Source organism: Salipaludibacillus daqingensis (assembly GCF_029891575.1).
Classification (GTDB): Bacteria; Bacillota; Bacilli; order Bacillales; family Salisediminibacteriaceae; genus Salipaludibacillus; species Salipaludibacillus daqingensis.
In genome coordinates this window covers 57672-115342 of sequence record NZ_JARZHF010000005.1, presented here as the reverse complement: position 1 = coordinate 115342, position 57671 = coordinate 57672, and the positions used below count along the sequence as shown (strand labels likewise).

The window sequence follows — 57671 nt, the reverse complement described above, 5'->3', positions numbered from 1 at the left end:
GAAAGGACCAGTTAGAGATATCTTGAAAAAAGCAGGTTGGATTAAGAAATACGGAGAAGAAATGGAACAACCGACAATAGAGTCCGCTTTGCATCAAATAAAAAATGGGAGGGATCATTTTGGACATACAAAATATTGAAATATCTCACCATCAATTTATTGAAAAAATGAAACAACAGGACCCTCATTTTTTTAAGAAATTAGGAGAAGGTCAGGAACCTTCTTTCTTTGTGATTTCATGTGGAGATTCAAGAACATGTCCTTCAGTCATAACTGGAATGCCGTTAGGCGAAATGTTCAGCCACCGTAACATTGGTAATCAAGTTTCTCTAGACGATCAAAGTTTCCAAGCCAGTTTGGAGTTTTCACTTGATGTATTGAAAGTGAAATATATTATTGTTCTTGGTCATACAAAGTGTGGAGGCGTGACAGCAGCAAGAACAGGTGATTATAATGAAGGAATGAAAGGTTGGATTAAGAAGATTGAGAAAAGTATTGAAACTTACGTGTCTACACATGATCATCCTGAAGCGCGTGAGTTAGAAGAGCATAATGTTCGACAGCAAGTAATAAATCTAAAAAATCACCCCGTCTATCAACGAATAGGAGAGGGTATACCGATTATTGGATTACTATTTGATGTAGAATCGGGGGAACTAAAAAGAGTGAATGAAATTGCAGAAAAAACAACGTAAGGTAGGGGATATATATGGCAGGACACCGTTTTGATCCGGCTAAGGCTGATAAATTGTTAGATCCTAAACGTCAGGACCTTGTTGATTCCGATTTGGTCGCAATGAAACTAAATATAAGTGACGGAGCAAATGTCATGGATTTAGGTGCAGGGAATGGTTATTTTACGATGCCATTAGCTATGCGAACATCAGGGGATGTTTACGCTGTTGATGTGGAGCCTGAAATGCTGGGATTACTAGGAGTGAGGGCACAAGAAAGAGGGTTTGATCATATCGGTTTAATTGAATCGGACCTTGAAGAAATTCCATTAAGTGATAATGCAGTAGAAGCTTCTGTAGCAGCTTTCGTCGTTCATGAAGTAGCAAATCGCAAAAATGCTTTTAGAGAGATGAACAGAATTATGAAGTCGGGATCGAAAGGGGCTATTGTAGAATGGGCTCAAGTGGAAGGGGAAGTAGGTCCCCCGCTTCATGAGAGATTAGACCCTCACGTACTTATGGAAGAAATGAAAAAAACAGGGCTGATTTTAGATGAATTAGTTGAAACAAAAGACATTTACACGATATATTTTTCTACGGAAAAATAAATGGAATTGAAAAACAGACCATCGCTTATAATAAGAGATGGTCTGTTTTATTTGAATCAATAATATTAAAATCTGCCTTTAATAACATCTTCTTCACTAATGATGCCATTATCTGTAGGACAATGATTAAATATCCTCGAAATCAACACCTCATGAAAGAAACGCTAATGATATTTCCGAGGTGTGTCGGGGCAAAGCTTCACTCTCTTTTGTCAAGAAGCAGGCATTTTCATTGTAGAAGAAAAGTATTATTTTGATTTTTGTAATTTCTTCATCATGGCTAATGATCGTCCAGTTCCGATAGCAACGGATTCAAGCGGACTTGGAGCAAGATGCACTGGAACAGAAATTTCGTTAGATATCCATTCTTCTATACCATGAAGCAGTGCGCCACCACCAGTTAAAATCACACCCCGATCAACAATATCACCACTTAACTCAGGAGGACAGTCTTCAAGCGTTGCTCTAATAGCTTCAATAATTGATAAAAGAGAATCTTTAACTGCACCCTGAATCTCATACGACGATATTTCAATGGTCTTAGGTAAACCGGTAACTAAGTCTCGTCCGCGAATATCCATGAATACCTCTGGATGGTCAACTAATGCATGTCCAATTTCCATTTTAATGTTCTCTGCTGTACGATAACCGATGAGTAAATTATATTTTTTGCGAACAAATTGTGTAATATCATCGTCTAACTGATCTCCACCGACTCTAATAGAATGGCATGAAACAACTCCACCGAAGGAAATGATTGCAACTTCGGTCGTACCTCCACCAATATCCACGATAACGTTAGCAATTGGTTCTTCTACAGGCAAATCTGCACCAATAGCAGCAGCTACAGGTTCTTCAATTAATTGAACATCTTTTGCACCACATTGCTTAACTGCATCAGAAATCGCTCTTCTTTCAACAGAAGTGGAGCCGGAAGGAGTACAAACGACAACACTTGGTTTTCTTAATGGTGTGCCTAATTTTTTTGATGCTTTTTTCATAATATGTTTGAGCATGTCTGTTGTAACTTGATAATCAGCGATCACACCATCTTTTAAAGGTCGAATGGCGACGATATTTTCCGGGGTTTTTCCTACCATCAGTTTGGCTTCTTCTCCGACGGCCAAAACTTGGTTTGTATGGATATCTATAGCAACCACAGAGGGTTCATTAATAATCATACCTTTATTTTTCGTGTAAACGAGTATATTTGCTGTCCCTAAATCAATACCTATTTGGATAGATGAAAACATAAAATAATTCCTCCAGTTTTTCTAATGTTGTCTTATTATAATCATTCTACTCATTCTAATTTTTTATAGGGGTCAAAATTAAGTCGAATGATGAAAAATTATGTAATAAGAGTATTTCTTTATACGATTTAGATAGATAGTTCCCTTCGGTGAGGAATTTCTCTCGTTTCGGGCACTATACAGGTGCGATAGTGCCCTTCGATGATCCCATACTCTTTTTAAAAACGAGATAAGGTGAATCTTACATCCTTCTCTAATTATCCAAAACCCGACACCCCTTCATTTCCATGAACAACATGAGCACCCTTTTCTGTTGTAAAAGCTTTGCTTGGATGGGGAATACAGTTTTTTTGTGGATAAGGTTTCTTCCTTTCTTCTCAAATCGTTTTTGTATAAAATAAAATGTAAATGAACTATTAAAGGAGTATACTTCATGCATGGACCAATAATGACGCCATTTTTAAGAAATGAAACGGATAAAAATCTCTATCATCATGCATTCGCTCTCGTAGAAAAATTTAAGACAAGGTCAGCTAACTATGACGAAAATGCCATATTCCCTGTTGAAAACATGAATGATCTTAAACAGAGTGGATTGACGAATATCACCATTCCAACACGTTATGGTGGACAAGAAGTATCCCTTTATCAATTTCTTCTGATACAAGAAACGATTGCTCAAGGTGATGCGGCAACTGCTTTATCTGTTGGGTGGCATAATGGAACTATGATGCAGCTTCGAGATACAAAAAAATGGGAACAATCTGTTTTCGAACAAATATCACGTGAATCAGTTTCTAATCATATTTTGATTAACACGGCTGCTACAGAGCGAGCAACTGGGAGTCCTGCAAGAGGAGGAAAACCTGAAACAACAGCTACTCGAAAGGGAAATAGCTGGGTGATATCTGGTAGAAAAACATTTACTTCATTAGCACCAGTACTTGACTATATCATTATTACTGCTTCCATTGACGGGGAAGATCATCTTGGTGAATTTTTGTTACCACGATCCACGCTAGGGATTGGATTTGAACAGACTTGGAACTCTTTAGGTATGCGAGGAACGAGAAGTGATGACCTCATATTAAAAAATGTGATTGTCCCTGAAGATGCGCTTGTGGCAACGAAAGAACCAGGACATGGCACCAGTCCGCAAGGGTGGCTACTTCACATACCAGCTTGTTATTTAGGTGTTGCAATAGCAGCTAGAAATGAAGCTATTGATTTTGCCAAAAAATATAAACCTAACAGTTTAAATCATCCCATTAGTGACGTTCCTGAAGTTCGACGAAAAGTGGCAGAGTTAGATTTAGAGTTGATGAAGGCGAGACATTTCATGTATCGCATTGCTGAATTGTGGGATCAACAACCTGAGCTTCGACCTCAGCTAGGAGCTGAATTGGCTGCTGTTAAAACAATAGCAACTAATGCAGCTGTTCATGTTGTGGATATTAGTATGAGAATTGTAGGGGGACAAAGCCTTGATAAGTCACTTCCATTTGAACAGTATTATCGTGATGTGAGAGCCGGACTTCACAATCCACCATCTGATGACATTACTTTGATGATCTTGGCTAAACGTGCATTTGGAAAATAAACGTTAATTTTTACGAATGGATGATTATGATAGCGTATGACTGAAATTCAGGAGTGGAATGTGATGCTGAACCCGGAAATTATATCATTAAATATTGGTAAACCCGAACCTCTACTGAGCGAAGGGAGAGAAGTTTTATCTTCTATAAAGAAGAAAGCAACGAGTAAGCCCCTCTTTTTATCAAAGGAACAAATTGATGGAGACGATCAAGCAGATAAAGTAAACCACGGGGGCCTAGATAAAGCGATTTGCGTTTATCCTTTCGAGCATTATACCTTTTGGGAAAGGGAGTTAGGTAAGAAATTAGAGCTGGGAGCTTTCGGTGAAAATTTAACTGTAAAAGGGTTAATCGAACGAGATGTCCATGTGGGAGATTTGTTCCAATGGGGAAATGCACGAGTACAAGTTTCCCAGCCGAGAATTCCTTGCCACAAATTGGCTAGTCGATTTCAATTAGAATCCATGCCTAAGCATGTAATTAAAACAGGTTTTACTGGATTTTACTTTCGAGTATTAAATGAAGGGACAGTTTCTTCGAATATGCCTATGAAATTCATTAAAAGGTATTCCTCGGTTTCTGTTACCGATGTTAATGATGGTTTTTATAAAAAGCAAGGAGCTATTGCTAACAAAATAATAATAAATACCCCAGAATTAGCAGCTTCTTGGAAACAAATGATGAATAAAGAGTAAAGTAATATCGGCTACCATTAACTAGTTGGCAAACTGAAAAAGTTTGACTGGCTAGTTTTTTATTTTAAAAGTTGGCAGGATTTTCCCGATATCATCATGAATCTTTTAATATCTAGAAAAGTATCGATAGAAATATTCGTATAAGAGAGAAAGGAGAAATGTGATGCCGACTTATTATAAACTTGTAAGAGACAGAATTCCGGATATTATTAGAATGAATGGTCAAAAACTTGAATATCGTCGGATAAATGGGGATGAATTCATACGTGAAGCAAAGAAGAAATTAAATGAAGAAATGAAAGAATACCTTGAAGCCCAAAATTCAGAACAAGCAGTGGAAGAACTGGCAGATTTAGTTGAGTTAATCTATTGTTTAGCAGAAAAGCACGGATATTCTAAATCAGAACTAGAAGCAATTAGATTAGAAAAGTCAGAAAGGCGTGGTTCCTTTCAAGAAGGTTGGTTTTTAGAAACCGTCGGAGAAGAGTAAATAATTCTCCGACATGATTTACGGAGAAAGGATATAACAACTTAAAAAATTATTTTTCTCTAAAAAATGATGACTTTCATTATATAATAAGGGGTAAATCCATAAATGAAAAAGAAAGTCCGCTTAGTGCGGGCTTTCTTTTTCATATGCTTATGACATTCGAATGTGATTTTATATGCTTTTTATGTTTGTACATTTCTGAATCAGCTAATTTAAAAAGTTTGTCCATGTTACCTTTGGAAGAGTCTATATAGGCACATCCGCTGGATAACCAACCTTGTTTTTCTGCTGGTTGATTTAATGACTCATTGACCAGTTGATGATGGAGTGAAACAAATGTTGTACTCATCAAACCAGTTGTTATGACGGCAAATTCGTCTCCCCCTATTCGGTAAATCTCATGGCCTTCTCCATAAAAATACTTCTTTAAAAAATCAGCCGTATATTGAATTAATTGATCACCAGCAAGGTGTCCATTCGTATCATTAATAATTTTCAAGTCATTAATATCACAAATTATTAATCCGACACTTTTATCAGCAAGAATATTTAAATGATTTATTTTATCTCTAAAAGCATTTCGGTTTAATAATTGAGTTAATTCGTCGTGGGTGGATTGGTATTCTAACTTTCTTTGCATAGCAATTTTCTCTGTAATATTCCTTAAAATACCTTGAACACCAACGAATTGACCATTCTCATATACTGGTCGTGCAGATTCCTCAAACCAAATATAATCGCCTTTTGTACTTCGCCAACGTTGCAGAAGTGGTTTAGTAAAATCTGTTTTTCCATATATTTTATTTTTCAATGTTAAATAATCGTCAGGGTGAATAAGAGAATATATTTCATCTGGATTTTCATAGTGTTGATTAATATCCCACCCAAGAACTTTATTTACAGAAGGACTCATGTAAACATATTGAAACTTTGGAGTGGTTCGAAAAAAATAAATAATATCTTCTGTATGTTCAACCAAGTCTATGATCTCATGCTTTGATCGTTCTACACTCTCAATCGCATCATTCTTTCTTGTTAGCTCGCCCTTTTTATATAACGAGGTAAGGATTGTTCCTATAAGAAAACCTGATATAAGAAATAAGATATAATATAACAATATACCACTCCTAAAAGGCTAGTTTATTTTTTTGTTTTGTTAATAGTATAACAGATAATAGGTAATAAGAATCAGGATTTTTTAGCAATAGTTAGAATAATGGAAGAGGAAGTTCCGTTTATTATATTTCAAAGAAATATATGAATGTGACTTTCCATTTAACGAAAGGAGACTGTCAATGATGATCGAATCCATTTCTACACCGGCAATTGTGATTGATGAAAAGAAAATGAAAAACAACATTAAGAGAATGATTTCCGTAAAAGACAAAAATGGAGTACAGGTAAGACCTCATTTTAAGACACACAAATCATCTTATATTGCACATGCGCAGATAGATGCAGGTGCTTGTGGGCTAACGGTAGCTAAAGTATCTGAGGCAGAATTATTAATTAAAAAGGGAATCAAAGATATTTTGATTGCCAACCCATTAATTGATCAAGAGAAGGTTCAATTATTATCTCCATATAGGAGAGACGTAAGAATCATTTTTACTGTTGATAGTAAAGAACAAGCTAAACAGATGATTACTTCACTCATTGATGATGATGAATTTGAAGTGTGGATAAAAATAAACTCAGGATTAAATCGTTGTGGAGTAGAGCCAGGAGAAGAGGCACTAGAACTAGCAAAATATGTCGCAAGTCTCAAAGGTCTTAAATTAACTGGATTATTTACTCATGCTGGTCACTCCTATGCTTCAAAAACAGAAGAGCAGCTTAACCAAGTGGCCATGCAGGAAGTAACTAGTATAGTTGACACGGCAAGTCTTTGTGAAAACAATGGGATTCCGATCACTCATCGAAGTGTAGGATCAACACCAACCTTTGAAAGAGCAGCAACTTATGAAGGGGTCACAGAAGTTAGACCGGGAAATGCTGTATTTTTTGATCGAATGCAAATGAATCTTGGAATAGCGAAACGAGAAGAAGTTGTGTTAACCGTTTTAACACAACTCATATCCAAACAGAAAAACAGACTTGTTTTTGATGGAGGGAGCAAAGCTTTTACTACAGAAAAAGGGGCTCATGGAAATGAAGGGGTATCGGGTTTTGGAGAAGCACAGAAGGACAGCGCATTGATCTTATCTCGATTGTCAGAAGAGCATGGCATCATCGATCTTGTGGAAGAGAATCTTTCCTTGCTTGATAAAATTGAGTTAGGTGAAAAACGTAACTTTATTCCGAACCATGCTTGTACAGCAGTGAACTTATTCGATCAATATCACATGTTACGAACAGATGGGAAGGTTGTACAGGTATCGATTGATGGACGAGGGAAATCTCAATAATATAAAGTATTTATTTATGGACAACGAAGGGCACTATTCAATACGCATAGTGCCTTTGTGTGGTGCAAATTCTGGGTGAAATCAACTATCGCGCACGTATAGAGCCCGAAGCAAGTGAAAGTACTCGCCGAAAGGCACTATCCAACAATCTAGCTCTTAAGTTCCAAGCTTTTTAGAACAATCCAGTGACCCAATCTATACTATAATAACTTGCTATCGTCAAAAATATTGTCCAACCCAACAAGCTACCACCCATCCAACATGTTGTCTGGTGTTTATTAGCTTTTAAGGACAAGGCAATAACGGCAGCTAAATGGATACCGGTAATAGCAGGCCCTAAAAGTGCTAAACCAGGTAATCCATATTTGTTAAATATTGCAATCGCTCGTTTGTTTTTTGGTTTTTTATTCTTTTGAAGCTGTTTATCTGAATCATCGGTTTCATTGTCCATTTCTTTCAAATATTTTTTATGTGCTCTTTTCTCTTTCCATGTTTTATACCATGCAGTCTGCTGGAATTTCTTAAGGGAATATACAATCAAAATGATTGGTAAGAAATTCCCGATAAATGAAATGAAACCGACCCAAAATGGATGAAGACCCATTCCAATTCCAATGGGGATGACGACGAGAATTTCAAGCCATGGAGTGGCGGCCATTATAAAAATTAATAAGTATTGCCATAGAAGTTCAATCATGTTGGATCATGCTCCTTTTTCATAGTGCCTCTGGTATTATTCAAAGTTCATATCGAAAAATCTATGAGGCGCCTCTTGTAAATTCATCGTCTGAAGGTCTCGAATTGTGATTTTTCCTAGGAAGTTGAGGAGATGCCCACTGCAAGGAAGTGTTGGTTTGAAAAATCAACAACAGGCTTTAGCAGAGCTTTTATATTTATTGAATGAAAGTATACAGAGGTAAGGTCAGACTATTTTTTCGCGTAATTTTTAATTCCTGACCAAAATAAGTTCCAGGCTGCGAGTCTTTTTCTGTTTCTTGTTTTTTCATCATAATAAAACATTTGAGTGGTGATGCCGTCCAATAAACAATAAAAAGCGTCTAAAAGATCTCTAAGGGACATAGTATCGATGTGAAAGGTTTCTATTATATCTTCAAAAATTGGTGATAAGAGTCTATCACATTCATCTTCAAAGTTTAGAAAATGATCATACACTTTCTCTTTTAAAGGGATAGGAGGAAATAATAGAAAGTGCATATAAAACTTCCCTGCTTTTTTATCACTCAAAAAATTTGTCATTGTTTCAATTACTTCTAAAATCAACTCCTCGGCATGTCTGTTTGATCGATGAGATAATACACGTTCTATCTCAATGATATATTGGTTATAAACATATTTAGCTACAGATAAAAATAACTCCTCTTTGTGACTGAAGTGATTATAAATAGAGGCTTTTTTAATACCTACTTTCGAAGCAATCGCTGATAAACTTGCACCTTCATAGCTTTTATCTGCAAACTGCTCTAATGCAGCATTCAAAATTTGTTCAGAGCGAGTCATATTTTCGACCTCCTCGTTAATGACAGAAAAAGTTCACTAAACTAACGACCGTTAGTTCGTTTAATATTTTAGCAATTTTTTATCAAAAAAGCAAGGTTGACTTATAATTGATAAACAAGGTTTAGTTTAGGTTTAGTTTACTTATTTCCTTAAGGAAGAAATCGTATATTGACAAACGAAGGAAAGAAGCATATCTTTTTTAAGATGATGCGTTATTTAGTTAAGCCTAGCGATGTTTTTATAAAAAAATGCAAAGTTAGTTTAAATGACTGTACAAGTGGAATTTAAATAGAAGAGAGTCAAGAATTACCGGAGGATTTTTATGTTTGGGTGGTCAGGGGCAGGTATTCCAACTTCTGTTGTATCTTTATTGATAATACTACCATTTGTCTTTTCTATAAATGAGTTAAGAAGTTTTGTAACAACTTATTTATTTGTTGGAAAATGAAGTTAGTTCTCAACTGTGGAAAATTGCTGTTTAAAAATAGAGGAGAAGAAAGAATAGTGATTGCTTAATTACTGTAAAAATAGGGAAGGGTTATTCAATAGAGAACTAAAAGGGGGAAAAGGAACATGAAAGATGCGATACATTCGCTTATTCATAAGCAAAAACAATACTATTATTCCGGTGAAACGAAAGAAATTTCATTTCGAAAGGAACAATTAACAAAGTTAAAGGAAGCGATTAAGCATCGAGAAAGTGATATATTAGATGCTTTAAAGAAAGATTTAAACAAAAGTGAATATGAAGCTTATTTAACGGAAATCGGCTTTTTATTAAATGAAATTAAAGATATGTTGAAGAACATTGACTACTGGGCTACTCCTCGAAAAGAAAAGACACCTTTTACTCATTTTGGAGGAAAAAGTTATGTATACAAAGAACCTTATGGTGTAACGTTAATTGTTGCCCCATGGAACTACCCATTTCAATTAGCAATCGCTCCATTAATTGGCGCACTTGGCGCGGGAAATACGGCAATTATCAAACCATCAGAATTTACACCTAATACGAGTATGGTTATCAGAGATTTGATAGCATCCACGTTTCCAGAAAAATATGTTGCTGTCGTTGAAGGAGATGCCGAAGTATCGAAAGCATTGTTAGAGGAGAAAGTAGATTATATCTTTTTCACCGGAAGTACTCAAGTAGGACAGAAAGTCATGGAAGCAGCATCGAAACATTTAACTCCGGTAACATTGGAGTTAGGTGGGAAAAGTCCGGCCATTATTATGGAGGATGCCAACCTAAAAATCGCAGCAAAGCGAATTGTTTGGGGAAAGTTTATTAACGCGGGGCAAACATGTGTCGCTCCAGACTATATTCTTGTTCATGAAAAGAGAAGAAGAAAATTTTTGAAATTACTGTTACATTATACGAAAAAATGGTTTGGAGAAGAGGCTTTAAAGAAAAGAACATTTCCAACAATTGTTCATGAAAAGCATGTTGATCGTCTTGCATCAATGATTGATGATGAGAAGGTGTTTTACGGAGGAGGATACAATCGAGAACGCCGTTTTGTTGAACCAACGATTATGATAGATGTAAACATGGATGATGAAGTAATGGCTGAGGAAATTTTCGGACCAATTTTACCGATTTTATTTTTTAAATATGATTATGAAATCATTGATATCGTTAGACAAAGACCAAACCCGCTTGCTCTTTATTTATTTACAGAAAATAAAGAGAATGAGAAGTTGATTTTAAGTAACCTATCCTTTGGTGGCGGCTGTGTGAATGATACAATTATGCATTTAGCGACGCCATATTTACCATTCGGTGGCGTTGGTGAAAGTGGCATGGGTGCTTATCATGGGAAATTTAGTTTTGATACATTCACTCATGAAAAAAGTGTATTAAAGCAAACAACTTCTTTTGATCTACCAATCCGATATAGCCAGTCAGACACATCGTTGAAAACGTTACGAAAAATGTGGGAGTAATATAAATAAAGAAAAGGAGTCCTTATAATGGGACTCCTTTTCTTATGAGGTTTCATTTTCATAAGCCTATAAACATATAGAAAGAATAAACGTTGCATGATCCCCCCAGAAATCAGGGTTATTTACCAATACCTAAAGTTAGAAGAAGTCATATAAAAATGGTTTCAGTTTAGGTAGGCTATCATTTAGAGCAGTCATCGTATGAGCATCGCCTTTTACCCACTCTTCTTCCACTAATACATTAAGTGTCTGTGATTGGAGGAGAAGTGAAGCTAATGCTTGTACCGAAAGGCGTAATCCTTTTTTAGGTGGATGCTGGCAGTTAACTCCTATTTGATTGTCGTCCGCTTGTTGATTTGGTGGGAAAAAAGTTATATTATTTGCTCCATTTTTGTTATTAATCATATAAATCCCGTCATTCCAAGGACAGAATGCATCGTATATATGTAGAATAATCGGAGGTGAATCTTCCCTTAGGTGGAATGGATATATGTTAAGGAATCCTTCTACATCAACGATTCGAGCCATGAAATAGGAACTAACTTCTCGTTTCACTTTTGGGTCTGGTAATAAAAAAGGTAGCCGGTCATGAGCGACAGTTTTAATTGTTGCCGTTTCAATCATCGAATCGTGATTGGAAATGAAACTCCATAATCCACGCCTAGCATCGACATCTAACCAAATAAGTTCATGAACAGTCATTTTTTGATTTTTAACTTCATAAATCATATAACCAGTGACATTTTGTTCATGATTATAATAAGCAACTAACATTCCTTTTTTTCGTTTAAAAACGGATTGATTCCACCACTTTTCATTTCTAACAATAGTTCCAGTATATTTTTTTGCCCATTGATGGTAGACATCATCAATTATTGTGAAATCTTTATCGACTCGTTTCACTTTGCCTTTATGGTCTTCTCGTGGTGGTAATTGTTCCCTTGTCAAAGTGATTGTCTCTGCATCCGCAAAGAGCTCCCAACCGTATTTTCTATAAAAAGGAATCGAAAAAGGATAAAGGAAAGATATAACTTGTCCATCTTGCTTCATTTGCTTTAAAGAATGATGTAGTAACTGGGAAACAAGGCCACCCCGACGTTTTTCAGGCCATGTAACAACACCTGAAACACCACCCATGGGGATGCTTTTCCCGTCTAAGTAAACGTGAAGTGGTAATACTGTTGCTTTAGAAAGAATGTCACTATTTTCTTCAATCACCCACGTTTCATTCGGATCCATAGATTTAATTCTTTCGTTTCGCTCTTCGTCGGTCATTTCATATTGAAAAGCAAATTCTGACATACGGATACTAGATTCTATTTCTGAACGATACAATTTTCGAATCGTCATCACTCATCGTCCTCTCCTTTAAATAGTGAGATTGCTTTTTTTCGCTGAAGGGAATGGTCGACAGTTGGATGAGGGTAATCCTTGCCTAATTGACAGTTTGCTTTAACTTGCATCTCATCCGTCATTTTACTTAATTTATGAATCATTGATTCTGGAACATCAACGAGTTCAGGGACATATTTTTTTATGAATTTCCCATCTGGATCAAATCTCTCCGCTTGTCTAGTAGGATTAAAGACGCGGAAATATGGCACTGCATCTGTTCCAACTGAAGCTGCCCACTGCCAACCACCAACGTTGGATGCTTCATCATAATCGATTAGTTTCTTGGAGAAATATTCTTCTCCTAGACGCCAATCGATTAAATAATCTTTTGATAAAAAAGAAGCGGTAACCATTCGCAATCGGTTGTGCATCCATCCTATTTCATTTAATTGCCTCATTCCAGCATCAACAATAGGAAATCCCGTTTTACCAGCCTTCCATTTTTCAAGAAGTTGTTTATCAGAACTCCAACGTATGCTTCGGTATTTTTCTTGGTATTCCTGATTTTTTGTATTTGGATAGTGATAATAAATCATCGCATAAAAATCGCGCCAAGCAAGCTCTTTTAAGTAAGTATCAGCTCCTTTTCCTGATGTATCTAGCTGATCAGAAACAGCATGGAAGATCTTCTGAACCGACAGTGATCCCGTTTTTATATAAGGAGAAAGGCGACTTGTACCAGCAATGGAAGGTAGATTACGTGACTCATCGTAATGCGAGATACGTTCATCTAAAAATTGTTCTAATCTTTTTAATGCTGTATTTTCTCCAAGACCTTGCCACTCTGATCGGCACATAGCTAATATTTCCGTTTCAAAGAAATTTTCTCCTTGTAAATCGATTGAATCTCTATTCTTATATTGCGATCTCAATTCATTTATGTTCGTGTTAATTAAAGAGGGCTTTGTCTGTCTTGCCCATTGACGATAATATGGAGTAAATACTTTATAAGGAGTTCCATCCTCTTTTAGAACTTCATCTGGTTGTAAAAGATGACTACCATCTAAAGGAACAGTATCGATTCCTTTATTCGAAAGAAACGTTGACACTTCTTGATCTCTTTTTAGACCAAAAGGGGTGTAATCCTTTCCGTAAAACACTGTCTTTAACTCTGATAATTGTCTTGTTAATGTCGTAAAAGCTGTTTCATTATCACCATAAATGATATGTACATGTAAGGAAGACTTTGCACATTGATGACGGAATTGTTGAAGGGTTTGAAAAAAATAATCGTGGTGTAAGTCGATCTCTTGAATAAAGTTAGGATGTAAATGGAAAAATAGAATAACCTGTCCATCATACGCACTGGCTGCTTCAAGAGCTTTTTGAATAGACGGTTGATCATGTAATCGGAAATCATTTCGTAACCATACTGCAAATGTTGGCTTCATTGCTCTCACCTCTAGAACTATCATATCAAATTGAAGAAGATTTCACATTTTTAGATGCCTATATCTTTCTGTTTTTGCAAACGCTTTATAAACAGTCAAAATATGTTCAATGTTTCACAAACATTTGTTATTTTATGCATGGTAGAATGAAATTATCGAAAGGGGTTGTGGTATATATGAAAACTATTACAAGAAAATTATTTTGTGAATGGCGTTCTTTTTCAACGGATACAGAAACGTATACACAAGAAACATTTGAGGATCTTGTCGGTGATGAGTTTGAAGCAATGATGTTTGAGAAAGAAGATCAAGAGATTCCATCGTATATATGGACAACAAATTTTGTTTGTATTATCAAAAGAAGTACTAGAATGATTAACGATATATCTGTGACGAAAATTCCGCGTAATCCAGCTTGCGAATAATATAACAAATAAATACGAATTGTTTAAATGAAAGTTTCTATTACTAAGCAACATTTATGATCGTATCTCCTATCTTTTTATAGATGGAGGTTATTACTATGGATACCTCCCACTTATAGAAAAGGGCTCTCCCCCCTTTTCTCTTTTTTTATGACTTAGTTTAGAAGATGATCCATTTAGGGAATAAAGAGAGAATAGTTGGAATTGGGTAGAGGAGTAGATAAGATGAATAAATTGAACATACATGAAGTAATTGGTATAGGTATCGGACCATTTAATTTAGGAATGGCTGCTTTATTAGAAGAACAGAATATTGATGCGTTATTTTTTGATGAGTCTCCGTCTTTTAATTGGCATCCTGGCATGCTTATTGAGGGATCAGATTTGCAAGTTCCTTTTCTTGCAGACCTCGTTACGTTTGCTGATCCAACGAGTCGTTTTAGTTTTTTGAATTATTTACATACACAGAAACGATTATTCTCCTTTTACTTTTTTAATCGCTTTGATATTCCTCGCCGTGAATACAATAATTATGCACAATGGGTTGCCGGTCAATTATCGAACTGTCACTTTGGTAAATCAGTCATTGATATCATTGATCGACCAGATGATCGCCCCCCATGTTATGAAGTCGTGATAGAAGATCGTGAGACGAAAAAACAACAACATTTTCACACTAAAAACGTTGTTGTAGGAACAGGGACTAAACCAATGGTTCCAAAAGATCTTGAAAAACATCTAGGAGATGGTGTTTTTCATTCAAGTCAATACCAATATGTCGTTGATGAACTAGAGGAATCAGACTCCATATTAATTGCAGGCTCTGGTCAAAGTGCTGCAGAAATATTTCTTGATCAACTTCAAAACCAGCGAAGTAAACCTTTCCTTCATTGGCTAACCCGCTCTTCTGGTTTCTTTCAGCTAGAAGCAGGTAAGTTAGGGCAAGAAGTATTTTCTCCTGATTATATTGATTACTTTCACGAGTTACCTTTTGAAAAAAGAAAGAATGAGTTACCAAACCTGTCCCAGCTCCGTAATGGTGTGGAAGAATCAACACTTCATCAAATTTATGATCTGCTTTATCATCGATCTGTTCATCCGCAAGAGTTATCTGTTCATATTCAAGCGAATACAGAAGTGGTTGATATTGAAAAAATAGACAAGCAGTATAAAGTCTATTGTTTCCAACGACAGCAAGATAAGTCATTTGATCTAACTGTAGATAAGGTGGTATTAGCAACTGGATACAAACCCCACATTCCTGATTGGTTTGAGAAATTTCGAGAGCTAATCGAATGGGAAGATACCAATCGTTTTGCAGTGACACGAGATTATCAACTGGTGTTTAAAAAACACCGCTCTCATCAAATTTATACGTTGTCGAACTTAGAACATAGTCACGGACCTGGAGCAACAAATTTAGCTCTTTCAGTGCTAAGAAATATCACCATAATTAACCGAATCGTCGGACATGAACTTTACCCAGAGCAACAGGGGGGAGTTTTTCAGCAATTTGGTCTAAAGAAAGATGAAGAAGCTAAATAAGAACATGACGAACAAATTTCACCAAAAAAGCTTTGACACTGTATATGTCAAAGCTTTTAACTTTTTAATTAACCTCGAACGGAAAACATCCCCTCGTTTTCCTGGATACTTATTTCGGTGCTTTTAATATCTGCTACTTTTGCTGGGAACCTTGCTTTTTCTAAGGAAGATAAGAAAGTGACAATTTGATCTGGATCTCCTTGCACTTCTAACTCCACTGTTCCGTCCAATTTGTTACGAACCCAACCAGTAAGGTCTCGTTGACTAGCGGTAATTTGTGTATGATAACGAAAGCCTACCCCTTGCACTTTTCCATCAACGATGACGTGAAACCGTTTCATGTAAATCCCCCTTTATAAAGAGTGTTTTTTATGTCTTTTCCCAATGTTAGTAAAATTTACACTTAAGAAAAATATTAATAACGTTTTGATAGATAATACTATCTGGATATTATTATGTTCATTAATTCACAAATAAGACACAGTATCTTTTGAGTTTATTCACAACTTCGCCCCCATCTAGTTTTTATATAAATATATAATAAAACTGTAGAAAGTGATATAGATCACAAGTGAGAAACGTTATCAGATGAAAAACAAATAAAATGGCTATTTGAAAAGCATAGGGGGTGGGGAAAAATGCCAGCAAATATTGGAATTCCAGGATTGATTTTGATTTTGATCATTGCACTTATTATTTTTGGACCAAAGAAATTGCCTCAAATGGGAAAAGCGGTTGGAGACACGTTGAAGGAATTTAAGAAATCAACAAAGGATCTCGCATCAGATGATGATAATGAAACTAAATCATCTTTAGAAAGTGACACAACAGAAAGACATTAAGTTTGTAGGGAAATTAATTGGAGGTGGATGTAGTGAAACTGAACAGAAGGAATTTTCTTAAGGCATCTGCAGTAACGGGATTATTTGCAGCTGGAGCAACGCAGACGAAACCAGTATTGAATGCGTTCTCAACAAAAACAAGTGCAAGTAATGAAAACAAAGAACAGGGAGAATGGATTGCAAGTGTCTGTCAAGGGTGTACAGCATGGTGCGCCGTGCAGATTTATCGTATTGATGGGAGAGCGACGAAAGTTAGAGGTAACCCTAACGCAAAAGCGAACCATGGTCATTCATGTGTTCGATCTCATCTAGGTTTACAGCAAGTATATGATCCTGATCGAGTTAAACAGCCTATGAAAAGAACGAATCCGAATAAAGGCAGAGATGAAGATCCACAGTTTGTTCCGATCTCTTGGGAAGAAGCAATGGATACGATTGCTGATAAAATTATGGAGTTACGAGATAACAATGAAACACATAAGTTTTCAGTGTGGCGTGGGCGTTACACTGCACTAAATGGTATTCTTTATGGCAATTTACCAAAAATTATCGGAACTCCAAATAATGTGTCACACAGCTCAATTTGTGCTGAATCAGAGAAATTTGGACGTTATTACACAGAAAGGTATTGGGGTTATGCCGATTACGACCATGCGAATACCTTTTATGAAATTTTCTGGGGTGGCGATCCAATTGCATCTAATCGACAAGTTCCACATACAGCAAGTATTTGGGGTGACTTAAAAGGTCGAGCGAAATTAGCTTGTATTGATCCTAGACTCTCCACTACTGCAGCCAAATCTGATGAATGGTTGCCAGTAATTCCAGGAGAAGATGGCGCATTAGCAGTAGCGATTGCACATGTTTTGCTTACTGAAGAACTTTGGTATAAGCCTTTTGTAGGTGACTTTAAAGATGGTGTGAATCGTTTCGTAGAAGGCGAAACGGTTGATGAAGAAGAATTTGAAGAAATTCAAACGCACGGAGTAGTAAAGTGGTGGAACTTAGCTTTGAAAGATAAAACACCAGCTTGGGCAGCAGAGAGATCTGGAATTCCAGAAGAGCAAATTTACCGAGTTGCTAGAGATTTTGGTCGTGCAGCGCCGAAAGCTATTTCTTTTTCCTCACCAGGTTCAAGTATGGCAGTTCGTGGTGGATATACAGCAATGGCTCAAGCAGCGCTAAACGGATTGGTTGGATCAGCAGATAATGAAGGTGGCGTCATTTGTGGTGGAGAGAGTGTTCCAATAAATGATTTTCCTGATATCGAGAATTATATAGATGAAATTGCTGAACAAGGTAACAGTATGGAACGAGTGGACCACGGTGGAAGACTTGAATTACCCGCACTAAAAGATAGCAAGTCAGGCGGGGTGAAGCCGACAAACACGGTAGCAGATGCAATTAATAATAGTGATCCATATGATTTGAAAGTTGTTATTAGCTATTGGAACAACTTTAATTTCAGTAATCAAGGAACAGATCGATGGGATGAGGCATTGGCTAAATTACCGTTTATGGTTCATTTGACAGTGAATTCAGCCGAACAGACTCATTTTGCAGACATTGTCCTTCCGGTTCCACATTCACAGTTTGAGAGACTTAGTCCTGTTCGAGGAAGTAACGGTAACTTGCATACACATCTTCATATGCAAAATAAAATTATAGATTCGCCATTTGATATTAAAATTGATGAAACCGAAATTCCTTGGATGCTAGGAGAAGCGTTGGAAAAGAAAGGCTTCTCTAACTTAATTGATTATTTTAGAAATGAATTCGCCGATCCAGAAACAGGTAAACATCCTGAAAATGGGGAGGAATTTAATGAAATAGCAACAAAAATGTACACTCAGCCACTTTGGGACCCTTCCGTTGAAAAAGAAGGAGATACGATAGATGGATGGGAAGAATTAAAAAGAATTGGAACGTGGAACTCGATTCCTTATCGTTTCCGTCAAAAATGGGATGGAAATTGGGGAACAGAAACAGGTCAATTTGAGTTTTACAGTGAAACTTTGAAGGTCGCATTGCAAGAACACGCTGATAAACATGATGCATCGATTGATGATGTCATGGAAGCAGCTCTGCAAACAGAGCGAGGCGAACTTGCTTTTGTACCACACTATGAGCCAGCTTATCGTGTTGGTGATGAGAACGAATATCCTCTCATTTTTTCAGAACATCGTTCCAAATTAAATCGAGAAGGACGTTCAGCAAACGGCACTTGGTATCAAGAATTCAAAAATGTTGATCCTGGAGATGAAGCTTGGGATGATGTAGCAAAATTAAATCCAATTGATGCAAAAGAATTAGGTATCAAAAATGGCGATGAAGTGAAATTAACAACACCAACGGGGAGTATTACGGTGAAAGCGAAGCTCTGGGAAGGAACCCGACCAGGAGTTGTGACGAAATGTTTCGGTCAAGGTCACTGGGCATACGGTCATATTGCATCACTTGATAAGAAAAAACAAATAGCACGAGGTGGAAATAATAATACGATCTTAGCACCTGTGCATGAAGCGATGAGTGGAAGCGGAGCAAGGCATGGTGGACAAACGAGAGTTAGAGTAGAGAAAGTATAAAAATAGAAGTGCGGAGGTGACGTATCATGGCTAAAAAAAATTATGCAATGACAATTGACTTACAAAAATGTATTGGTTGTGCCGGTTGTTCAGTTACATGCAAAAATGAGAATAATACAGATACAGGCATGAACTGGATGCACTTTATCTCAAATGAAACAGGAACATTTCCAAATGTGAAATACGAGTTTATGCCAACGTTATGTAATCACTGTGACAACGCTCCATGTATCAAAGCGTGTCCGGTGACGGCTATGTATAAAGACGAAAACGGATTGACTTTACACGATGCTGATAAGTGTATTGGTTGTAAAGCATGTATGGCATCATGCCCTTACGGGGTGATCTCTTATAACAAAAACAATCCACATGAATATTGGAATCAGCAAGAAGCATGGAGTGAATTATCAGCTACACCAAAAGAGATTAAAGATAAGGTTGGTACAGAAGTTCCTTATTATAATCCTGAGCGTGATTATAATTACGAAGCGATTCGTTATCGTGGTATTGTCGAAAAGTGCCAACTTTGTGATCACCGCCTAGCAAGAGATGAGCAACCTTATTGTGTAGAGCGTTGTCCATCAGAAGCAATGTATGTGGGAGATTTAAATGATCCAGATGATAAAATTCATCAATTTCTTCAACTAGAACATAAAACATTAAAAGATGAATTAGGCACAAAACCAAAAGTATTTTATACTCGAAGCTTTTAAATAAATACACGATGATCAAGGGGTGTGACAACATTGGAACAACATACTTTAGGGGAATTTCATTATAAAGCAAATATTTTTAAAGTCTTAAGTGAGTTATACAAGAAACCAGAGCAAGATCATGAAGATCTTTTCCCGCCATTTTTAGAAGCAATTGAAGCAATTTTTCCAGAGCTTCATAAAGAAGGAGAGAAAGTCAAAAAAATCTTTGGAAAAGAAGATTTGAAAAAAAATCAATCCATATTGATCGATTATTCAAAACTATTTGTTGGACCATTTGATGTGTTAGCACCGCCTTACGGGTCTGTTTATTTAGAAGAAGCTAGACAAATTCAAGGTCAGTCGACAAGGCAGGTTGAAAGGTTGTATGAAAAAGCAGGGATCGAAAAGACTGCTGATTTTCATGAACCAGCAGATCATATAGCTGTCGAGCTGGAATTTATCTATTATTTGTACTACATGTATATTGATACGAATGAATTGAATTATTTAGTTTTAATTAAAGAATTTATTAATAATCATTTAGGACGTTGGATTTTCCAGTTTACAGATCGTTTAGAAGAGCATGCAACCCATAATTATTACAAGAAACTTTCGATTCTTACGAGAGAAATATTCAAACTAGAAATGGAAAATTTAAAAGTAGAATCAATGCAGTAACATGTTGATGTTAAGATTATAATTTTATTATTCAAAGGGGGTGAGCGTGTGTGGCAAAGGTTTTTATTTCAAAGGGTTAAGGAAAGAGCATCGTTAAGATTTAATGAAAAAAAGTGTTTAAGAGAAAGATATAAACATAGTAACTGTGATAAATGTGTGGTTGCTTGTCAAAGTGAAGCTTTGTCAATGAAAGATGGAAAGATTCACTTAGATAAAGATCTTTGCACAAGCTGTGGCCAGTGCACACACGCCTGCCCGACAGATGCACTATACTATGAGTCTGAAATGATGAACAAATATGAAAGCCGAATTTCACAGAAAGATGCAGTAACATTCACATGTGAAAAGCAAAAATCAAAACAAGGTCATGACGTAGCATTTCCTTGCTTAAGTGCTTTAACACCTGAGTATCTAATGACTAGTGAACTATATGATAAACGAAGTGAAGTATTTTGTGATTCTCAAGTTTGTAAAACATGTGAAGTTAACTGGAGTCCAAATACAGGATTGAAATGGCTCGAAGATTGGAATCGCCAGTCTATCTTGAAAGATAAGGTTCCTGTCATAAATCAACTAGAACAAAAGACAGGTAGAACTCGCACTTACAATCGAAGAGAATTATTTAAAATGTCTTCCAATGAAACGAAAGGGCAAATAGCCGATTTGTTCTTGGATTCATATAAAGAAGTGTCAAATTTAAAAGAAAAAATTGGTCAGACAGAGAAACGGAAATATTTAATGACCTATCTTCAAAAAAACAAAGAAAGCCTTCATCTAGATAAAAGTGAGCTATTATCAACCAAACTTCAAGTAGCAAAACTTAAAGTGAGTAAGGAGTGCACCGTTTGCCAAAAATGTTCGAGTATATGTCCGACAGGTGCTTTGCAAGTCGTAGAAGCTGAAAATACGTCATCGTTGCAATTTTACACGGAACAGTGTGTCGACTGTGATATTTGCGAAAAGGTATGCGACTTTATTGAAAAGAAACCAATTAAACATTTAGCGGAGATACTGGAAAACCATACTTTACAAATTGTTGAACAAGATAAATGTCCAACATGTGGAGATAAAAAAAATGTAAAGAATAATTTATGTGAAGACTGTGAAATAAAAGAATCGAGAAGACGTTCGTTACTGTCCGATTGGTAAGGGATGATTCAAAGGAGGGAGTTTACATGGCTATGAAATGGCAAGGGAAAAGTTTAATTGCAATGGTCATTTTGCTAGCAATTGTAGCAGCAGGTATTTTTGGAATGGGGAATACTCTTGTGCAAGGGCAAGTAGTGTTTGGGTCAACTGATCAAGTCCCATGGAACTTATTAATTGTTGCCTACGTATTTCTAGCTTTAATGGCAAGTGGAATGTGTATGATTGCATCTGCTTCCCACGTGTTAGGATTTAAAAAGTTTGACTTTCTTGGGAAAAGAGCAATCTATCTGGCTTTAGCAGTCCTTATTCCAGGACTATTAGTATTAGCAATGGATTTAGGGCGTTTAGATCGAGCATACCTATTTATTACATCACCAAATTTACAAGCTCCAATGTGGTGGATGGGAGCAACGTATGGTGTTTACGTTGTTTTACTATTAGTTGAATTTATAGCAATGCACACGAAAAATGAGAAAGTGATGCATTATGCATCATATATGACACTTGCTGGAGCGGTTGCAGCTACAAGTATTCTTGGTGGAATCTTTGCAGTAGTTGTTCAGAGACCATTATGGTTTGGCGGAGCAACAAGTGTATTTTTCGTATTATCTGCATTGTTGACAGGAATTGCTTGTTTAACTATCTTTACTTATTTCACGTACAAACTAAGTAACAAGAAGTTACCTGAGAAAGTCGATGCAGCATTAATAGGGTTATCTAAATTGATGGGTATTTTGATTGCAGTAGCTCTCGGGTTTAACGCATGGCGTCTTATAACAATGTTCTATACTGGAACACCTGATTTCGCGCTGATATTTAACGGTGAATATGCATTGATGTATTGGGGCGGAGCATTAGCATTAGGGCTCATCATTCCACTACTGATGATTATTGGTAAACGAACAAGTGTTGTAGCAGTAGCTGTTAGTTTCCTAGTATTGTTTGGCATGTATTTCGACAAATACGTCACGGTCATCGGTGGTCAATTATCTCAACCTTATGGAGAAGTGACTACTTACTCAACAACGGTTACAGAATGGTTGATCTTTGTTGGAGCGATGGCAGCCACTGTTGTTATTTATATGGTAGGCACAAAAATATTTAATCTCAGTGAGTCAACTCATGAGGAGAAGGACAAAAAACCTACAAAAAAGAAAATTCAACCAAGCGCAGTATAATAAAAGATAAAGCCGACTTTGAAAAGTCGGCTTTATTTGTGTTTCATACTGACAAGGAATACTACAGAAACTTAGTTCTTATTTGTAGGATCGTTTTATGTAAGAATTAAGATATTTATTCGATTATCATTAACTAATAAAAGCAAACATGTGTCAAGACCTTCACAAAGTAGTTAAATAAAACTTATATAACGCATTGATTATATAAAGTTCCTGTTATATAATTGATTTATTATATAGAGAATCGATTAAGGAGAGTGTGAATAATGTTTATAACAGATGAAGCAAAGAATTTTTTGTTAGTAATGTTAAAAGAAAATGATGCGGAGAATATTAAAATATTTAGTAATGGAGGAGGATGCTGCGGTCCCAGTGTTGGATTAGCGATGGATGACCCTAATGAAGAAGATATAGTTGAAGATATAAATCAAATCAAAGTGGCATTTGAAAAGTCCATTTATAAGGATTTAGAAAACGTTACAATTGATTACCAGCAAACACCCCAAGGAGAAAGTCTTGTCTTAGAGGGATTAAATCAAGGCTGTTAATAAAATATAGCTAAATGAAAACTAATTATTGATTTTAAAACAGTGAGACTTTAGTACGGCCAAAGAGATTATTCAACATCAACACGTAACAATAACATAACGAAAATATAAAGGGACGAAAGGATGTTAATGATGAGTACAAAAATAGAAATATTTGATCCGGCATTATGCTGCGCCACAGGGGTATGTGGACCTAGTGTCGATCCTGAGTTAACAAGAATCTCCAGAACCATTATGAAGTTGGTGAATGAAGGATATGATGTTTCAAGGTACAATCTAGCTCAAGAAGCAGAATACTTTACAGAGCATAAAGGTGTGACTGAACTATTAGAAAAAGAAGGCCCAGAAGGATTGCCAGCTATTGTAGTTGATGGGCGATTAATTTTAAACGGACGATATCCAACGTTAAGTGAATTTGCTGAATGGCTGAGATTTAATGAAGAAGATTTGACAGTTAATCTTCCTAAAAAGACAATAGGTTTAACATCAAAATAAAAGGTCTTAGAAAAGGAGCGCTTCTTATGAAAAGATTGCAACCAAACGATATTTCAACTACGAGACATTTATTTTTTACAGGCAAAGGTGGCGTAGGGAAAACGTCAACAGCGTGTGCTACAGCTGTTGCATTAGCTGATCAAGGGAAAAAAGTACTGATTGTCAGTACGGACCCAGCTTCCAATTTGCAAGACGTATTTGGGATGGAATTAAAAAATGAACCGTCTAAAATTGACGCTGTCCCTAATCTATATGCAGCAAATTTAGATCCAGAAGAAGCAGCTTACCAATATCGTGAAAAAATGATCGGGCCATACCGCGGGAAATTACCAGAATCAGCGTTGAGAAACATGGAAGAACAGCTATCTGGTGCTTGTACGGTTGAGATTGCTGCCTTTGATGAATTTACAAACTTATTAGCTAATAGAGAAGCAACGGATCAATTTGATCATATTATATTTGATACAGCCCCTACAGGTCATACGTTGCGACTATTACAGCTACCAACAGCATGGAGCGACTTCTTAGATGATAATGAAAATGGGGCATCTTGTTTAGGACCTCTAGCTGGATTAGAAGAAAAGAAAGGTTTGTATGCAAAAACAGTTGAGGCATTATCGAACGGTGATGAAACTGTGCTTGTGTTAGTGTCAAGACCAGACTCTTCTTCCCTTGAAGAAGCAGACCGAGCAGGGAAAGAATTAGCGGATATTGGTATAAAAAATCAAGCGTTAATTATAAATGGTGTATTTGATCGTCAATCAGATGATGAAGTAGCGGTTAAATTAGAGGAAAAACAACAACAAGCACTAGATTCTATTCCAATGGGAATGAAAGATACAGATACTTACTTTCTACCGTTAGTTCCGTTTAACTTAACTGGACTTGATGCATTAAGAAAGTTCTTTCAAGAAAAAGTAGAATTCGTAGAGGAGTTAGAAACAACTAAAGCAGCCAATGACCTTCCTTCCATTAAAGCGATTGTTGATGACCTTGAACCGAGAGGACATGGTGTGTTTATGACAATGGGCAAAGGAGGCGTCGGAAAAACAACAATGGCAGCTGCAGTTGCTGTTGGATTGGCTGAGCGAGGTCATGATGTTCATTTGACAACAACTGATCCTGCTGCCCATTTAACTCACGTTTTGAATAATGAGTCTTTTGAGGGAACATTAAATGTTAGTAAAGTGGACCCAAAAACAGAGGTCGAAAATTATAAAAAACAAGTACTTGAAAATGTAAGCAATGATTTAACCGAAGATGAATTAGCCTTTATTAAAGAAGATTTAGAGTCCCCTTGTACAGAAGAGATTGCTGTTTTTCGTGCATTTGCAGAAGTTGTAGAAAAAGCAGAAGGAGCTTTTGTAGTTATTGACACGGCTCCTACAGGTCACACACTATTACTACTAGATGCAGCTGAGTCTTATCACCGTGAAGTAGAGAGAACAGCTGGAGATATGCCTGAGTCAGTCAGAAAGCTTCTTCCGAGGTTGAGGGATCCAAATCAAACGTTTGTGTCATTAGTTACATTGCCAGAAGCAACGCCAGTATTTGAAGCAAGTCGTCTGCAAGATGACCTTCGTCGAGCTGGTATCGAACCAGCATGGTGGATTATAAATCAAAGTTTCCAAGCAACAGAAACGAGGGATCCAGTTTTGAAAGGTAGATCATTTTCAGAGCAGCAGTGGATTGAAAAAGTAAAAGATGAATTATCACCACAAACAGTTATTGTCCCTTGGCAAGCAGATCAAGTCATCGGCTTGGAAAAATTAAAAATGATGGTATATTAAGCAGAGTCTTCTATTTACTTATCATTGTAAGACATCTGAAACGCCTCTAGAGATAGGCATGAGGCGTTTTATATTTTTGTGAAAATAGAAAGTCATCACGATTTTATAACAAAAGTACACAGGAGGAATATCATGACGTCTGTTTTATTAGCCTCAGCAATTTTTATATTTACATTAGTATTAGTCATTTGGCAACCGAAGGGCTTATCGATTGGGTGGTCAGCGACAATAGGGGCAGTGTTAGCATTAACAGTTGGAGTTGTTAATTTTCAAGATGTTGGGGAAGTAACGGGTATTGTTTGGAATGCTACTTTAACATTCATTGGTATCATAATTATTTCCTTAATTCTCGATGAAATAGGATTTTTTGAATGGGCGGCTTTACATATGGCGAAAGTTGCCAAAGGGAACGGAGTGAAAATGTTTGTTTTCGTTTCGTTATTAGGAGCTGTTGTAGCAGCCTTATTTGCAAATGACGGGGCAGCGCTTATTCTTACTCCAATTGTTTTAGCAATGGTACGTGCACTGAAATTCAAAGATGCGATGATTTTACCTTTTATTATGGCAAGTGGATTTATTGCTGATTCTACCTCGTTACCTTTGATTGTCAGTAACTTAGTGAACATCGTATCAGCCGACTTTTTTGGAATTGGATTTATTGAATACGCAACGTACATGATCGTACCTAATATGTTTTCTTTAGCTGCTAGTATTTTTGTTCTCTATTTTTATTTTAGAAAAGATATTCCTAAAACGTATGATATGTCTATGTTAAGAGTTCCGAAAGAAGCGATCAAGGATCATAAAATGTTCCGTATGTCATGGTTCGTCTTAAGTTTGTTGCTCATTGGATACTTTGTTAGTGAATTTATATATATTACTGGACCAATTTCAGGTGAGCAAATGACGTTTCCTGTTTCGTTTGTAGCGATGACCATCGCAATTTTCTTTTTGTTAATGGCTCGAAGGAGTCCAGCAGTAAATACGGGGCAAGTCATGAAAGGTGCTCCTTGGGCAATTGTTGTATTTTCTATCGGAATGTACGTCGTTGTTTTTGGGTTAAGAAACGTGGGGTTAACAGATGTCTTAGTTGGCGTATTGGAGAAATCAGCAAACGGTGGAATGTTTGTTGGAACACTTTCTATGGGCTTCATTGCAGCTATTTTGTCTTCCCTTATGAACAATATGCCAACAGTTATGATCAACGCTCTTGCAATTAATGATGCAAATTTGGTTGGACCGATGAAAGACGCATTTATTTATGCCAACGTGATTGGTTCTGACTTAGGACCAAAAATTACGCCAATTGGTTCTTTAGCAACATTATTATGGTTACACGTATTAGCATTAAAAGGCGTTAGAATTTCGTGGGGATATTACTTCAAGGTAGGTATTGTCATAACGATTCCTGTTTTATTTATCACGCTAACAGGACTTTATTTATGGATGTTGATCATCGTATAAATAAAGAGATGATAATTTCATGCTTTTCTCTGAAAATAGTATCGACATTAGCGTGTCGCTGCTATTTTTTTGCCCTAAAAATTCCTTTAGTTTGCTATAATAGAATAAGCTTAAATCGATAGGATTTCTAAATAAGATTGGATGATGAATAATGATTAGAACAGTAATTTGGTTTATTTATTTTTCTGTTTATTTGCTTGTTATATCTCCTGGATTATTAAAAGCAAAAAGGTTGAAAAATAGCGGGAAGACAGAGGAATTTGATCAGTATATACAAAAAGTTTCTCAAAATTGGGCAAGAAGATTGGTGAAGTTAGCCGGAGGGAAAATCCATATTAAAGGCGAAGAGCACATTCCAAAAGATGAGCCAGTACTTATTGTGAGTAATCATCAGGGGAATTTTGATATTCCGATTCTTTTAGGATTTCTCGATCTTAAAATTGGATTTATTTCCAAAATTGAAGTGAAAAAAATACCGATGATTGGTACGTGGATGGAACATATGGGATGTATTTTTATGGATCGCCAAGATCGTAGGCAAGCCGTAAAATCGATTATTTTAGGCGCAAAGGCTTTAAAAAATGGAACAAACTTAGTCATTTTTCCAGAAGGTACGAGAAGCAAAGGAGGTCCAGTCGCTGATTTTAAAACCGGAAGTTTCAAATTAGCTACAAAGTCGAATGTGACTATTCTCCCTGTGACAATTCAAGGCTCTTATCAAATGATGGAAGCTAATAAAAATAAAATTACTCCAGGAGATGTACACGTAACAATTTCAGAACCGATTCGTGTTCATCAACAGGAGGATATGGATAGCTCTCAGCTTGCTGAAGTATGTAGGATACAAATTGTAAATCAGATGACTCAAGAAACTAGTGAATTAAAAAATGCCTCTACATGAAATGAGGCATTTTTTGTGTTTCGTGCAGTTCGCTTTGTAGTGTCGAGGACGAAGAGAATGCAACAGGAGATATAGTACGACTGATCAGATTTATGCTGGATGAAAGGAAGACAAAAGTTGAGTATTTATTGTATAATAAAAAATGAATGAACATTCAATCATTTTAAGAGGAGTGTAGATGATGTCGATAAAAAATACGTTTGAAGAATTAACAACGAAAATGAATGAAGATCCAAGTCACTTAGAGGGAATCAGCTATGTCTATGAGTTTCATTTGTCTGGAGAAGACGAGGGGACTTATCAATTAAAAGTAGAAAATAATCAGGCCTTATATAGCATTGGCACGGAGTGGGATTCCCGTTTAAAACTAGAGATGAGTGATAAAAATTTTGAGAAACTAGCACATGATGATTTAAATCCTACTATGGCATACATGAGCGGGAAGTTAAAGGTTCACGGAGATTTAGGCCATGCTTTGAAATTACAAGCACTGATTAAAAAGTACCAGTAGAAGCAAAACGTAAAAAAAGCTGGACCTGTTGTCTATAAGTTAGGTTCAGCTTTTATTCATCTAATACGGTTAATGTTAGTATAAGTGACAATCAACTTTCTATAGCGCTTTCAATTTAAGCTTTTTGAAGATTATTGTTTTCATGTTTTTGATCGATCTTTTTCTCGATTTGAATAATTGCTTTTTGATCTTGCATGATTGCTTGTTTATTTTCTTTCACTAATTCTTCAAAACTTTTATGGAAACGTTTTCTCATATGTGATCATCCTTTTAATCTAAATTTTCTTACAACTTCATCTTAAATGATTTACGTATGTTACGCATGTGAAACGTGTTACAATTTTGCGAACTTTACTAACAAGAAAGATTACAAAGAAAAAGTTTTCAACAATACTAACAGGTTTTTCCACAGGTGTATTTCTATTAAGCAGGGTTATAAACAAGTTATCTACAAAGTGTGGATAAGTTCACTGTGGGTAAACGTCCAGTTTGAAATTTATCCACACCAATGTTGATAACTTAAAATTACTTTTAATTAAAGGAGGAGAATAAGAGAAAATGACTACATCGTTGAAAAAACGCTCAAAAGAAATATACCAAATTACATTACCTACACCTTTTTTAGTTGGTCCTATTAATACGTATTTAATATTTGGTGACGCCCTGACTCTAGTGGATACAGGCCCATTAACCGATGAAGCACTTTACCAAATGAAACGACAGTTGGCAGAACTTAATCTTTCATTGAATGATATTGAACTTGTTGTTTTGACACATCATCATCCTGATCATATTGGCCTTGTCCAAAAGTTCCTCCCGAATGCTAAAGTTGTTGGTCATCCGAAATTAAAACCATGGCTAGAAAAGGATGAAAAATTTCTAACAAATACACGTGCATATTTTCGACGCTTTTATAAAGAAAATGGAGTTCCAGAACAATGGATAGAAGAAATGGATCGTATAAATCGTTATTATATGGCTTATACAGAGAGAGCATCGTTGGATACGGAATTAATAGAAAATGACTCTATAGAAGGCATACCTGGCTGGACGGTTCTGGAGACCCCAGGACATGCGCAAAGTCATATTTCTCTGTTACACGAAAAAAATAGTACGATGATTGCTGGGGATCACTTGATTGCCCATATCTCATCGAACGCGATTGTTGAAGCCCCTTATTGGAATGAACAAAAACGCCCTAAAACGTTACTTCAATACAGAGATGCACTCGAGAAGTGTAAAGGTGCTAGGATGATTTATTCAGGTCATGGAGATGCGATCGACAAACCAAAAGAATTAATTGAAAAGCGATTACGGGCAATGGAAGAAAAAGCGCAAGTATTTAAAAGGAAAATGGGCAATGACCCTTTTCAAGTTTTTCAATTGAGTAAACAGCTATATCCGAAGATATATGAAAAACAAACTGCGCTAACTTTTTCAGAAACACTTGGACATATAGATATGTTAGAAGAACAGGGAGAAGTCAGTAGTTACAAAGAAGGAAATGCTGTATATTATCAAAAAACCTAGTGTCGAAAATGAGGGTGAAATGTCAATTTATCGGTTAATTTCACTTTATTTTCGAAAAATATTTGTTTGCGATTTCACTTTATTGGTAAGATGTAACTAAGAGTATCGAAATCATCTTTCGAATGGAGGAACGGATTATGGAAAAACGAACAAAGCAATGGGTTATAGGTGGGTCTATTTTAAGTATTATTGCCGGCTCCATTTATGTAGCATCTAACAAAGAAAAAAGAGATCAAGTTGTTGGATTTGTCAACAATACGTCCAATCAAACGAAGCATTGGGTTAGAGTAATTAATGAAAACCGCGATACAGTGGTGGATCAAATCCGTCAATCAAGTGATAAGATATCATCCGTCGTGGAATCTGCTTCAGAGGATATTGAGAAATTGATGGCAACGTCTCAGAACATGAAAACACATGTATTTGACTTATTAGACGCTCTTCAGGACTCAACGGAAGAATTAAAAGGATTGAAAAATAAGCTTCAGTCGGAAAACGTACTAGAGGTTGACTCATCTTCAGTGGAGAATGAGCCAGAGCGAATCGAATAAAACTAAAATGACACCTACCTTTTTTCACATGGTAGGTGTTTTTTTTGGCCAGATATAAAAACATATGTTTTAGTAAAAGGAAAATCGGTTACAGTTTTATAAGGCAATTTTCAAGGAGGAATGACAACGTATGGCATTAGAAAATGAACTACAAAATTTAAAGGATTTCACATGTGCAGAAAGTAAATGTGTTTTATCTATTTATTTAAATACGGACCCTGCTGATCAAGATCAGCAAAAAGGGGAGTGGAAAATTCGCTTGAAAAATGGTTTAAATCGCATTCAAGAATATTTAGATGCCTCAAGTGATGAGTCAGAGCTGAAAAGTTATAAAAAGTTGAAAAAGAAAGTAGATAATGAAATTCAACAAAATAGAACAGCATTACAAAAAGGTGTTATTATATTCGCATCTGAACATGAAGATCTTTGGTCTGTTCACTATTTACAAGTTCCTGTTGAGACAAGCTTTCATTGGGAGGCAAGTCCAGTCCTAGATCAATTAAATGAACTTCATGAAAAATACCCTCGTGCAGGAGTTATTTTACCGAATCAAGACGAGGTGAAAGTAATCGATACTTCTCTTGGTGAAGTGAATGATGAAAGAACATACCAGTTTGATCCTGGTAGCGAAGATTGGTCGTTTAAAGAGGGCCTTGCATCTTCTGACCGGACAGCTTCAGGTGCTAGTCATGTCGATAAACTTCAACAGCGTTTTGAAGAAAATCGACATCGGTTTTATAAAAAAATGGCAGGAAATGTTGAGCAATTGAAAAAAGACCGTGGTTGGAAAGAAGTTTATTTAGTTGGGGAAGCAGAAATGATTCGTTCGTTTGAAACGAGTCTTCGTACAAAACCAGCTGGATCAGTAAATAAGAATTTAAATAATGCTGCAACGACAAAAGTTCTTGAAGAAGTGTTTCACTCATAGATCGTCAGGACATAATGGATGAACAGATGATAATAACCCATGATGACAAAACAGCCATCATGGGTTATTTCACGTATTGAGTGAAAACTCGGAGCGATTAAGCAGCCTGGTATTCTTCTCTGCCTTGTTTTTTAAGCTGGATTTGAAATATGATACCAGCAGCAAGCATGACAGTCAGCATGGCACTAATAGAGTAATAGATGGCACCTTGGCCGATGATTTCAATAAGAAAACCACCTACAATTGGTCCAGTCATACTTCCAACTGCAAATAGCACGGCTGTCATGACGTTTCCAGTGGGTAATAGATTGGCTGGAACGAGGTCGGCCAAATAGGCAATACCGAGAGAAAAGAGAGAACCTAATAACATTCCTGATAGAATAAATAACGTTAGAAGTAACCACGAAATATGTTCGATAAAGGACATGCTTAAAAAGGCGACAAGTCCTAATGAAATGATTCCTAAAAGTACACGACTTCTTCCTAATTTATCGCTTAAAATGCCAAGTGGTAACTGAGTGATGAGACTGCCAAAAACAAAGCTAGGTAACAGAAGCATAGTGACAAATTGAATGTCAATCCCCATTCTAAGTGCATAAACTGGGAAGTTTCCATGGAGAGATGCTTCTAAATATCCAAAGCAAAACCCAGGTAATAATGCAAACCATGCTAGTTTTAGCACTTTTTTGTATCGGGTGAAAGTATTCATTTGGGAAGCAGTCTCAAAGTCGCTAGCAGGCCATTCATTTTTTAAAAATAGCATGAAAACCCATGCGACAACACTTGCTGATGAAGCAACAACAAAAGGTAAATAATCATTGATTTCTAGAAGTCTTGTCATCATGGGACCAAGTCCAAACCCCATGCCAAAAGCCAAGCCATAAAGTGATAGCTGGCGTCCTCGTTTTTCTGGAGTGCTCGTTGTACTAATCCAAACTTGAGTGGAGAAGTGAATTAAGTTATCGGCAATTCCAACAACGAGCCTAAGGGCAAACCAAAACCAAAATGCTTGCCATAATGGGAAAAGCATCAGTGAAACACAGACCATAACGAGACCGATGATGATGATGGGTTTATAACCATACTTTCTCACTGGTTTTTCAATAAATGGAGATATTAATATGATTCCTATGTATAACGCTGCTGCATTTAATCCGTTTGCTGATGATGACACCCCTGATCCTTCAAGCATGACAGCTAATACAGGAAGAAGCATTCCTTGGGAGAAACCGGCGATGAGAACCATCCCAACTAAAACCCAATAGCGATAAACTGGATTATTTTGTGAATATTCATTCATTGAATCGGTCATTTGTTATACGCTCCTTAAATAGGGGAATTAGGTATAAAACTCACCAATCTCAATTGTAATCGGTTTTTTTATCTTTGCAAGCTGATGAAGTCTTTTTGCGTGACGAACGAATGAAAGATGATTAGAATGAAAGAACGAAAAACGAATGGAAAGGAAGATATTTTATGAAATTTCATTATACGGAAGATGCTTTTGAAACCGAGTTTGATTTTGGGAAACTCGTCGTTTCTGGAAACGAACAAAAAGGATTTCGTCCTTTTCAATTGATGGTAAGTTCTATAGCTGTATGCAGTGGTTCCGTCTTAAGGAAGGTCATGGAGAAACAACGAATGACTGTGAATGATATACAAGTAGAAGCGGATGTGACTCGTGATCCAAAACGAGCGAATCGTTTAACACACATTAAACTTCATTATATTATTAAAGGGGAAGGATTATCAGAGAAAAAAGTAGAGAAAGCGGTAGATTTAGCAAGCAAAAATTGTCCGATGGCTCAAACAGTCGTTGATTCTGTTGAAATAAGCGAAACATTTGAAATTCATTAATTATTGTGAAGGAAGGGAATCCCCTTCCTTTTTTGATCATTTTAGTTTCAAAATAACTAATTTTGTAATATACGAAGATTAACGGGAAGGAATAAGGCGATGAGTAATCAACAATACGATTTCACGGAAGGTAGCATTTTAAAAAAGATGATCCTATACTCTTCACCAATTTTCTTGACGAATATCTTGCAGACTTCGTACCAAGTGATTGACTCTATATGGGTTGGAAATTTACTGGGGGCGAATGCCCTAGGAGCCATTGCAATTTCTGGAACGGTAGTCTTTACGATTCTCGCATTTATTATTGGTATTAATACAGCAACATTAACAATCCTCTCACAGCATAAAGGGGCAAAGGATGAGGAGGGATTAAAGAAATCTTTAAATGGATTTGTTGTTATATTAGGGGCATTGACGTTTTTACTTGGAGTGCTCGGGTATTTTATATCTGGATCAATTTTACAGTGGATGGGGACTCCTGATGATATTCTTCCTCTTGCGACACTGTATTTACGAATTAACTTTATCGGGATTTTGTTTTTATTTGGTTATAATTTTATAGCTACCGTGTTGAGAGCTCTAGGAGATAGTAAAACCCCTATAAGGTTTGTTCTCTTAGCAGTTATTCTTAATACGATATTAGATCCAGTTTTCATATCGGTATTTGATTTAGGAATTGCAGGAGCAGCTTATGCAACGATTGTTTCTCAAGGAACTGCTTTTGTATACGGATTAATCTATTCTATTTATAAAGCAGGCGTTCCATTTTCAATTCCATTTTTACCTGCGATGGATCAAATGAAACGGATTTTCAAATTAGGGCTACCTTCAGGGTTATCCATGATGGTGATTTCTGGAGGGGTATTAGCCATCATGACGGTTGTGACTGGATTTGGTGAAGATGTGGTTGCAGGGTTTGGAGCAGCTCAAAGGTTGGATAGTTTAATTATGTTACCGGCACTTACGCTAGGTTCAGCGATTAATAGCATGGCAGGACAAAATATTGGTGCAGGTAAGTGGGACCGTGTAAGTGATATTTCTAAAAATGGTCTCATACTTATTGCAATAGTGTCATTAAGTTTAAGTACGATTGTTTTTTTCAGTGCTGAATCCGCTATCTCTATGTTTGTTCAAGAACCAGATACTGTAGCATTTGGGACGATGTATGTTCAAACGGTTGCATTTTTCTATCCTTTTCTAGGAATCAATTTCGTATTGAATGGGGTTATTCGTGCAGCAGGGGCGATGTTTCAAGTATTTATCTTGAATATTTTGTCATTTTGGGTCCTTCGTTTCCCACTTACGTATTTGTTTTCGCTCTGGTTAGGGGAAAGAGGAATCGGGGTTGGTATGGCAGCAAGTCTTGTTATAAGTAGCTTGTTAGCGATATTATATTATCGTTTTGGACGTTGGCACGAGATTGATGTCCTAGAAGATAAAGGTCAAACAAAAAATAAAAGTAACGAAGCATCAACAAATCGATAGAATGATAGGGAATACATGGTAGAATAAAGGTAAATATTTTGTCTGATTTCGTCAAAAATGTGTAATAAGCGTCGAAAAAAATACTTCTTCAACGAAGTATATAAGGATAAGGCTTGTTTCCATCAATTTCAATTTCCTTATAATATCTACAATTGTTGCAAACAGGAGGGATCGAGTATGAACAAAGAAGAACACCTGATTAATAAAACATATTTTCATACAATCGTAGAAGAAGATAGTAAGAAGTATCCGGTTAAAGCGCTAGGTACTGCTTTTTTTCAAGAGCAATTAAATGAAGGATCGGAGTTATCTCTGATTCGTTTTGCTCAAGGTGAAGTTTATTATCACCATAAAGACATGGAAGCAGCTGTGTATAAATGGGCAAACGTGAAAGGTGAATTGCAACCGTGGGCGAGTAAAAACATTGGGGATGCTTATTATAACTTAGGATGGTTAAATGAAGCAGAAAAAACGTATATTGGGATTCAAACCGATAGTACGACACTCTCTATTGAAGTTTGCTTGCAATTACTGACGTTATATTCAGAAAAAGACCAACCTGATAAAGCTAAAAAGTACATGGAAAAAGCGTTAACAATTAACCCGGACTATCCAAATGTAACGGATATTGCACGAGCATTTTATGAAGATCGACAGGAATGGAAGAAAGCAGTAGAGTTAGCTGTTCATGAAGCGGCGCGAACGAAGTCTTTGCATTGGTTTACGACATTAAATGGCTATATTGAAAACGACTATATAAATGACTTTTCACCAGTTTACTTTGAGCAAGTGTTACTTCCATTATACGAAATAGATCAACAAAAGTTTTGTAAATTAGTAACGTCTTTATCAGCTAATTTCGAAAATGGTCCTTCAAGTTTAGCCTGGTTGAAAACGATGAATGATATTTTTGCAAAAATAGATGTTACTCAGGACGAACCTTGGCAAGAGATTACTACCATTTACTATAAGAGTTATTTACAATTGATGAACGGACAATATTTAATCCATTCGCTAAAAGGTATTATTCCAGACCTTCTTTCCACTTGGCTAAAATTAACAAAGGAAAGAACGTCGTTATTTCCTGCAACAGCCGTTTTAGCATGGGATGATATCTTTCCACAAACATTGGATTCAGAAATGATCAAAGAGGCAGAGAGGTATGTATTAACGCGTCCCGACTCGTTAATGAAAGAAAATGAAATAACTCTTCTTTTGCAAACAATCATGACTTGGGCTAATGAGAATGATGTAAATGTTGGGAATAAACAAAAATGGCTTTTATCGCAATTAGAAAAATATAATCATCATTATATCTTTGTAACGGGTAACGGAGCTTCTTCGTTATTAAATACTATTTTTGAAGAAGATTTATTGACGGATGATCCGATTACGGCATTTGTTGGCCCTGGTGAACATCCTGACATGAAAAAGATTACTGATGAGGAAACTCGGTCTGTTATAGATATGAATGAACTGGATAATGGAGACTTGATCGAATTAACATGGCCATCGTTGTTTTTAACTAAGTTGGAAGGGACTCTTGTTTATGCCTCTTCAAAGATAAAAGAAAAACAAGAATATGCGAAAATCGCTAGTGGAATGTTATATGTCATTGGAAACAAGCAATTATTGATTGATGGGGAAGATCCTTTATTAAATCATTGGTCTGAAAAATACCCTGGTGCCCCAATTCATTTCGTCATAAATAACCTGGAAAATGACAGTGGGTCTGAAAAGGTGAAAGAAATCCTTTCGGAAAAGTATCCTTCTTCTAGACAGTTTAGCGTCACTTCTAAAAGCGATTTAGCATCTTTACAACCTTTCATCCAAACGCAGTTTCAGTCATCAGTTGCGCAAGTGAATCCAGATAAAGCAAGTAGGTTGCTCTATGTGGCTCGATCAATGATTTCTCATTTACTGGATCAGCGAATGACGAAAGAAACGATATTCAAAGAAAAAGTGACGTTTAATGATCAAGTGCGAAACAAGTTAAAAGGTTTAGTAAATCACCTGGAAGATTCGAAAACGGAAAAGAGCCAAGACTTGCTGCAAACTTATATTGATCTTAAAGAAGAAATGAAAAGAAAAGTATGGGAAGATATTCCTCCCCTACTTCGAACAGTAGCGGATGATTTGGATGAAGAGGCTGATTATAGACAAGTGCATGAAGAGCTAGAAAAATCAATGAATCAAAAAATTACACACTATATCAATCGCGATCTAGTTCCTGCATTTGAATCAGGTGTGAATAGATGGATGCAAGAATCACGTGCCGAATTAACAAAAACACAAAATTATTTAAATGAGATGAGCGTCGCGTTTAATAAGATGTATGAGGAAGATCGTATGAACTTAACATGTGACTTCCAAGTATTGAAAGACTGGAAACGGGATTTAAATCGAATGATGAACAGGTCGGAAGTGCAACGAATCAATGTGATGAATCGTCTCATACCATCACAGTTGTTATTGAAAAGTGCTGGTAAATTGTTAGGAAATATGCAGAAAAACAAACAGGTTTTATATAGTCAATATCAAAGGTACATTAAAAATAGTCATTTTGAACATGTATCAACGGAAATTATTGATCAGTTTTTCATGGAATTCGATTTATTCGAGAAAGCGTTAAAATCAGATATCCGTATGTCATTTGAAGAACCACTGGTAGAAGTGAAAGAGCGCATAGAAGAAGCAGAATTGGAGATTACTCAGGCTAAAGAAAAATTAGAAACAATGAAGAAACATCCTGATTCTTTCTATGATCCACTAAAAATCTTTGAAGTTAGACTGCTTCAATGTGAAATGATTGATGAAATGAGTGTAACAACACCTACTGCTTAAGTAGTTCAATCTTAAAAATAGAAGCTAATAAATAATAATTAACAATCATAGTAAAGAAAAGAATGCTATCCCTGCATATATTGCAGGGATATTTTTTTGTTTTTAAGCAAAACTAATATCATCATTGAGAAACTATATGGAGAAAAGGAGGATGGTTTAATGTGAAGAAATGTCTTTATTCAATATTGATTCTTTGTTTTTGTGTCTTTTTTATACCAAGTACTATCTTTGCTGAAGACAATGACAAAGAAAAAAACGAATATCAAAAAATTGAAATACCAGAATCGGCAATGAGAATAGCAAAAGAAAACACGTATCCCAACCCTTCTCAAGATTTGCCAAAGTTACAACCAAGTCCTTTAGCTGAAAAACTTCTTCAATCCACCGAAGTCACTATTGATAATCATGATTTACTAAAGATGATGAATGAGTCGACAATGAGAGGGTCTAAATTAGCGATTGGAATGCATGCTTCGATCTACTTGGGGCATTGGCCTTTATCGTATGAATCAGAGGAAACAGTGATGAATTGGGATTATGAAAAGATAAATACGAATATGGTAGATAATCGAAGTGGTCAAGGGAATAAAAAAATTCAGTACAATCAACAACAACAAAAACAAGTAAAAGGTGGACTAACAGCAGAAGTACCTGAAAAAGAAATGGTAAGACAAATGATGTTAGTTGCTGCATCAGAACAAACGAATTTACCACTAAGTTTTTCAACAATGATTGGTTTTGGAACACAACCAGAGCGGACTTTTTCTGTTGCACCAAACAAAATGGGGTATTTAAATACATTCGTACCAGCTGTTAATGAAAAAGGAAAGCTAACTTATGGAGAAGTCTTTTTGGAAATTAGAGGGGATAAACCATCGTTGGAAGTTAAAAATTTAACTCAGCAAGGCATTGGAGCTTGGATTCCGGTTCAAGACTATGTGAATTTCAAAATGGATACAACGGAAGAACCGAGATAAAGATTTCAATATTTCCCCCTGGAGGTAAGATATTTTTTCAGGGGTTTTTTACTTTCAATAATAAGTCAATAGTCACCCTACAATTAGTAAGGTGACCATTTATTTCTTTGAACTATATTTTTTTAACATTAGCTGATCTACTTTTAAAGTCAATGTTTTGATAATAGGCATCTTTTACTAAGAGATTTGGTCCTAAACATTCCGCTTCAGAGCAGTGACAATCAATCGTCTTGGCTAAATCCGTTTGTTGCCATTTCTCGAAAGCTTCAGGCAAGGATTGATCGTGAATAGAACCTAAAGCTCCTTCGGAAGTGAAGTCTGTCACGTGGACTGTTCCATCGAAAATATTGACATTTAGCCTTGAGCGTCCGTCTGGGTCATTGCGAACAGTGACGTTTTCTGTATTGAATAATCGGGCAAGCAACTCTTGGTCTTCCTTTGTTTCATTACAAGCATAAAAAGGAAGGGTGCCGAACAACATCCACGTTTTAACGTCACGATGATCAAGCAAACGATGAATCCCTTCTCTTATTTGATCTAGGCTGGCAATCGACATATCGCTTGCGAAATTGCTTGGGTACATAGGGTGCACCTCGTGACGCTGACAACCCATTTGCACAATTTGATCATGTATTTTCTCGAGATGAGGTAATGTTCTTTTGTTAAGCATCGTTTCTGCAGATATGATGACTCCTTCTTTAGAAAGAATCTGACTATTTTTTACCATGCGTTGAAAATAAGCCGCACGTTGTTCTTGAGTTGGTTTTTTATCCATAACGGCAAAGCCAATATCAGCAAAGTCATCGATGCTACCGTAATTGTGTGAAATATGTAAAACATCTAAGTAAGGTAATATAAGTTTATATCGTTCTAATGGCATCGTTAAGTTTGAGTTTATTTGTGTCCTTGCGCCTCGGTTATGGGCGTATTGTAACAGGGGAACGACATACTCTTTTACCGATTTCATGGACATCATTGGCTCTCCACCCGTAATACTAAATGCCCTAAGGTTAGGTATTTCGTCTAACTTGTCGATAAATAGTTGAAGCGGAAGTGCTTTTGGATCTTTTGTTAACAATGAATAACCAACTGCGCAGTGTTCACAGCGCATGTTACAAAGATTCGTTGTTGTGAACTCTATATTTGTTAATTGTGGAACTCCAAACTCTTTTATATTAAGATATGCTTCCCATGGATCATAGGAAGGACTAATTATTTGTTTGTAATCATTCATTTTATTCACTCCTTCAACCTAGTCACCAAGGACCAATGGTATATTATAAGGCATGAATCAATGAAAAGGAATAACTTTTCATAAAAAAGTGATTTCAATTTTGATCTTCACAAACAATCTGATACAATATGCTATGAAATGTGAAAGGATTCAACGAGAGAGGAGTTACGCTAAACATGAAATCTGGAAAACAAACGAAATTAGATGCTCTACATGATCGAATGGAAAACCTTGTAGAGATATTAGATTCATTAGACCCTGAGAAAACAGGTATTGACGACATTGACCGAATCATTGATATGTTAGATGATTTGGAAAAACAATGTATTAAGCATCGCCAAGAAGGCGAATAAATGAACGACCAATGGAAAATTATTTTGAATCGCGAAAACTGAAAGCTTGTCTTTCGGTTTTTTTATTTTACAATTTTACACATTTTCCTATATTTTTATTTAGTGGCTCGAAACATTGATATACCAACGATTCCGTTATTTCAAGATAATTTAAAATATACTCTTGCTTCGATTGGGGTTACCTTTTTATAGACTTATTGTTATAATCCAATAGGAAATTATTCTTTAGTTTTGAAAGGGGTAGTCACATGAAAGTATGGTCAAAGACACTTATTTTCGGTGTAATGTCACTCGTATTAATGGCGTGTGGAGATGCAGAGGAAAACGAAAATAATAATAATGTAACAGGTAATAATGAAACAGGTGCTAATTTAGAAGATAGCGAAAACAATGATGAGAATGAAGAAGTGAACAACGAAATTAATGAAAACAATGAAGCAAATGAAATGGGTAACAATGCTAATGAGGAAGATGTAGAAGCAGATGCTGCTGAACTTCCAATAACGATTGACCATGATGCAGATGATAATGAACTTGTTTTTGAAATGGATGGAGAAGAATATGCGCATGATGCTGAACTGTATGAAACAGAGTTCGGGAAAGAAGTAAAGATCCTAGAAGGTATGGAAGTAGAATATGAAGAGTTAGGAAATCAAACAAAAGCTCATTTTACTGTTGAAGATGAAGACCATGACATGTACGGTTTGACATTTACAGTACATGAAGCATTCACTTATGAAGGTGACAGTGTTGTTGTCTCAGACGTGGATGTGGATCGCTCCATGACAATGGAGACATCTTTAGTAGAAAATGCAGGTCATGTAGAACAATTTGATAGCTTTTTGATAGAAGATGATGCAGTTCCTTACCAATTTTACTTTGAAATAGAAGGCGATGCGAGTAAGCCTGGTCAATGGAATGAAGCAGTTAGAGGGAACGATTATAAGCAATATACGTTTTTCGAAGTTGTTGAAGAAGGGCGTTATGTCGTAATCTTGCAATTCCCGGCTGACGTTGATGAAGAATTCGAAGCAACAGCTTTAGCAATGGCCTTATCATATGGTCCAGAAGGGACAACAGCAGAGTTTGATGAGGAAGAAGTTGTTGAAGAAGAAGAAGGCGCAGATGAAGAATAAGTAGTATGGGAGGGTGCTTCTTTCGAGAAGTACTCTTTTTTTTGTGAATTTTGCCGTCTAGTATGTCTACTTTTTAAAATGGGCAATGGTCTTTCTTGAAAAAATTTAGTTAAACGAAGATAATGTAGTAATAAACGATTCAACGATGCAATGTTTCAGAGATGGATAGGAGGAGCTATCGTAGATGGTTACAATTTACTTTATACGTCATGGTCAGTCAGAAGCAAATTTACAAGGAATTATTCAAGGACATGCAGAGTTCCCATTATCTGATTTAGGTAAAAAACAAGCTTCATTAGTAGGCCAATGGATGGCTAACGTCCAATTAGATGAAATCTTTTCTAGCGACTTACAAAGGGCGATGATAACAGCTGAAGAAATTGGTCAATATCAATCTGTATCAGTAAAACCATGGGATATAGTGAGAGAAGTAGGCTTAGGACCGTTAGAGGGAAAAACAAGAAAACAAATGTATGAGGAGTTTCCTACATTAAAGCCTCATGCTCTATTAACATCAGGTATTAATGGAACTGAATCAATTGATGCTGTAACGACACGTTGCGCTTATTTAGTAAAACAGTTAACAACTGATTATGATAATAAGACAGTTGCAGTTATTTCCCATGGGGGATTTATTGGTATTATGTTGATGTACCTTATCGGTGGAGATGAATGGCATATGTTAAAGAGGCCTTTTGTGATAGGGAATACGGGAATTACTAAAGTTGAATTGGATGACGAAGGTAATGCAAAGCTTCATTATACAAATCGAATGGATCATCTGAGAGATGATTCTAAATCATCAGCAGTTTTATACTAAACAATAGACAAGCCTAATGGTGAAGGCTTGTTTTTGTTTGGGAATAATCGTGCAGCAGAAATTAAATTCTAAGTTGAATTTTTGATAGACAGAATCAAATGTAAGGGGTTTCGTAGTATAATAGAAAACAAGTATGAAGAAAAAGGAGTGTTTTGCAAATGGAAAAGTTCAGAGACAGTATGTATGATCTTATTGTTGAAACATCAACTAATTTACCTTATGACGTTAGAGAAGCTATTCAACAGGCAAAACAAAAAGAGAATGAAGGAACAAGAGCTGCGCTGTCATTAACAACGATCACGGATAACATTGAAATGGCTGATACAAATGTATCACCTATTTGCCAAGATACTGGTATGTTAACGTTTGAAATTAAAGTTCCAGTAACAATCAATCAAATAAAGATGAAACAAGAGATTTATGAAGCGGTAAAGCTAGCAACAAAAGAGGGGAAACTGCGTCCAAACTCGGTTGACTCTTTAACTGGAGAAAATAGTGGTGACAATATTGGTCCTGGAACGCCGATTATTCATTTTGAACAATGGGAAAATGATTACATAGATGCACGCTTAATTTTGAAAGGTGGAGGCTGTGAAAATAAAAATATTCAATATAGTCTTCCGGCCGAAATTGAAGGGTTAGGACGAGCGGGTCGAGATTTAGATGGAATAAGAAAATGTATCCTTCACTCTGTATACCAAGCGCAAGGTCAAGGGTGCAGCGCTGGTTTTCTCGGTGTTGGTATCGGTGGAGATCGCATCTCTAGTTACCAACTTGCAAAAGAACAACTTTTCAGAGATGTAAATGATCTTAACGGAAATGAAAAGCTTGCAGAATTAGAAACGTATATTATGGACAAAGCGAATACATTAGGGATCGGCACGATGGGCTTCGGAGGAGAAGCAACATTATTAGGTTGTAAAATTGGTGCCGCCAACAGGTTACCAGCTAGTTTCTTCGTTTCGGTTGCCTATAATTGTTGGGCGTTTAGACGTTTAGGGGTGAAACTTGATTCAGAAAAGGGAGACATTCAATCGTGGTTTTATAAAGAAGGAGACAAAGTCACTTTTGAAACGGATCCAAGTGAAAAGGTCTCCGAAAAAGAAAAGCCGAAAGAAGTCGTGTTGGAAGCCCCTATTACAGAAGAACAGATGAGAGAATTAAAAGTTGGTGACGTTGTCGTTATAAATGGGATGATGCATACAGGCAGGGATGCGATTCATCACCATTTAATGGAGAATGATGCCCCAATTGATTTGGATGGACAAATTATTTACCATTGTGGACCTGTCATGCTTAAGGATGCAAGTGGAGAATGGCATGTGAAAGCAGCAGGCCCAACGACAAGTATACGGGAAGAACCTTACCAAGGAGATATTATGAAGAAATTCGGAATTCGTGCCGTGATTGGAAAAGGAGGCATGGGTCCCAAAACGCTGAAAGCATTAGAAGAACATGGTGGTGTTTACCTAAATGCTATCGGTGGAGCGGCCCAATATTATGCTGACTGCATCAAAAAAGTGGAAGGTGTTGACTTGATGGAGTTCGGTATTCCTGAAGCGATGTGGCATTTAAAAGTAGAAAGATTTACGGCTATTGTAACGATGGATTCTCACGGGAACAGTCTTCATGAAGATGTGGATAAATCATCCTTAGAAAGACTATCTCAATATAAAGACAAAGTGTTTGTATAATTTATAATTGAAAATGCGATAAGGATTTGCATCATTTAATTGATGCGAATCCTTTTTTTGTGCTTTGAGAACTCCCAGAGAAAATCATATTTGGCAGCTAGCAGTTATTAAAATTTTCATTTACTTCACAAATTGGACATTGATTTGCAACGAACTGTTCACAGGTGGGACGGTCACGGTAATTAAATCCATATTATACTTAAGTCAAGAAAGATAGTTAGTGATCACCCACAATCACTCAGACAGAAAAGAACTTATCATTTATTAATAAGATAGTGATTGCCAACTACCTTCATAAAACTAAAATTAATTTAGGAGGAATGAATCATGTTTATGGATTTCTTACGAAACAACAAAATTGCAGCGGGAGTATTAACGTTTTTACGGGTATATCTTGGGTATCAATGGTTAACAGCAGGTTGGGGGAAAGTGTTTGGAGCAGAGCCATTTAATGCAGGCGGTTATTTAAATGGAGCGATCAACAACGAAGCAGTGATTGAACAATATCCAACATATCATGCATTTCTAGAAAATTTCGCCTTACCAAATGCAGATCTATTTAGCTTTATGGTTGCATGGGGAGAGTTGCTCGTTGGACTAGGATTAATCTTAGGTGTATTAACAACAGCAGCAGCGTTCTTTGGAATTACAATGAACTTCGCATTTATGTTTGCTGGCACAGTTTCATCAAATCCTTGGATGATATTGTTAACGATCTTTATTCTTGCAGCAGGTTACAACGCAGGGAAATTCGGTGGTGACCGATGGGTGATTCCATATATTCGCTCTATCATCTTCAAAGATAAGTTTACACCGGACACAGATAAGCGCGCAGCATAACAAACACAAATATAATCAAAGAGACTGTCCGAAAAACGAGTCAGGGTTTATTCGCCCGACTCGTTTTCTATACTGTTACATCAATCGGTTGAAAGAACGTAAGGTGGTGCTGAAAGCGTCATCCAATTACGATATCTAACTAAATAATAAAAAAGGCTTTTCAAAAAGTGATACTTTTTGAAAAGCCTTTTTTTTGTTGAGAAAAACATAAGATGAATTCGATTTGATGTATGAAATTGATTGTTTGAAGGAAAATAACTGAAAGGAAATAAAAAAGAAAGAAAGGGAGGAGTTCCATTTATGAAAGTATTCAGTTTTGTCATGATACTATTACTATCAGTTAGTTTTTATTCCCCCTATTCAGCGTTTGCAGAAACATGGGATAATAAAGAATATCAATGGAGTTTTAAGCCGGCAAAAAATGGACAACCTGCGACAACGGAACCTTATTATGAAGAATTAATTGAAAAATTCGGAGGACTTTACATTGGGGATACATCTGAAAAAGAATTATACTTAACATTCGATAATGGCTATGAGAATGGCTATACAGAAATAATTTTAGATCTATTGAAGGAAAAAGAAGTTCCTGCAACGTTTTTTGTTACAGGGCATTTTATAACACAAGAAAAAGAATTAATTCAGCGTATGGTTGACGAAGGTCATATTATCGGCAATCACTCTTATCACCATCCAAGTCTTCCGAAAGTTTCAGACGATCGTCTTGAAAGAGAATTACGGTCACTTGAACAAGCATATGAAGAAGTGACGGGACTTACAGATATGAGATATTTACGTCCTCCACAAGGAACATTTAGTGAACGATCTTTAGGGAAAACAGCGGAAATGGGTTATACGAATGTATTTTGGTCGCTCGCTTATAAGGATTGGGAGATCGATCACCAAAAAGGGAAAGACTACGCGTATGAAAAAATCATGGAACGGATCCATCCTGGGGCAGTTCTTCTGCTCCATGCAGTATCGAGTGACAACGCTGAAGCATTGCCTAAAGTAATCGATGATTTAAAACAAGAAGGATATACATTTAAAAGCTTAGATGAATGGCGAATAAAGCAGGAAATATTATTACCTTAAAAACAACAAAGAGAGTCAGTCCATCAGAGGATTGACTCTCTAGTAGTATCCCTATTAATTTGCTAAACTCATTTCCCCTAATGATTGCGCAATCGTCTCCAATGTTGCTACGTCTGTAACATCAAAAGCAATGGCTTCACGGCTACGAACTACCATAATACCTACGGCTTCATTAGATGAATTTTTCAAAGGGAATTTCAATTCTCCGTTTGCTTCCCAGGTTAAATCCTCTTCCATATCAGAGGCCGCTATAAGGCTCATTTTTTCTGGATTATCAAAGTAATAGATCCCAACCCAATCAATATAAGAAACTTCTTTCTGCAAAGACTTAGCTGTTGTTTGTAAAAGATCAGGTAGATCCTTTTTCTTATAAACGTCAGACATAATTTTTAGCGATGCAATATCAGTAGCAATGGACATATAATCTCTCCTCTATATAGCTTGATTCAGTGATTATTTTAACAGAGACGATGAATCAGTGGGGGTTCCAAGTTAAGGAAATCGCTAAAATGTGATATGATTTAGACGGAGAAAGGCGGTGTATCAATGGATGAAACGTTGAAAATAAATGGACCTTACAATTTTCACCAAGCATTAAAACGCCTCCAAATTGATCCTTTATTAAACATCAATATGGACGAACAGGAAATAACTATCCCAACATGGGTGGATGGATATCCGATAGTCGTTAAAATGAAACAACTTGGAACATTTGAAAACCCTTCTTTTCATATCACAACAAAAGAAGACATTCCAGTGTCTAGTGATAAAGTAGTTCAACAACTTTCACACTTATTTCATTGGAATACTCCTTTAGAGAAGGTAGCTGATTTTTTCCAAAACAATGAATTGGCTCCTTTATTTGAGCATTTTAGAGGCACGCCTTTTGTTTGTGATTTTCAATTGTATGGATCTCTAATGAAGGGGATCACCCATCAACAGTTAAATATGACTTTCGCATACACATTATCAGAACGTTTTGTGAAAACGTTTGGTTTCGAACAAGAAGGAGCATGGTTTTATCCTAAGCCTGAAAGAGTATGTGAAATCGAAGTCGACGAACTTCGCAAACTGCAATTTAGCCAACGTAAAGCAGAATATGTGATTGATACATCAAAACGTATTGTTGAAGGAAAATTAGATTTGGAACAGTTAGCAAAGGAATCGGATGAGGAGGTCATCAAAACACTCGTGAAAGTTCGGGGAATCGGTCCTTGGACGGCGGAAAATTTCTTGATGTTCGGTCTTGGGAGAATGGATTTATTTCCAATCCAAGATGTTGGTGTTCAAAATGGGATGAAAAAGTTTTACAATTGGGATACAAAACCAACGTATGAAACGATGTTGGATAAATCAGCAAATTGGAAACCATATCGTACATATGCCACTCTTTATTTGTGGGAAAGTATAGAGACTTGAACTTAATTGAGGTGTAAATCGTGAAAGAACGAAACAAGGGCAAAGGGCAAAAAACAGAATTGAAAATAGAAAAAGGCCAGCGTTTTCCATTAACGATTAAACGAATGGGGATCGATGGGGAAGGTGTCGGTTTCTTTAAACGACAAGTTGTATTTGTACCAGGAGCACTTCCAGGAGAAGAAGTAGTGTGCGAAGCGACGAAAGTGTCTTTTAAATTTGCGACGGCTAAAATAATCAAACAAAGAAAAAAGTCCAAAGATCGAACGACTCCACCATGCCCTGTTTACAATGAATGTGGTGGATGCCAACTGCAACATGTGACGTATGAAGGGCAATTACAGGAGAAAAAAGATATCGTCCGCCAAGCATTTGAACGATATACGAAAATCGACTTAAATAAGATTACCTTTAACGATACGATTGGGATGGAAGAGCCGTGGGGCTATCGAAATAAAAGTCAGATGCAAGTAGGAAAAAGAGATGGAAAAGTAATCGCTGGTCTCTATAGTTCAAATAGTCATCAGTTGATCGATATTTCCGAATGCATTGTGCAACATCCGCAGACAAACAAAGTGACACAAGTCGTTAAGCAAATCGCAGAAGATTTAAGTATTTCACTTTACAATGAGAAAAAGCATAAAGGTTTCTTGAGGACAATTGTAACAAGAGTTGGGTTTCAAACAAATGAGTGGCAAGTCGCTTTAGTAACTGCAACAAAAGAATTTCCACAGAAACAAGTTTTTTTGAAAGAATTACAGAATCGGTTACCAGACGTTACTTCCGTTGTCCAAAATATAAACCCAGGAAAAACATCGCTCGTTTTTGGCGATGAGACTGTTGTTTTGTATGGGAAAGAAAAGATGGAAGAAAAATTAGGAGAGTTTACGTTTCATTTATCAGCCCGGGCATTTTTTCAACTAAATCCGATTCAAACAGAGAAGTTATACAATGTTGCGAAAGAAGCGGCAGGGTTAACTGGCGAAGAAAATGTGGTTGATGCTTATTGTGGTGTTGGTACGATCGGACTTTGGGTGGCCGATAAAGCGAAAGAACTTCGGGGGATGGATGTCGTGTCTGAATCGATTGCTGATGCGAAGAAAAACGCAGAGAATCATCACGTCGATCACGCCACTTATGAAGTTGGAAAAGCAGAAGACTGGTTACCTAAATGGGAGAAAGAAGGTTGGAAAGCAGATGTGGTGATGGTGGATCCACCAAGAACGGGTTTGGATCCCTCACTTATTGAAACGTTGATTCGAACGAAACCGAAACGAATCGTTTATGTTTCATGTAATCCCTCCACATTAGCTAAAAATGTCGCCGACCTAATGAAAGGTGATTACAAATTAAAAAGCTTGCAGCCAGTAGATATGTTTCCTCAGACTAGTCATGTGGAGACAGTTGCGTTAATAGAAAAGAATGCATGATTAAACTAAGAAAGTATTTAGAAAAATGAATGGAAAAGAAGCACTTTGTGAATATCTTATTCTATTCCGCAGGCTTATTCATGCAATATACGTTTAGTTGATTGATAATTTTAGTCCCCGTCAACTCATAACCAAATCGTTTATAATAAGCAACATTATGTGGATTCTCTGTATCAAGTGCAATGGAATAGGGTGGCTGTGAAGACTCAGCAATGTCATGGATCTCTCGTAGAACCTTTTTACCAGTTCCCTTCCCTTGGCAGGAAGGTTCCACACCGATCATGGTTAGATAATAATGGGCTTCATTTGGAGCAATAGTAGAAGTGACTTCTTGATACTTGGTTAAATATCTAAGTACATGAAAGGGTAGCTTAAAAACCAATAAGAGCATGTCAATATTTAATCTAACCTTAGCTCTTATAGATATATTTCTAAGGTTACTAGGCCGATCGACAATTGCCACGTAACTAGGTTTCTTAACATCATCGGTAAGAATCAGACCATTTAATAAGCGATTTCGTCTAATGATAAATCGAATTAATATTTTCGTATGCTCCTTGTTTTTTCTGTTTGGAAACAAAAAGACAAACAAGGGGTCTTTTTCAAATGCTCGATAAAGCAAGGATATATGGGCTTCATTAATTTGTTTGTTCATTAGAAGACCCCCTATGGTGGAAGACGGAAAAGCTATACAATACCTTAAATATATAAAATAGGAATAACGTAGAAACAAATAATGGCGTTGTATGACTATAATAAGCCACGATTAATAGTCCTAACCCTGTTAATCCACCGGCTATGAGGTTTTGAATGGAGTATGATCTAATCAAATTTAAGAATGTTGCGCTAACTAAAGTGTAGCCACAAATGATAAGCCCGTAGTAAATGGAAATTTCCATTGCCCATGAAAGGATAATCGGTTGAATATGAATGGCTATAAATATCCATCTCATCCTTGGACGCTGTTTATAAAAAATATCAGTACCCCTGGTTAAGTTTGCGATAACACCTCCTGATATATCTAAAAACAAAAGACAAATCACAATCTGTTTGAGTAAAGATAAGCCACGCCATTCTTCATACGTTAGCAAACCTAATGTAAACCCTGATATTAGTAAAAAAAGTGCAATGACAAGTAACGATGATTTCGTCTGGAATTCACCTAATATTTCATGGAAAAACTTAGGGATTTTAATCATTGAGCACCTCTTTCTGTCCGTCCGATCGGTCAATTTTAGATGTATAAAAACTGGACAGCGGTTATTATAATAAAGACTTCCATGCTTTCACTTGCAAAATCCAAATTTCTTTTAATGTTACCAACTCTTCTTCTAGTAAAGAATGTAGACCGAACCCATCTAGGGTCATAATGATCATTTCTGATACTTTTAAAAGCTTTTCTTTTTCTTGAGAACTGTAATATGACAATTGGGTGGCGATAGCATCAATCATCTCTTGCTTAGCCTTTAATAAATATGTTCTGTATTTTTCATTATGCAAGCAAGTAGTGTAGAAATTAAATAAAACAGAATAGGATAACTTCTCTTCTTCACTTAGTGAATAGATACTTTCGCCGAGAAAAAGGAGAAACTCTTCTAAATCAGGACCTTGATGGGATTTAACAGGTTCAACTAAATCAATTAGTATATTCTCGAAAACCAGATCTAAAACGCCATCTACGGATCCAAAGTGGTGGAAAATATTGCTCTTACTAATGCCTAAAAGATCTGCTATTTTTTTGGCGCTTAATCCCTCAATGCCTTCTTCAGAAATGATTTTCATAGAAGCAGTAAGAATACGCCCCTTTGTTTCGTTGCCCTTTGTAATTCTTAAATCGTGATCCATTTTGACCTCCTCATGTAACCTTTATTTGTTCATTTTAACACTGACTGTTCGATCGGTCAATTTTAAAAAAGAGGAGTGTAACAATTATTTGTTTTCCATATCGTGAAAAATTTAAATGTAAAGCCTTTAAATTTAGTTCATTCAACAATTAAGCCTCTTTTTAACTAATGAGATTAGAGTAATAAACTATATAACTATCATATCTTTCGAATAAGCAATTTTCTTTCAATTTAAATGATAGTTTATTATAATTATACATTGAGAGTCATTATTGCATTCGGTTTGTAAGTTTGTTTTGGCCGAAGGCATCTTACATTGAAAAGAACAGGGAGGGGTAATTTATTATGGATCCAAAAGACATTGCAAGTGAAGGCAAGTGCCCGGTAACGCATGGTGGTGCTACTAGTCACAAGTCCAGTGGTACATCAAACAAAGACTGGTGGCCAAATCAGTTGAACTTGAGCATTCTGCATCAGCATGACAAAAAAACGAATCCTTTAGGTGAAGATTTTGATTATGCAGAGGAATTTAAAAAGTTAGACTACGATGCTCTTAAGAAGGATCTCCACGACCTTATGACAGACAGCCAGGATTGGTGGCCAGCAGACTTTGGACATTATGGTCCATTCTTTATCCGTATGGCTTGGCATGCTGCTGGTACATACCGTACAGGTGATGGCCGTGGTGGTGGTGGTACTGGTACTCAGCGTTTTGCACCGCTTAACAGCTGGCCAGATAACGGAAACCTTGATAAAGCCCGTCGACTGTTATGGCCGATTAAGCAAAAGTACGGAAATAAGATTTCTTGGGCTGACTTGGTCCTTCTAACAGGTAACGTAGCAATCGAATCGATGGGTCTAAAGACATTTGGGTTTGGGGGAGGCCGTGAAGACGTCTGGCATCCTGAAGAAGACATTTACTGGGGCGCTGAATCGGAATGGCTTGGAGATAAACGTTACTCAGGAGATCGTGAACTTGAGAATCCACTTGCAGCTGTTCAAATGGGTCTTATCTATGTTAACCCAGAAGGTCCAAACGGTGAGCCAGATCCAGTTCAAAGTGGTCGCGACATTCGTGAAACCTTTGCACGTATGGGAATGAACGATGAAGAAACAGTTGCACTAACAGCTGGTGGGCATACGTTTGGTAAGTCACACGGTGCAGGTGATGCTGCGAAAGTTGGGCCAGAGCCAGAAGCAGCTCCAATTGAAGAACAAGGGTTTGGATGGAAGAACACACACGGATCTGGTAAAGGAAGAGACACAATTACAAGCGGTATTGAAGGCGCTTGGACTCCTACCCCAACACAGTGGGACAATAGCTATTTTGATATGTTGTTCGGTTATGAATGGGAGCTTACAAAGAGTCCTGCAGGTGCCTATCAGTGGGCAGCTGTAAATCAAGATGAGAAGGACCTAGCACCAGATGCAGAAGATTCATCTGTTCGTGTTCCCACGATGATGACCACTGCTGATATGGCTATGCGTATGGATCCAATATATGAAAAAATTTCCCGACGTTTTCACGAGAATCCAGACGAACTTGCAGATGCATTTTCTCGTGCATGGTTTAAATTACTACACCGTGACATGGGACCACCTGAACGACTACTCGGTCCTGAAGTTCCAAAGGAAGAGTTGATCTGGCAAGACCCTGTACCAGCAGTTAATTATGAATTGACGAATGAAGAAGTAGAAGAGCTCAAAGCAACAATTCTGGATTCTGAACTCACTATCAGTGAACTCGTAACTACTGCTTGGGCTTCTGCAAGTACTTTCCGTGGATCAGATATGCGTGGCGGTGCCAATGGTGGCCGTATCCGACTTGCTCCACAGAAAGATTGGGAAGTGAACCAGCCGGAACAACTTGCAAAAGTGCTTGATGTTCTTAAAGACATTCAAAAGCATAAGCAAGTCAGCCTTGCTGATTTGATTGTTCTTGGGGGTACTGCAGCAGTAGAAAAAGCTGCAAAAGATGCAGGCTTTGACTTAAAGGTACCGTTTGTTTCAGGACGCGGGGACGCAACAGATGAGCAAACTGATGCAGAAAGCTTTGACGTACTCGAGCCGATCGCAGATGGTTTCCGAAACTACCAGAAGAAGGAATATACGGTAAGTCCAGAAGAACTTCTTGTAGATAAGGCACAGTTGCTTAACCTTTCCGCACCTGAAATGACTGCTCTTGTTGGTGGTATGCGCGTTCTTGGCACAAATTACAATGGTACAGAACACGGTGTATTCACGGACCGTGTTGGTACACTCACGAATGATTTCTTTGTAAACTTGCTTGACATGGGAATTGAGTGGAAGCCTGTAGAAGATAATGTATATGAAGGACGTGATCGCAAGACAGGTGAAGTTGTTCGTACAGCATCAAGAGTCGACCTTGCGTTTGGTTCTAACTCAGTTCTTCGTGCCCTTGTAGAAGTCTATGCACAAGATGATAATAAAGAGAAATTTGTGCGTGACTTTGTTGACGCTTGGGTCAAGGTAATGAATGCAGATCGTTTTGACATTAAGTAATAGTCACTTAGGCTAAGAAAGCAACTTGAATCATTTAGCGTAACGATTATGTATTCGAAGCTTCAGCATGTGATTTATATTGTTGGAGACACTTCGAAAAGGAGCTTTCTAACGTCTCCTTCTTTTGAAAAAGCCGTCATGACAAATTATAGTCATGACGGCTTTTTGTCTGAGCAGAGCTAAGCCTACACTTTTAAGACAGCTCCGTAATCAGTATTGAAAAAGCTTAGCACCGCATACCCCTTCAAAATCTAGTTGGAGAAGTTTGCTTCTCTGCAGTTCAGGAAGGTTTAAGAAGTTTCATGGAAATAATTATATAAATATTATATAATTAAAATAGTAAGTATATAGATAAACAAGGTTTAATCGCTTCTAAAATTGATCCTAAGGAGGTTCAGTTCCATGTATGCAAAAGAAATTATGACAAGAGAAGTCTTAACAGTAAATGAGGAAAGTACAGTGGAAAAATGTGCAAAACTTCTTATGGAAAATAATTTCAGCGGTCTTCCTGTTATAAATGAAAAAGGTGATTTGGTAGGTATTGTGACGGAAGGAGACTTGATCAAACGTGCAGCTCTAATAAAAATTCCGGCTGTCCTAGAGCTATTAGGTGGACTAATTTATCTAGAAAAACCTAATAAATACATGGATGAACTGAAGCGAGCCATGTCACAAAGAGTTGGCGATTTGATGAGTAAAAAAGTTATATCAATAAACCCAGAAGATACGATTGAACATACTGCGACATTGATGATGGAGAAGAAAATAAAAAGAGTGCCAGTAATTGATTCATCTGGGAAAATGGTAGGAATTATTTCAAGGCGTGATATATTGAGTTACCTTTATCCTGATACTGTAAATTAATCTGATTATTAGTAGCTCTTTTTTATAAATTAATCCACACCTTTAAATCCCAATAAGATGGGGAAAGGTGTGGTTTTTCATTTAGAAGTGAGATTTACTTAATAAATACTTAAACTTTGCAGGAGTTTCAATGCAACTGTAACGAATAGTATAATGAATGGCTATTCATTCATTAATGAAATCAAGGAGGGGATTATTTGCTTTTTTTCAATCCAAAAAAATTAGAAGATCAAGAATTTGCAGACATAAAAACGAAAGAAGTCATGAAAAAAACAGTGACGTTTTTTGAGGAGAAAGGTCTTAAGGACATAAAAAAACAAGATGAAGCTGCTGATTGGTATGAAGATTATATTGCATTTTTACAAAAATCTGGCGCATTTGCTACTTTATTAACGCCTTCAGGTTATGGTGATGAGGAAGCAAGGTTTGACCTGTCCCGTATATGTGACTACAGTGAGTTAACGGCATTTTATGGTCTGTCTTATCAATATTGTTATCAAGTGAGCATTCTAGGATTAGGTCCTATTTGGATGTCTGATAATGAGTGTGTAAAGGAGAAAACTGGGGAGCAATTAAAACAAGGGGCAATTTTTGCTTTTGGAATGTCTGAAAAAAAACATGGAGCAGATCTGTACTCGAATGAAATGAAACTAAACATGGAGAAAGATGGTTCGTACAAAGGAAATGGAGCCAAATATTATATTGGAAATGCGAATGAAGCAGCATCTGTATCCGTGTTTGGGCGGATGACAGAGACAGATGAGTTTGTCTTTTTTGTGGTAGATCCTAAACATGATAAGTATTATTTACAAAAGAAAATATATACGTCAGGAGTTCGTCCTGCGTATGTTGGCGAGTTCAAGATTGAGAATTATCCGTTAAAAGAGGATGAAATTTTGTCGAAAGGAAAAAAAGCGTGGGATTCCTCCTTATCGACTGTGAATATCGGGAAGTTCCAGCTAGGCTTTGCTTCAGTAGGAATATGTCAACATGCTTTCTACGAGGCACTCAACCATGCAGAAGGGCGTATTTTATATGGTCAAAAAGTGACTGACTTTAGCCATGTAAAAGACATTTTCACGGAATGTTATGCTCGAATTGTTGCGATGAAACTTTATGCAAGGAGAGCCGTTGATTATTTTAGGTCTTCTTCTGAAGAGGATCGCAGATATTTATTATTTAACCCAATTCAAAAAATGAAAGTCACAAAACAAGGAATGGAAGTCATTGATAAGTTGCTTGACGTTGTTGCAGCCAAAGGATTTGAGCAAGATACGTATATGGAATTAGCTATACGAGATATTGGGATGATTCCAAGGCTAGAAGGAACAAGTCATGTGAATATGGCTCTCGTCATTAAATTTATGCAAAATTACTTTTTCAAAAATGAACATTATACAGATATTCCGTTGCGTCGCGATGCAAAGGATGATTCAAACCTTTTCAAGCAAACGACAGGAAAGTTGGCGAAAGTGACGTTCCCAGATTATCGTCGATGTTACGATGGTGTGGATCTTCCAAATGTACAAATTTTCTTAGAACAAATCGAACGTTTTCGTGAAATGCTTTCTCAAGCACCACTAACAGATCATCAACAAAAAAATCAAACGTACATGCTACACTTAGGGGAGCTATTCACAATGGCTGTTTATGCTCAACTTGTATTAGAAAATGCGAAACTGTACGAAGTGAACGATGATGTGATTGATCATATGTTTACATTTATGGTAAGTGACTTTGCTCAATTTGCACTGGCACATTTATCCAAGTTTGAAAACACGCCCGAACAAGAGAAACGATTGGAGCAAATGTTAAAGAAACCTGAGATAAACGCAAATCGAGCAGAAAAAATATGGCAAGAGCAAGTTCACCCTTTGAAAGATCAATATAGTCATTTGTAAAACGACATGTTATAAGCCGCGCTTTTGTGCGGCTTGTGTTTGTGATATGGAGGTTCTGATGAGAAAAGTGAAAGTTGTTCCGTATAATAATAAATGGCCTGCGATGTTTCAAGAAGAGGAAGACCGAATTAGAAATGTATTTGATTCAGAAGTAATAGAAATTCATCATATTGGGAGTACGTCTGTGAAAGGATTAATGGCAAAACCAATTATTGATATCATGCCAGTTGTTAAAGACATAAATAATGTAGATTTTTTTGACGAGCAGATGATTATCCTAGGCTATAAACCGATAGGGGAAAATGGGATAACAGGACGAAGATTTTTTGAGAAAGGGGGAGATGACAGAACGCATCATGTTCATATTTTTGAACAAGGTAGTGAGGACATTGTTCGTCATCTCGCATTTCGTGACTATTTACGTGAGTATCCAGCATTCTCTGAAAGATACGGCAACTTGAAAATAGAATTGGCAAAACAATTTCCTTTTGATATGAAGGCTTATATAAATGGAAAAAATGACTTAGTAAAACAAATCGAAAAAAATGCATTAGATTGGCACAAAAAGAATAATGTGTAGCTATTCGTTTAGCGTCTTTTCATAAATGTCAATTTCATTTTGAAGTTTATCAATAGAAGAATGCATTTTTAGAAATTTATTACCTTGCCAAAAATTCACGGCATTTTCATTTTTTTGTTGTACACAAAGACGAACTTTTTTAACACCATCTTCCGTGAGTTTGTCTTCTAACTCTTTTAAAGCTTGCCCTCCGATACCGTGCTTTTGATATTTTTTATGAATGATGAGTAAACCAATCCAAGTATATCCGTCGTGAGGGTTGGTCGGAAGGTAATGCATAAGCCCCAAGTATTTCTCATCTTTCGTAACATAATAATAGTTGGCACCTAATTGGAGATTTTCCTCGGTCTCTTTGATGATTTCTTCTTCTGTTAACTGATTTTCACCTGTAACTAATTGATTAAACGAAAGATCCGAATTAAAAATATTCTTCTGAATGGCTATTGCTTTCTTCGAAAGAGGATCGTCCACTTTCATTAATTGAACCATATTTGCACCACCTCTATTTTCTTAAGTTAAAATTGATGCTATTTTTCACTGCACCATTAACGATAATAGATAACGTATGCAAACCTGGGTAATGTGTTCGAGTTGTCATGTTTTTAAAGGATTGTCGTTTATCATATTTTTTTGAGTGACCTTGATTAATTGTGGATTCACTAATTTTAAAAGTTTTTTTATTACGTTTTCCGTTCTTTTTAACATAATCAATGGCATATTCCAGTCTTATTTTCGTTGTTGAATCAGTGGTTATGGTAAAACAAAAGTGGAGTTGATCACCAATAGTAATAGATTTTGTTGAAAGGTTTAATTCATCTACATGAATGAATTCACTTGTTTCATAACCAAATAATTGTAGAACGTCTTTATTCCCTTGTTTCAACAACGTTCGTGAGGCATGTCTTAAGATCCAATCCGTTCGCTCATTTTTTCCTAGCCATTTTTTAATAAGATCGATGATGATGTGTGGGTGTGTTTTTGAGATG

General features: G+C 36.6%; 58 protein-coding genes (2 of these 58 cut by a window edge). 42 read left to right on the top strand and 16 right to left on the bottom strand.

Features of this window, described 5'->3' with window-relative positions:
- The 3 genes in view from QDN89_RS11240 to QDN89_RS11230 are tightly spaced (at most 14 nt apart) and all read left to right on the top strand, a layout consistent with a single transcriptional unit that may run on beyond the window.
- A protein-coding gene (locus tag QDN89_RS11240; RefSeq protein ID WP_280770232.1) for a SulP family inorganic anion transporter crosses the window boundary here: on the top strand, positions 1–139 show its final stretch. It extends 1556 nt beyond the left edge of the window; 139 of the gene's 1695 nt are visible here — the last part of the coding sequence; the start codon falls outside the window, past its left edge; its stop codon occupies positions 137–139.
- A complete protein-coding gene (locus QDN89_RS11235; RefSeq protein ID WP_280770231.1) occupies positions 120–695 on the top strand; it encodes a carbonic anhydrase in 576 nt (191 codons plus the stop codon). The genes QDN89_RS11240 and QDN89_RS11235 overlap by 20 nt, the downstream gene beginning before the upstream one ends.
- A 14-nt stretch (positions 696–709) precedes the next feature.
- Positions 710–1282: a class I SAM-dependent methyltransferase gene (locus tag QDN89_RS11230; RefSeq protein ID WP_280770230.1), complete on the top strand. Its 573-nt coding sequence runs from the start codon at positions 710–712 to the stop codon at positions 1280–1282.
- 248 nt (positions 1283–1530) lie between these two features.
- On the opposite strand, the gene mreBH is transcribed toward QDN89_RS11230, so the two are convergent.
- Positions 1531–2535, bottom strand: coding sequence for a rod-share determining protein MreBH (gene mreBH / locus QDN89_RS11225; RefSeq protein WP_280770229.1), 1005 nt, complete (start codon positions 2533–2535; stop codon positions 1531–1533).
- A gap of 433 nt (positions 2536–2968) precedes the next feature.
- Between mreBH and QDN89_RS11220 the strand changes: the two genes are divergently transcribed.
- The 3 genes from QDN89_RS11220 to QDN89_RS11210 all read left to right on the top strand — a co-directional run bounded on the left by QDN89_RS11220 (position 2969) and on the right by QDN89_RS11210 (position 5318).
- Complete coding sequence (locus QDN89_RS11220) at positions 2969–4135, top strand: acyl-CoA dehydrogenase family protein (protein WP_280770228.1); 1167 nt, start codon at positions 2969–2971, stop codon at positions 4133–4135.
- 63 nt (positions 4136–4198) lie between these two features.
- Positions 4199–4828, top strand: a complete 630-nt coding sequence (locus tag QDN89_RS11215; RefSeq protein ID WP_280770227.1) for an MOSC domain-containing protein — start codon at positions 4199–4201, stop codon at positions 4826–4828.
- Positions 4829–4991: 163 nt separating this feature from the next.
- Positions 4992–5318, top strand: a complete 327-nt coding sequence (locus QDN89_RS11210) for a nucleoside triphosphate pyrophosphohydrolase (protein WP_280770226.1) — start codon at positions 4992–4994, stop codon at positions 5316–5318.
- A 142-nt stretch (positions 5319–5460) separates the two neighbouring features.
- Here QDN89_RS11210 and QDN89_RS11205 read toward each other — a convergent pair whose 3' ends face one another.
- A complete protein-coding gene (locus tag QDN89_RS11205) occupies positions 5461–6435 on the bottom strand; it encodes a sensor domain-containing diguanylate cyclase (RefSeq protein WP_280770225.1) in 975 nt (324 codons plus the stop codon).
- A 178-nt stretch (positions 6436–6613) separates the two neighbouring features.
- Between QDN89_RS11205 and QDN89_RS11200 the strand changes: the two genes are divergently transcribed.
- Positions 6614–7726: an alanine racemase gene (locus tag QDN89_RS11200; RefSeq protein ID WP_280770224.1), complete on the top strand. Its 1113-nt coding sequence runs from the start codon at positions 6614–6616 to the stop codon at positions 7724–7726.
- 172 nt (positions 7727–7898) lie between these two features.
- Here the strand turns inward: QDN89_RS11200 and QDN89_RS11195 are convergent, their stop codons facing one another.
- On the bottom strand, positions 7899–8423 hold the full coding sequence (locus QDN89_RS11195; RefSeq protein ID WP_280770223.1) for a small multi-drug export protein: 525 nt from the start codon (positions 8421–8423) through the stop codon (positions 7899–7901).
- 230 nt (positions 8424–8653) lie between these two features.
- Positions 8654–9244, bottom strand: coding sequence for a TetR/AcrR family transcriptional regulator (locus QDN89_RS11190; protein ID WP_280770222.1), 591 nt, complete (start codon positions 9242–9244; stop codon positions 8654–8656).
- A gap of 322 nt (positions 9245–9566) precedes the next feature.
- On the opposite strand from QDN89_RS11190, the gene QDN89_RS11185 reads away from it, so the two are divergent.
- Both QDN89_RS11185 and QDN89_RS11180 read left to right on the top strand, forming a co-directional pair.
- The gene (locus QDN89_RS11185) at positions 9567–9692 is read left to right on the top strand and encodes a hypothetical protein (RefSeq protein WP_280770221.1); all 126 of its coding nucleotides are present in this window, start codon (positions 9567–9569) and stop codon (positions 9690–9692) included.
- Between the two features lie 125 nt (positions 9693–9817).
- Positions 9818–11191 carry an aldehyde dehydrogenase gene (locus tag QDN89_RS11180; protein WP_280770220.1) on the top strand — a complete coding sequence of 458 codons (1374 nt, stop codon included), beginning with the start codon at positions 9818–9820 and terminating at the stop codon, positions 11189–11191.
- A 138-nt stretch (positions 11192–11329) separates the two neighbouring features.
- Here QDN89_RS11180 and QDN89_RS11175 read toward each other — a convergent pair whose 3' ends face one another.
- Entirely contained in the window at positions 11330–12541 is a 1212-nt protein-coding gene (locus QDN89_RS11175; RefSeq protein ID WP_280770219.1) for a GNAT family N-acetyltransferase, read from the bottom strand.
- Positions 12541–13977, bottom strand: coding sequence for a cryptochrome/photolyase family protein (locus QDN89_RS11170; RefSeq protein WP_280770218.1), 1437 nt, complete (start codon positions 13975–13977; stop codon positions 12541–12543). The genes QDN89_RS11175 and QDN89_RS11170 overlap by 1 nt, the downstream gene beginning before the upstream one ends.
- Before the next feature lie 176 nt (positions 13978–14153).
- Here QDN89_RS11170 and QDN89_RS11165 point away from each other — a divergent pair, with 176 nt between their 5' ends.
- The gene (locus QDN89_RS11165; protein WP_280770217.1) at positions 14154–14402 is read left to right on the top strand and encodes a hypothetical protein; all 249 of its coding nucleotides are present in this window, start codon (positions 14154–14156) and stop codon (positions 14400–14402) included.
- Between the two features lie 225 nt (positions 14403–14627).
- Positions 14628–15947: a lysine N(6)-hydroxylase/L-ornithine N(5)-oxygenase family protein gene (locus tag QDN89_RS11160; protein WP_280770216.1), complete on the top strand. Its 1320-nt coding sequence runs from the start codon at positions 14628–14630 to the stop codon at positions 15945–15947.
- A 68-nt stretch (positions 15948–16015) separates the two neighbouring features.
- Here the strand turns inward: QDN89_RS11160 and QDN89_RS11155 are convergent, their stop codons facing one another.
- Complete coding sequence (locus QDN89_RS11155; RefSeq protein ID WP_280770215.1) at positions 16016–16288, bottom strand: acylphosphatase; 273 nt, start codon at positions 16286–16288, stop codon at positions 16016–16018.
- A 297-nt stretch (positions 16289–16585) separates the two neighbouring features.
- On the opposite strand from QDN89_RS11155, the gene tatA reads away from it, so the two are divergent.
- From tatA to QDN89_RS11095, 12 genes are all read left to right on the top strand, one after another.
- Entirely contained in the window at positions 16586–16789 is a 204-nt protein-coding gene (tatA, locus tag QDN89_RS11150) for a twin-arginine translocase TatA/TatE family subunit (RefSeq protein WP_280770214.1), read from the top strand.
- A gap of 32 nt (positions 16790–16821) precedes the next feature.
- Entirely contained in the window at positions 16822–19374 is a 2553-nt protein-coding gene (locus tag QDN89_RS11145; RefSeq protein ID WP_280770213.1) for a molybdopterin-dependent oxidoreductase, read from the top strand.
- A 26-nt stretch (positions 19375–19400) separates the two neighbouring features.
- Positions 19401–20087 carry a 4Fe-4S dicluster domain-containing protein gene (locus QDN89_RS11140; protein WP_280770212.1) on the top strand — a complete coding sequence of 229 codons (687 nt, stop codon included), beginning with the start codon at positions 19401–19403 and terminating at the stop codon, positions 20085–20087.
- Between the two features lie 33 nt (positions 20088–20120).
- The gene (locus QDN89_RS11135; protein WP_280770211.1) at positions 20121–20747 is read left to right on the top strand and encodes a TorD/DmsD family molecular chaperone; all 627 of its coding nucleotides are present in this window, start codon (positions 20121–20123) and stop codon (positions 20745–20747) included.
- A 48-nt stretch (positions 20748–20795) separates the two neighbouring features.
- Positions 20796–21896 carry an NADH-quinone oxidoreductase subunit I gene (locus tag QDN89_RS11130; RefSeq protein WP_280770210.1) on the top strand — a complete coding sequence of 367 codons (1101 nt, stop codon included), beginning with the start codon at positions 20796–20798 and terminating at the stop codon, positions 21894–21896.
- A 26-nt stretch (positions 21897–21922) separates the two neighbouring features.
- On the top strand, positions 21923–23074 hold the full coding sequence (gene nrfD, locus QDN89_RS11125; RefSeq protein WP_280770209.1) for an NrfD/PsrC family molybdoenzyme membrane anchor subunit: 1152 nt from the start codon (positions 21923–21925) through the stop codon (positions 23072–23074).
- 266 nt (positions 23075–23340) lie between these two features.
- On the top strand, positions 23341–23622 hold the full coding sequence (locus QDN89_RS11120; RefSeq protein ID WP_280770208.1) for an adhesin: 282 nt from the start codon (positions 23341–23343) through the stop codon (positions 23620–23622).
- Positions 23623–23754: 132 nt separating this feature from the next.
- The gene (gene arsD / locus QDN89_RS11115) at positions 23755–24117 is read left to right on the top strand and encodes an arsenite efflux transporter metallochaperone ArsD (RefSeq protein WP_280770207.1); all 363 of its coding nucleotides are present in this window, start codon (positions 23755–23757) and stop codon (positions 24115–24117) included.
- Between the two features lie 26 nt (positions 24118–24143).
- Positions 24144–25907: an arsenical pump-driving ATPase gene (gene arsA, locus QDN89_RS11110; RefSeq protein ID WP_280770206.1), complete on the top strand. Its 1764-nt coding sequence runs from the start codon at positions 24144–24146 to the stop codon at positions 25905–25907.
- Between the two features lie 132 nt (positions 25908–26039).
- Positions 26040–27371 (top strand): arsenic transporter, encoded by a 1332-nt coding sequence (locus QDN89_RS11105; RefSeq protein ID WP_280770205.1) that lies wholly within the window; start codon positions 26040–26042, stop codon positions 27369–27371.
- A gap of 151 nt (positions 27372–27522) precedes the next feature.
- Positions 27523–28272: a lysophospholipid acyltransferase family protein gene (locus QDN89_RS11100; RefSeq protein WP_280770204.1), complete on the top strand. Its 750-nt coding sequence runs from the start codon at positions 27523–27525 to the stop codon at positions 28270–28272.
- A 181-nt stretch (positions 28273–28453) separates the two neighbouring features.
- Positions 28454–28783 (top strand): SCP2 sterol-binding domain-containing protein, encoded by a 330-nt coding sequence (locus QDN89_RS11095; RefSeq protein WP_280770203.1) that lies wholly within the window; start codon positions 28454–28456, stop codon positions 28781–28783.
- Positions 28784–28898: 115 nt separating this feature from the next.
- Here QDN89_RS11095 and QDN89_RS11090 read toward each other — a convergent pair whose 3' ends face one another.
- A complete protein-coding gene (locus QDN89_RS11090; protein ID WP_280770202.1) occupies positions 28899–29039 on the bottom strand; it encodes an FbpB family small basic protein in 141 nt (46 codons plus the stop codon).
- Between the two features lie 302 nt (positions 29040–29341).
- Between QDN89_RS11090 and QDN89_RS11085 the strand changes: the two genes are divergently transcribed.
- From QDN89_RS11085 to QDN89_RS11075, 3 genes are all read left to right on the top strand, one after another.
- On the top strand, positions 29342–30313 hold the full coding sequence (locus QDN89_RS11085; protein WP_280770201.1) for an MBL fold metallo-hydrolase: 972 nt from the start codon (positions 29342–29344) through the stop codon (positions 30311–30313).
- A 137-nt stretch (positions 30314–30450) separates the two neighbouring features.
- Positions 30451–30864, top strand: a complete 414-nt coding sequence (locus QDN89_RS11080) for a hypothetical protein (RefSeq protein WP_280770200.1) — start codon at positions 30451–30453, stop codon at positions 30862–30864.
- A gap of 130 nt (positions 30865–30994) precedes the next feature.
- A complete protein-coding gene (locus QDN89_RS11075; RefSeq protein WP_280770199.1) occupies positions 30995–31792 on the top strand; it encodes a VLRF1 family aeRF1-type release factor in 798 nt (265 codons plus the stop codon).
- A gap of 97 nt (positions 31793–31889) precedes the next feature.
- On the opposite strand, the gene QDN89_RS11070 is transcribed toward QDN89_RS11075, so the two are convergent.
- Positions 31890–33104: an MFS transporter gene (locus tag QDN89_RS11070; protein WP_280770198.1), complete on the bottom strand. Its 1215-nt coding sequence runs from the start codon at positions 33102–33104 to the stop codon at positions 31890–31892.
- Between the two features lie 164 nt (positions 33105–33268).
- On the opposite strand from QDN89_RS11070, the gene QDN89_RS11065 reads away from it, so the two are divergent.
- From QDN89_RS11065 to QDN89_RS11050, 4 genes are all read left to right on the top strand, one after another.
- Entirely contained in the window at positions 33269–33649 is a 381-nt protein-coding gene (locus QDN89_RS11065) for an OsmC family protein (RefSeq protein WP_280770197.1), read from the top strand.
- 99 nt (positions 33650–33748) lie between these two features.
- Positions 33749–35134 carry an MATE family efflux transporter gene (locus tag QDN89_RS11060; protein ID WP_280770196.1) on the top strand — a complete coding sequence of 462 codons (1386 nt, stop codon included), beginning with the start codon at positions 33749–33751 and terminating at the stop codon, positions 35132–35134.
- Positions 35135–35311: 177 nt separating this feature from the next.
- Positions 35312–37978, top strand: a complete 2667-nt coding sequence (locus tag QDN89_RS11055; protein WP_280770195.1) for a tetratricopeptide repeat protein — start codon at positions 35312–35314, stop codon at positions 37976–37978.
- A gap of 161 nt (positions 37979–38139) precedes the next feature.
- Positions 38140–38955, top strand: coding sequence for a YfkD family protein (locus QDN89_RS11050; protein WP_280770194.1), 816 nt, complete (start codon positions 38140–38142; stop codon positions 38953–38955).
- Between the two features lie 112 nt (positions 38956–39067).
- Here the strand turns inward: QDN89_RS11050 and yfkAB are convergent, their stop codons facing one another.
- Positions 39068–40189, bottom strand: coding sequence for a radical SAM/CxCxxxxC motif protein YfkAB (yfkAB, locus tag QDN89_RS11045; RefSeq protein ID WP_280770193.1), 1122 nt, complete (start codon positions 40187–40189; stop codon positions 39068–39070).
- A 176-nt stretch (positions 40190–40365) separates the two neighbouring features.
- Here yfkAB and QDN89_RS11040 point away from each other — a divergent pair, with 176 nt between their 5' ends.
- From QDN89_RS11040 to pdaA, 6 genes are all read left to right on the top strand, one after another.
- Positions 40366–40542, top strand: coding sequence for an SE1561 family protein (locus QDN89_RS11040; protein ID WP_280770192.1), 177 nt, complete (start codon positions 40366–40368; stop codon positions 40540–40542).
- A 248-nt stretch (positions 40543–40790) separates the two neighbouring features.
- Positions 40791–41678, top strand: coding sequence for a hypothetical protein (locus QDN89_RS11035; protein WP_280770191.1), 888 nt, complete (start codon positions 40791–40793; stop codon positions 41676–41678).
- Between the two features lie 184 nt (positions 41679–41862).
- A complete protein-coding gene (locus QDN89_RS11030; RefSeq protein ID WP_280770190.1) occupies positions 41863–42498 on the top strand; it encodes a histidine phosphatase family protein in 636 nt (211 codons plus the stop codon).
- A gap of 158 nt (positions 42499–42656) precedes the next feature.
- On the top strand, positions 42657–44192 hold the full coding sequence (locus tag QDN89_RS11025; RefSeq protein ID WP_280770189.1) for a fumarate hydratase: 1536 nt from the start codon (positions 42657–42659) through the stop codon (positions 44190–44192).
- Positions 44193–44519: 327 nt separating this feature from the next.
- The gene (locus QDN89_RS11020; RefSeq protein WP_280770188.1) at positions 44520–45032 is read left to right on the top strand and encodes a DoxX family membrane protein; all 513 of its coding nucleotides are present in this window, start codon (positions 44520–44522) and stop codon (positions 45030–45032) included.
- Positions 45033–45332: 300 nt separating this feature from the next.
- On the top strand, positions 45333–46127 hold the full coding sequence (pdaA, locus tag QDN89_RS11015) for a delta-lactam-biosynthetic de-N-acetylase (protein ID WP_280770187.1): 795 nt from the start codon (positions 45333–45335) through the stop codon (positions 46125–46127).
- A 54-nt stretch (positions 46128–46181) separates the two neighbouring features.
- Here pdaA and QDN89_RS11010 read toward each other — a convergent pair whose 3' ends face one another.
- Positions 46182–46547, bottom strand: a complete 366-nt coding sequence (locus QDN89_RS11010; RefSeq protein ID WP_280770186.1) for a GAF domain-containing protein — start codon at positions 46545–46547, stop codon at positions 46182–46184.
- A gap of 126 nt (positions 46548–46673) precedes the next feature.
- Between QDN89_RS11010 and QDN89_RS11005 the strand changes: the two genes are divergently transcribed.
- Together QDN89_RS11005 and rlmD are read left to right on the top strand one after the other, a co-directional pair.
- The gene (locus tag QDN89_RS11005; RefSeq protein WP_280770185.1) at positions 46674–47546 is read left to right on the top strand and encodes a DNA-3-methyladenine glycosylase family protein; all 873 of its coding nucleotides are present in this window, start codon (positions 46674–46676) and stop codon (positions 47544–47546) included.
- Between the two features lie 20 nt (positions 47547–47566).
- On the top strand, positions 47567–48973 hold the full coding sequence (gene rlmD, locus QDN89_RS11000; RefSeq protein WP_280770184.1) for a 23S rRNA (uracil(1939)-C(5))-methyltransferase RlmD: 1407 nt from the start codon (positions 47567–47569) through the stop codon (positions 48971–48973).
- Positions 48974–49034: 61 nt separating this feature from the next.
- Here the strand turns inward: rlmD and QDN89_RS10995 are convergent, their stop codons facing one another.
- The 3 genes from QDN89_RS10995 to QDN89_RS10985 all read right to left on the bottom strand — a co-directional run bounded on the left by QDN89_RS10995 (position 49035) and on the right by QDN89_RS10985 (position 50818).
- Positions 49035–49628: a GNAT family N-acetyltransferase gene (locus QDN89_RS10995; protein WP_280770183.1), complete on the bottom strand. Its 594-nt coding sequence runs from the start codon at positions 49626–49628 to the stop codon at positions 49035–49037.
- Entirely contained in the window at positions 49612–50172 is a 561-nt protein-coding gene (locus QDN89_RS10990; protein ID WP_280770182.1) for a hypothetical protein, read from the bottom strand. Before QDN89_RS10990 ends, QDN89_RS10995 begins: the two co-directional genes overlap by 17 nt.
- A gap of 64 nt (positions 50173–50236) precedes the next feature.
- A complete protein-coding gene (locus tag QDN89_RS10985) occupies positions 50237–50818 on the bottom strand; it encodes a TetR/AcrR family transcriptional regulator (RefSeq protein ID WP_280770181.1) in 582 nt (193 codons plus the stop codon).
- Positions 50819–51162: 344 nt separating this feature from the next.
- Between QDN89_RS10985 and katG the strand changes: the two genes are divergently transcribed.
- The 4 genes from katG to QDN89_RS10965 all read left to right on the top strand — a co-directional run bounded on the left by katG (position 51163) and on the right by QDN89_RS10965 (position 56685).
- Positions 51163–53340, top strand: coding sequence for a catalase/peroxidase HPI (gene katG / locus QDN89_RS10980; RefSeq protein WP_280770180.1), 2178 nt, complete (start codon positions 51163–51165; stop codon positions 53338–53340).
- A 402-nt stretch (positions 53341–53742) separates the two neighbouring features.
- The gene (locus tag QDN89_RS10975; RefSeq protein WP_280770179.1) at positions 53743–54204 is read left to right on the top strand and encodes a CBS domain-containing protein; all 462 of its coding nucleotides are present in this window, start codon (positions 53743–53745) and stop codon (positions 54202–54204) included.
- A gap of 197 nt (positions 54205–54401) precedes the next feature.
- The gene (locus QDN89_RS10970; protein WP_280770178.1) at positions 54402–56105 is read left to right on the top strand and encodes an acyl-CoA dehydrogenase family protein; all 1704 of its coding nucleotides are present in this window, start codon (positions 54402–54404) and stop codon (positions 56103–56105) included.
- A gap of 58 nt (positions 56106–56163) precedes the next feature.
- A complete protein-coding gene (locus QDN89_RS10965; RefSeq protein ID WP_280770177.1) occupies positions 56164–56685 on the top strand; it encodes a GrpB family protein in 522 nt (173 codons plus the stop codon).
- Here the strand turns inward: QDN89_RS10965 and QDN89_RS10960 are convergent, their stop codons facing one another.
- Together QDN89_RS10960 and QDN89_RS10955 are read right to left on the bottom strand one after the other, a co-directional pair.
- Positions 56686–57174, bottom strand: coding sequence for a GNAT family N-acetyltransferase (locus tag QDN89_RS10960; protein WP_280770176.1), 489 nt, complete (start codon positions 57172–57174; stop codon positions 56686–56688). It abuts the gene before it with no gap.
- Positions 57175–57187: 13 nt separating this feature from the next.
- Positions 57188–57671, bottom strand: the final stretch of a protein-coding gene (locus QDN89_RS10955; RefSeq protein ID WP_280770175.1) for a DNA alkylation repair protein. Its footprint extends 596 nt past the window's final position; the window shows 484 of its 1080 coding nt (coding positions 597–1080); its start codon lies beyond the right edge, outside the window; its stop codon occupies positions 57188–57190.

Bases quoted from the DNA above. Each gene is read 5' to 3' on its own strand.
- QDN89_RS11230 (WP_280770230.1), top strand. From the start codon at position 710: ATGGCAGGACACCGTTTTGATCCGGCTAAGGCTGATAAATTGTTAGAT.
- mreBH (WP_280770229.1), bottom strand. From the start codon at position 2,535: ATGTTTTCATCTATCCAAATAGGTATTGATTTAGGGACAGCAAATATA.
- QDN89_RS11220 (WP_280770228.1), top strand. From the start codon at position 2,969: ATGCATGGACCAATAATGACGCCATTTTTAAGAAATGAAACGGATAAA.
- QDN89_RS11215 (WP_280770227.1), top strand. From the start codon at position 4,199: ATGCTGAACCCGGAAATTATATCATTAAATATTGGTAAACCCGAACCT.
- QDN89_RS11210 (WP_280770226.1), top strand. From the start codon at position 4,992: ATGCCGACTTATTATAAACTTGTAAGAGACAGAATTCCGGATATTATT.
- QDN89_RS11200 (WP_280770224.1), top strand. From the start codon at position 6,614: ATGATGATCGAATCCATTTCTACACCGGCAATTGTGATTGATGAAAAG.
- QDN89_RS11195 (WP_280770223.1), bottom strand. From the start codon at position 8,423: ATGATTGAACTTCTATGGCAATACTTATTAATTTTTATAATGGCCGCC.
- QDN89_RS11190 (WP_280770222.1), bottom strand. From the start codon at position 9,244: ATGACTCGCTCTGAACAAATTTTGAATGCTGCATTAGAGCAGTTTGCA.
- QDN89_RS11185 (WP_280770221.1), top strand. From the start codon at position 9,567: ATGTTTGGGTGGTCAGGGGCAGGTATTCCAACTTCTGTTGTATCTTTA.
- QDN89_RS11180 (WP_280770220.1), top strand. From the start codon at position 9,818: ATGAAAGATGCGATACATTCGCTTATTCATAAGCAAAAACAATACTAT.
- QDN89_RS11175 (WP_280770219.1), bottom strand. From the start codon at position 12,541: ATGACGATTCGAAAATTGTATCGTTCAGAAATAGAATCTAGTATCCGT.
- QDN89_RS11170 (WP_280770218.1), bottom strand. From the start codon at position 13,977: ATGAAGCCAACATTTGCAGTATGGTTACGAAATGATTTCCGATTACAT.
- QDN89_RS11165 (WP_280770217.1), top strand. From the start codon at position 14,154: ATGAAAACTATTACAAGAAAATTATTTTGTGAATGGCGTTCTTTTTCA.
- QDN89_RS11160 (WP_280770216.1), top strand. From the start codon at position 14,628: ATGAATAAATTGAACATACATGAAGTAATTGGTATAGGTATCGGACCA.
- QDN89_RS11155 (WP_280770215.1), bottom strand. From the start codon at position 16,288: ATGAAACGGTTTCACGTCATCGTTGATGGAAAAGTGCAAGGGGTAGGC.
- tatA (WP_280770214.1), top strand. From the start codon at position 16,586: ATGCCAGCAAATATTGGAATTCCAGGATTGATTTTGATTTTGATCATT.
- QDN89_RS11140 (WP_280770212.1), top strand. From the start codon at position 19,401: ATGGCTAAAAAAAATTATGCAATGACAATTGACTTACAAAAATGTATT.
- nrfD (WP_280770209.1), top strand. From the start codon at position 21,923: ATGGCTATGAAATGGCAAGGGAAAAGTTTAATTGCAATGGTCATTTTG.
- QDN89_RS11120 (WP_280770208.1), top strand. From the start codon at position 23,341: ATGTTTATAACAGATGAAGCAAAGAATTTTTTGTTAGTAATGTTAAAA.
- arsD (WP_280770207.1), top strand. From the start codon at position 23,755: ATGAGTACAAAAATAGAAATATTTGATCCGGCATTATGCTGCGCCACA.
- arsA (WP_280770206.1), top strand. From the start codon at position 24,144: ATGAAAAGATTGCAACCAAACGATATTTCAACTACGAGACATTTATTT.
- QDN89_RS11105 (WP_280770205.1), top strand. From the start codon at position 26,040: ATGACGTCTGTTTTATTAGCCTCAGCAATTTTTATATTTACATTAGTA.
- QDN89_RS11100 (WP_280770204.1), top strand. From the start codon at position 27,523: ATGATTAGAACAGTAATTTGGTTTATTTATTTTTCTGTTTATTTGCTT.
- QDN89_RS11095 (WP_280770203.1), top strand. From the start codon at position 28,454: ATGTCGATAAAAAATACGTTTGAAGAATTAACAACGAAAATGAATGAA.
- QDN89_RS11090 (WP_280770202.1), bottom strand. From the start codon at position 29,039: ATGAGAAAACGTTTCCATAAAAGTTTTGAAGAATTAGTGAAAGAAAAT.
- QDN89_RS11085 (WP_280770201.1), top strand. From the start codon at position 29,342: ATGACTACATCGTTGAAAAAACGCTCAAAAGAAATATACCAAATTACA.
- QDN89_RS11080 (WP_280770200.1), top strand. From the start codon at position 30,451: ATGGAAAAACGAACAAAGCAATGGGTTATAGGTGGGTCTATTTTAAGT.
- QDN89_RS11075 (WP_280770199.1), top strand. From the start codon at position 30,995: ATGGCATTAGAAAATGAACTACAAAATTTAAAGGATTTCACATGTGCA.
- QDN89_RS11070 (WP_280770198.1), bottom strand. From the start codon at position 33,104: ATGACCGATTCAATGAATGAATATTCACAAAATAATCCAGTTTATCGC.
- QDN89_RS11065 (WP_280770197.1), top strand. From the start codon at position 33,269: ATGAAATTTCATTATACGGAAGATGCTTTTGAAACCGAGTTTGATTTT.
- QDN89_RS11060 (WP_280770196.1), top strand. From the start codon at position 33,749: ATGAGTAATCAACAATACGATTTCACGGAAGGTAGCATTTTAAAAAAG.
- QDN89_RS11055 (WP_280770195.1), top strand. From the start codon at position 35,312: ATGAACAAAGAAGAACACCTGATTAATAAAACATATTTTCATACAATC.
- yfkAB (WP_280770193.1), bottom strand. From the start codon at position 40,189: ATGAATGATTACAAACAAATAATTAGTCCTTCCTATGATCCATGGGAA.
- QDN89_RS11040 (WP_280770192.1), top strand. From the start codon at position 40,366: ATGAAATCTGGAAAACAAACGAAATTAGATGCTCTACATGATCGAATG.
- QDN89_RS11035 (WP_280770191.1), top strand. From the start codon at position 40,791: ATGAAAGTATGGTCAAAGACACTTATTTTCGGTGTAATGTCACTCGTA.
- QDN89_RS11030 (WP_280770190.1), top strand. From the start codon at position 41,863: ATGGTTACAATTTACTTTATACGTCATGGTCAGTCAGAAGCAAATTTA.
- QDN89_RS11025 (WP_280770189.1), top strand. From the start codon at position 42,657: ATGGAAAAGTTCAGAGACAGTATGTATGATCTTATTGTTGAAACATCA.
- QDN89_RS11020 (WP_280770188.1), top strand. From the start codon at position 44,520: ATGTTTATGGATTTCTTACGAAACAACAAAATTGCAGCGGGAGTATTA.
- pdaA (WP_280770187.1), top strand. From the start codon at position 45,333: ATGAAAGTATTCAGTTTTGTCATGATACTATTACTATCAGTTAGTTTT.
- QDN89_RS11010 (WP_280770186.1), bottom strand. From the start codon at position 46,547: ATGTCCATTGCTACTGATATTGCATCGCTAAAAATTATGTCTGACGTT.
- QDN89_RS11005 (WP_280770185.1), top strand. From the start codon at position 46,674: ATGGATGAAACGTTGAAAATAAATGGACCTTACAATTTTCACCAAGCA.
- QDN89_RS10995 (WP_280770183.1), bottom strand. From the start codon at position 49,628: ATGAACAAACAAATTAATGAAGCCCATATATCCTTGCTTTATCGAGCA.
- QDN89_RS10990 (WP_280770182.1), bottom strand. From the start codon at position 50,172: ATGATTAAAATCCCTAAGTTTTTCCATGAAATATTAGGTGAATTCCAG.
- QDN89_RS10985 (WP_280770181.1), bottom strand. From the start codon at position 50,818: ATGGATCACGATTTAAGAATTACAAAGGGCAACGAAACAAAGGGGCGT.
- katG (WP_280770180.1), top strand. From the start codon at position 51,163: ATGGATCCAAAAGACATTGCAAGTGAAGGCAAGTGCCCGGTAACGCAT.
- QDN89_RS10975 (WP_280770179.1), top strand. From the start codon at position 53,743: ATGTATGCAAAAGAAATTATGACAAGAGAAGTCTTAACAGTAAATGAG.
- QDN89_RS10965 (WP_280770177.1), top strand. From the start codon at position 56,164: ATGAGAAAAGTGAAAGTTGTTCCGTATAATAATAAATGGCCTGCGATG.
- QDN89_RS10960 (WP_280770176.1), bottom strand. From the start codon at position 57,174: ATGGTTCAATTAATGAAAGTGGACGATCCTCTTTCGAAGAAAGCAATA.